Annotated in this window: 53 protein-coding genes and 1 pseudogene (1 of these 54 cut by a window edge); 7 read left to right on the forward strand and 47 right to left on the reverse strand. The window is 60.9% G+C overall.

Annotated elements, in window-relative coordinates:
* On the reverse strand, positions 1-1,243 hold a 1,243-nt coding region (ssnA, locus tag ARB25_RS00675), incomplete at its 3' end, for a putative aminohydrolase SsnA (protein WP_055285182.1).
* 195 nt (positions 1,244-1,438) lie between these two features.
* A complete protein-coding gene (locus ARB25_RS00680; protein ID WP_055285183.1) occupies positions 1,439-2,833 on the reverse strand; it encodes a uracil-xanthine permease family protein in 1,395 nt (464 codons plus the stop codon).
* 352 nt (positions 2,834-3,185) lie between these two features.
* Between ARB25_RS00680 and ARB25_RS00685 the strand changes: the two genes are divergently transcribed.
* Positions 3,186-3,842, forward strand: coding sequence for a helix-turn-helix transcriptional regulator (locus ARB25_RS00685; RefSeq protein WP_253276019.1), 657 nt, complete (start codon positions 3,186-3,188; stop codon positions 3,840-3,842).
* A gap of 112 nt (positions 3,843-3,954) precedes the next feature.
* Here ARB25_RS00685 and ARB25_RS00690 read toward each other — a convergent pair whose 3' ends face one another.
* Positions 3,955-4,332, reverse strand: a complete 378-nt coding sequence (locus ARB25_RS00690; RefSeq protein ID WP_055285184.1) for a RidA family protein — start codon at positions 4,330-4,332, stop codon at positions 3,955-3,957.
* 300 nt (positions 4,333-4,632) lie between these two features.
* On the opposite strand from ARB25_RS00690, the gene ARB25_RS00695 reads away from it, so the two are divergent.
* On the forward strand, positions 4,633-7,128 hold the full coding sequence (locus tag ARB25_RS00695) for a U32 family peptidase (protein ID WP_055285185.1): 2,496 nt from the start codon (positions 4,633-4,635) through the stop codon (positions 7,126-7,128).
* A 15-nt stretch (positions 7,129-7,143) separates the two neighbouring features.
* A complete protein-coding gene (locus ARB25_RS00700) occupies positions 7,144-7,803 on the forward strand; it encodes an RluA family pseudouridine synthase (RefSeq protein WP_253276020.1) in 660 nt (219 codons plus the stop codon).
* 342 nt (positions 7,804-8,145) lie between these two features.
* Here the strand turns inward: ARB25_RS00700 and ARB25_RS00705 are convergent, their stop codons facing one another.
* From ARB25_RS00705 to ARB25_RS00835, 27 genes and pseudogenes are all read right to left on the reverse strand, one after another.
* A complete protein-coding gene (locus tag ARB25_RS00705; RefSeq protein WP_055285186.1) occupies positions 8,146-8,892 on the reverse strand; it encodes a DeoR/GlpR family DNA-binding transcription regulator in 747 nt (248 codons plus the stop codon).
* Between the two features lie 3 nt (positions 8,893-8,895).
* Complete coding sequence (locus tag ARB25_RS00710) at positions 8,896-9,975, reverse strand: Gfo/Idh/MocA family protein (protein ID WP_082421804.1); 1,080 nt, start codon at positions 9,973-9,975, stop codon at positions 8,896-8,898.
* 524 nt (positions 9,976-10,499) lie between these two features.
* Positions 10,500-10,805: a 50S ribosomal protein L24 gene (rplX, locus tag ARB25_RS00715; RefSeq protein ID WP_006235043.1), complete on the reverse strand. Its 306-nt coding sequence runs from the start codon at positions 10,803-10,805 to the stop codon at positions 10,500-10,502.
* Between the two features lie 13 nt (positions 10,806-10,818).
* Positions 10,819-11,187, reverse strand: a complete 369-nt coding sequence (gene rplN / locus ARB25_RS00720) for a 50S ribosomal protein L14 (protein WP_006235041.1) — start codon at positions 11,185-11,187, stop codon at positions 10,819-10,821.
* A 118-nt stretch (positions 11,188-11,305) separates the two neighbouring features.
* Entirely contained in the window at positions 11,306-11,566 is a 261-nt protein-coding gene (rpsQ, locus tag ARB25_RS00725) for a 30S ribosomal protein S17 (RefSeq protein WP_006235040.1), read from the reverse strand.
* A 16-nt stretch (positions 11,567-11,582) separates the two neighbouring features.
* The gene (rpmC, locus tag ARB25_RS00730; protein WP_006235039.1) at positions 11,583-11,798 is read right to left on the reverse strand and encodes a 50S ribosomal protein L29; all 216 of its coding nucleotides are present in this window, start codon (positions 11,796-11,798) and stop codon (positions 11,583-11,585) included.
* A gap of 86 nt (positions 11,799-11,884) precedes the next feature.
* A pseudogene (rplP, locus tag ARB25_RS00735) lies at positions 11,885-12,301 on the reverse strand (50S ribosomal protein L16); the annotation flags it as partial.
* Positions 12,301-13,011: a 30S ribosomal protein S3 gene (rpsC, locus tag ARB25_RS00740; protein WP_006235037.1), complete on the reverse strand. Its 711-nt coding sequence runs from the start codon at positions 13,009-13,011 to the stop codon at positions 12,301-12,303. The pseudogene rplP and the gene rpsC, both read right to left, overlap by 1 nt.
* A 6-nt stretch (positions 13,012-13,017) precedes the next feature.
* A complete protein-coding gene (rplV, locus tag ARB25_RS00745; RefSeq protein WP_006235036.1) occupies positions 13,018-13,389 on the reverse strand; it encodes a 50S ribosomal protein L22 in 372 nt (123 codons plus the stop codon).
* Between the two features lie 14 nt (positions 13,390-13,403).
* The gene (gene rpsS / locus ARB25_RS00750) at positions 13,404-13,664 is read right to left on the reverse strand and encodes a 30S ribosomal protein S19 (RefSeq protein WP_006235035.1); all 261 of its coding nucleotides are present in this window, start codon (positions 13,662-13,664) and stop codon (positions 13,404-13,406) included.
* Between the two features lie 32 nt (positions 13,665-13,696).
* Positions 13,697-14,527, reverse strand: coding sequence for a 50S ribosomal protein L2 (gene rplB, locus ARB25_RS00755; RefSeq protein ID WP_022094198.1), 831 nt, complete (start codon positions 14,525-14,527; stop codon positions 13,697-13,699).
* 179 nt (positions 14,528-14,706) lie between these two features.
* Positions 14,707-14,994: a 50S ribosomal protein L23 gene (gene rplW, locus ARB25_RS00760; protein ID WP_022094197.1), complete on the reverse strand. Its 288-nt coding sequence runs from the start codon at positions 14,992-14,994 to the stop codon at positions 14,707-14,709.
* Complete coding sequence (rplD, locus tag ARB25_RS00765; RefSeq protein ID WP_006235032.1) at positions 14,995-15,621, reverse strand: 50S ribosomal protein L4; 627 nt, start codon at positions 15,619-15,621, stop codon at positions 14,995-14,997. It lies immediately after the preceding gene.
* Between the two features lie 46 nt (positions 15,622-15,667).
* The gene (rplC, locus tag ARB25_RS00770; RefSeq protein WP_035137484.1) at positions 15,668-16,288 is read right to left on the reverse strand and encodes a 50S ribosomal protein L3; all 621 of its coding nucleotides are present in this window, start codon (positions 16,286-16,288) and stop codon (positions 15,668-15,670) included.
* Between the two features lie 458 nt (positions 16,289-16,746).
* Positions 16,747-17,367, reverse strand: a complete 621-nt coding sequence (locus ARB25_RS00775; RefSeq protein WP_055285187.1) for a histidine phosphatase family protein — start codon at positions 17,365-17,367, stop codon at positions 16,747-16,749.
* 39 nt (positions 17,368-17,406) lie between these two features.
* A complete protein-coding gene (locus ARB25_RS00780; RefSeq protein WP_055285188.1) occupies positions 17,407-18,561 on the reverse strand; it encodes a cation diffusion facilitator family transporter in 1,155 nt (384 codons plus the stop codon).
* Positions 18,562-18,711: 150 nt separating this feature from the next.
* A complete protein-coding gene (locus ARB25_RS00785; RefSeq protein ID WP_055285189.1) occupies positions 18,712-19,926 on the reverse strand; it encodes a PTS sugar transporter subunit IIC in 1,215 nt (404 codons plus the stop codon).
* A gap of 40 nt (positions 19,927-19,966) precedes the next feature.
* Entirely contained in the window at positions 19,967-21,691 is a 1,725-nt protein-coding gene (gene accD / locus ARB25_RS00790; protein WP_055285190.1) for an acetyl-CoA carboxylase, carboxyltransferase subunit beta, read from the reverse strand.
* Positions 21,678-23,021: an acetyl-CoA carboxylase biotin carboxylase subunit gene (locus ARB25_RS00795; protein ID WP_055285191.1), complete on the reverse strand. Its 1,344-nt coding sequence runs from the start codon at positions 23,019-23,021 to the stop codon at positions 21,678-21,680. Before ARB25_RS00795 ends, accD begins: the two co-directional genes overlap by 14 nt.
* Positions 23,022-23,031: 10 nt before the next feature.
* Positions 23,032-23,454, reverse strand: coding sequence for a 3-hydroxyacyl-ACP dehydratase FabZ (fabZ, locus tag ARB25_RS00800; protein WP_006235025.1), 423 nt, complete (start codon positions 23,452-23,454; stop codon positions 23,032-23,034).
* A 9-nt stretch (positions 23,455-23,463) separates the two neighbouring features.
* A complete protein-coding gene (gene accB / locus ARB25_RS00805) occupies positions 23,464-23,937 on the reverse strand; it encodes an acetyl-CoA carboxylase biotin carboxyl carrier protein (RefSeq protein WP_022094191.1) in 474 nt (157 codons plus the stop codon).
* Between the two features lie 3 nt (positions 23,938-23,940).
* Entirely contained in the window at positions 23,941-25,188 is a 1,248-nt protein-coding gene (gene fabF, locus ARB25_RS00810) for a beta-ketoacyl-ACP synthase II (protein WP_055285192.1), read from the reverse strand.
* Positions 25,189-25,227: 39 nt separating this feature from the next.
* Entirely contained in the window at positions 25,228-26,001 is a 774-nt protein-coding gene (gene fabG / locus ARB25_RS00815; RefSeq protein ID WP_055285193.1) for a 3-oxoacyl-[acyl-carrier-protein] reductase, read from the reverse strand.
* 30 nt (positions 26,002-26,031) lie between these two features.
* Positions 26,032-26,958, reverse strand: coding sequence for an ACP S-malonyltransferase (locus ARB25_RS00820; protein WP_055285194.1), 927 nt, complete (start codon positions 26,956-26,958; stop codon positions 26,032-26,034).
* Complete coding sequence (gene fabK, locus ARB25_RS00825) at positions 26,946-27,890, reverse strand: enoyl-[acyl-carrier-protein] reductase FabK (RefSeq protein ID WP_055285195.1); 945 nt, start codon at positions 27,888-27,890, stop codon at positions 26,946-26,948. The genes ARB25_RS00820 and fabK overlap by 13 nt, the downstream gene beginning before the upstream one ends.
* Before the next feature lie 2 nt (positions 27,891-27,892).
* Positions 27,893-28,129: an acyl carrier protein gene (locus ARB25_RS00830; RefSeq protein ID WP_055285196.1), complete on the reverse strand. Its 237-nt coding sequence runs from the start codon at positions 28,127-28,129 to the stop codon at positions 27,893-27,895.
* Positions 28,130-28,181: 52 nt separating this feature from the next.
* Entirely contained in the window at positions 28,182-29,141 is a 960-nt protein-coding gene (locus ARB25_RS00835) for a 3-oxoacyl-ACP synthase III family protein (RefSeq protein ID WP_055285197.1), read from the reverse strand.
* A gap of 176 nt (positions 29,142-29,317) precedes the next feature.
* Between ARB25_RS00835 and ARB25_RS09695 the strand changes: the two genes are divergently transcribed.
* Positions 29,318-30,094, forward strand: coding sequence for a biotin--[acetyl-CoA-carboxylase] ligase (locus tag ARB25_RS09695; RefSeq protein ID WP_172676297.1), 777 nt, complete (start codon positions 29,318-29,320; stop codon positions 30,092-30,094).
* 116 nt (positions 30,095-30,210) lie between these two features.
* Here the strand turns inward: ARB25_RS09695 and rpsJ are convergent, their stop codons facing one another.
* From rpsJ to ARB25_RS00900, 12 genes are all read right to left on the reverse strand, one after another.
* Positions 30,211-30,519 carry a 30S ribosomal protein S10 gene (gene rpsJ, locus ARB25_RS00845; protein ID WP_022094184.1) on the reverse strand — a complete coding sequence of 103 codons (309 nt, stop codon included), beginning with the start codon at positions 30,517-30,519 and terminating at the stop codon, positions 30,211-30,213.
* A gap of 60 nt (positions 30,520-30,579) precedes the next feature.
* Positions 30,580-32,679: an elongation factor G gene (gene fusA, locus ARB25_RS00850; protein ID WP_022094183.1), complete on the reverse strand. Its 2,100-nt coding sequence runs from the start codon at positions 32,677-32,679 to the stop codon at positions 30,580-30,582.
* A gap of 20 nt (positions 32,680-32,699) precedes the next feature.
* A complete protein-coding gene (rpsG, locus tag ARB25_RS00855) occupies positions 32,700-33,173 on the reverse strand; it encodes a 30S ribosomal protein S7 (protein WP_006235013.1) in 474 nt (157 codons plus the stop codon).
* 73 nt (positions 33,174-33,246) lie between these two features.
* The gene (gene rpsL / locus ARB25_RS00860) at positions 33,247-33,624 is read right to left on the reverse strand and encodes a 30S ribosomal protein S12 (protein WP_006235012.1); all 378 of its coding nucleotides are present in this window, start codon (positions 33,622-33,624) and stop codon (positions 33,247-33,249) included.
* Positions 33,625-34,176: 552 nt separating this feature from the next.
* Positions 34,177-35,253, reverse strand: coding sequence for a DUF4179 domain-containing protein (locus ARB25_RS00865; RefSeq protein WP_055285199.1), 1,077 nt, complete (start codon positions 35,251-35,253; stop codon positions 34,177-34,179).
* A complete protein-coding gene (locus ARB25_RS00870) occupies positions 35,204-35,824 on the reverse strand; it encodes an RNA polymerase sigma factor (RefSeq protein WP_253276021.1) in 621 nt (206 codons plus the stop codon). The genes ARB25_RS00865 and ARB25_RS00870 overlap by 50 nt, the downstream gene beginning before the upstream one ends.
* A gap of 283 nt (positions 35,825-36,107) precedes the next feature.
* The gene (locus tag ARB25_RS00875) at positions 36,108-40,583 is read right to left on the reverse strand and encodes a DNA-directed RNA polymerase subunit beta' (protein ID WP_172676298.1); all 4,476 of its coding nucleotides are present in this window, start codon (positions 40,581-40,583) and stop codon (positions 36,108-36,110) included.
* Between the two features lie 6 nt (positions 40,584-40,589).
* The gene (rpoB, locus tag ARB25_RS00880) at positions 40,590-44,081 is read right to left on the reverse strand and encodes a DNA-directed RNA polymerase subunit beta (RefSeq protein WP_301280522.1); all 3,492 of its coding nucleotides are present in this window, start codon (positions 44,079-44,081) and stop codon (positions 40,590-40,592) included.
* Between the two features lie 288 nt (positions 44,082-44,369).
* Positions 44,370-45,278, reverse strand: coding sequence for a UTP--glucose-1-phosphate uridylyltransferase (locus tag ARB25_RS00885; RefSeq protein ID WP_055285202.1), 909 nt, complete (start codon positions 45,276-45,278; stop codon positions 44,370-44,372).
* A 314-nt stretch (positions 45,279-45,592) separates the two neighbouring features.
* Positions 45,593-45,970, reverse strand: a complete 378-nt coding sequence (gene rplL, locus ARB25_RS00890; protein ID WP_006235005.1) for a 50S ribosomal protein L7/L12 — start codon at positions 45,968-45,970, stop codon at positions 45,593-45,595.
* Between the two features lie 102 nt (positions 45,971-46,072).
* Positions 46,073-46,594: a 50S ribosomal protein L10 gene (gene rplJ, locus ARB25_RS00895; RefSeq protein WP_006235004.1), complete on the reverse strand. Its 522-nt coding sequence runs from the start codon at positions 46,592-46,594 to the stop codon at positions 46,073-46,075.
* A 507-nt stretch (positions 46,595-47,101) separates the two neighbouring features.
* Positions 47,102-48,238 carry a pyridoxal phosphate-dependent aminotransferase gene (locus tag ARB25_RS00900; RefSeq protein WP_055285203.1) on the reverse strand — a complete coding sequence of 379 codons (1,137 nt, stop codon included), beginning with the start codon at positions 48,236-48,238 and terminating at the stop codon, positions 47,102-47,104.
* A gap of 93 nt (positions 48,239-48,331) precedes the next feature.
* Between ARB25_RS00900 and ARB25_RS00905 the strand changes: the two genes are divergently transcribed.
* Positions 48,332-48,988 (forward strand): hypothetical protein, encoded by a 657-nt coding sequence (locus tag ARB25_RS00905; RefSeq protein WP_055285204.1) that lies wholly within the window; start codon positions 48,332-48,334, stop codon positions 48,986-48,988.
* On the opposite strand, the gene ARB25_RS00910 is transcribed toward ARB25_RS00905, so the two are convergent.
* From ARB25_RS00910 to ARB25_RS00930, 5 genes are all read right to left on the reverse strand, one after another.
* The gene (locus ARB25_RS00910) at positions 48,985-49,554 is read right to left on the reverse strand and encodes a DNA-deoxyinosine glycosylase (protein WP_055285205.1); all 570 of its coding nucleotides are present in this window, start codon (positions 49,552-49,554) and stop codon (positions 48,985-48,987) included. The genes ARB25_RS00905 and ARB25_RS00910 overlap by 4 nt on opposite strands.
* Before the next feature lie 3 nt (positions 49,555-49,557).
* Positions 49,558-50,934: an alpha-amylase family glycosyl hydrolase gene (locus ARB25_RS00915; RefSeq protein ID WP_055285206.1), complete on the reverse strand. Its 1,377-nt coding sequence runs from the start codon at positions 50,932-50,934 to the stop codon at positions 49,558-49,560.
* A 153-nt stretch (positions 50,935-51,087) separates the two neighbouring features.
* Positions 51,088-52,284: an MFS transporter gene (locus ARB25_RS00920; RefSeq protein WP_055285207.1), complete on the reverse strand. Its 1,197-nt coding sequence runs from the start codon at positions 52,282-52,284 to the stop codon at positions 51,088-51,090.
* Between the two features lie 123 nt (positions 52,285-52,407).
* A complete protein-coding gene (gene feoB, locus ARB25_RS00925) occupies positions 52,408-54,819 on the reverse strand; it encodes a ferrous iron transport protein B (protein WP_082421799.1) in 2,412 nt (803 codons plus the stop codon).
* A gap of 491 nt (positions 54,820-55,310) precedes the next feature.
* Positions 55,311-56,210, reverse strand: coding sequence for an alpha/beta hydrolase (locus ARB25_RS00930; RefSeq protein ID WP_055285209.1), 900 nt, complete (start codon positions 56,208-56,210; stop codon positions 55,311-55,313).
* A 243-nt stretch (positions 56,211-56,453) separates the two neighbouring features.
* Here ARB25_RS00930 and ARB25_RS00935 point away from each other — a divergent pair, with 243 nt between their 5' ends.
* Together ARB25_RS00935 and asnS are read left to right on the forward strand one after the other, a co-directional pair.
* Complete coding sequence (locus ARB25_RS00935) at positions 56,454-57,017, forward strand: PTS sugar transporter subunit IIA (RefSeq protein ID WP_040359007.1); 564 nt, start codon at positions 56,454-56,456, stop codon at positions 57,015-57,017.
* Positions 57,018-57,198: 181 nt separating this feature from the next.
* Positions 57,199-57,671 carry the start of an asparagine--tRNA ligase gene (gene asnS / locus ARB25_RS00940; RefSeq protein ID WP_055285210.1) on the forward strand. Its footprint extends 931 nt past the window's final position, so 473 of the gene's 1,404 nt are visible here — the first part of the coding sequence; the start codon lies at positions 57,199-57,201; its stop codon lies beyond the right edge, outside the window.

Consider the following 57,671-nt stretch of genomic DNA (forward strand, 5'->3'; position numbering starts at 1 on the left):
GGCCGTTGATGATGGTGGTGCGGCAGTTTTTGCCCATCATGCCAAAGAGCATGTGGCCGTCGATATTCTCCTCGCTCAGCGGCGTAAAGGGCTTGTAGTCCATAACGATAACGTCGGCGGCAGCGCCGGCCTCGAGCACACCGAGCTTGCGATCGAAGTACTTGCTCGCCATCTTGGCGTTGTTCTCGAACAGCATCGTCATGGCCTCGCACCAGCCCACGTTGGGCATGGCGGCGTTGTGGCGCTGAATAATCAGGAAGACCTTAAGGCTCTCGAGCATATCGTGGGTGTAGGCGTCGGTGCCCATGCACACGGGGATGCCGCGGCGGAAGAACTCGAGCACGGGGGCGCAGCCCACGGCGTTGCCCATATTGGATTCGGGGTTGTTGACCAGCCAAGTGCCGGACTCCTTGACGATATCCATCTCGGCAGGCGTCACGTGGATGCAGTGGCCCAGCATGGTGTCGGGACCCAGCAGGTTGTGCTGCAGCAGGCGCTCGACGGGGCTGATGCCACCGCGGTTGAGGCGGGAGTCCCACACGTCGTTCATGCCCTCGCACACATGGATGTGGAAGCCGGTCAGGCCGTTGTTGGCCTCGGCCATCTTATCCATGGTCTCGTCCGAAAGCGTAAAGGTAGCATGTCCGCCAAACATGGCGGCGATCATGTGGTTGTCGTTATCGCGACGCTCCTTGGCGGCCCACTGGGCAAATTCGGCGTTCTCGGCAATGGCCTGGTCGCACTTTTCCTGGCCGCGGCGATCGGAGACCTCGTAGCACAGGCACGAACGCATGCCCAGCTCCTGAGCTGCATCCTTAATGGTAAAGAGGCTTCCCGGAATCTCGCAGAAGCTCGCATGGTGATCGAAGATCGTGGTGACGCCATCACGGATGGAGTCCAAAATCGTAGCATAGGCGCTGGCCTTGGTGCCGTCGAGCGTCAGGTTGTCGTCGATCTTCCACCACTGCTGCTCGAGATTCTCCAAGAAGTTGGTGGGGTTGCAGCCCTTAATGGCAAGGCCGCGGGCCAGACCCGAGTAGATGTGGGTGTGGCAGTTGATGAGTCCGGGCATGATGAGGTTGCCCTGGGCATCGACGTACTCGGCATCCGGGTACTTGGCCTTGAGCTCGCGCTCGGGGCCCACTTCGACGATCGTATCTCCGTCAATGGCGACCGCACCGTTTGGAATAAACGGGGTCTGAGCGTTGCGGGTAAAGACGGAACCGTTAGCGACCAGAAGCATGGATGCTCCCTTCAACATCAGAGGCGGGGTTTGACACCTCTGACATGGCGGAGTGCGAAGCGCCGGCCTACACCGGAAACGGGCCCTCTCCCGTCAACGCTTCACCAAAGGGACAAACCCTTTGAAGTGCGGCTTGGTGCCGCATGGCGTCGGCGGACGAGGCGATGCGTCCGCCGACGAATAGCACCGAATTGGTTACTTCTTGCTCTCGGGCAAGACCAGATCCACGGCAGCGTCCTTAGCAGCATCGATGTGCTGAGCCACGACCGGCGTCTGCGGAAGGATCAGGTTAAGGACAATGGCCATGATGGCGGTGGGGGTTACGGCATTGGAGCCGATGACGGTGGACACCCAGGCGGGCATACCCTCGCCGGCAAGGCAACCGCTGGCCATCCAGATACCCAGGCCAAAGACGACGGAGGTGCCGACGATGGTGGTAGTGCGCTGCGTGAGGCCCTCGCGGGTGAACATGCGCACGCCGTTCATGGTGATGGTGCCAAAGACGCCGACGGTCGCGCCGCCGATGACGGGCTGCGGGATAGCGGAAAGGACGGCAGAGAGCTGCGGGAACAGACCGGCGATGGCAAAGACGGCCGCAATGATCACAAAGACCCACTTGTTGACGACCTTGTTGGAGCAGATGATGCCCACGTTCTGGCCAAGGGCGCTGGTGGGAAGACCGCCCAGCAGACCGCCGACCATAGAGGTGAGGCCCTGGGACACGATAGCGCCGGAGAGCTCGCGCTCGGTGGGCATACGGTCGATGGAGCCCAGGCAGGCGGCGGAGACGTCACCGATAACCTGGATGGCAACCATGGGGAACACGACGGCGAGGGTAATGCAGACCTCGGGATCAAACTCGAGCGCGTAGGGCATGAGCTTGGGAAGAGCGAAGACCTGAGCGGTGGCGACGCTGGAGAAGTCGATCATGCCAAAGGGGATGGAGACGATCATGCCAACGATCATGCCAAAGAACACGGATCCCAGCTTGAGCGTGCCCTTGCCAAAGTTGGCGAGCGCAAAGACCACGGCGAAGGTGATAAGAGCGACGCACCAGGCCTGCGGGGTGCCCCACAGCGGCGTACCCATACCGCCGGCCATATACTTGACGGCCGTGGGATACAGCGAAACGCCGATGGAGAAGATGACCGTACCGGTCACGACGGGCGGGAACAGCCACTTGATCTTGCTGTAGGCCAGACCAAAGAGGACCGCGACGGCGCCGCCGACGATCTCGCCACCCAGCAGCGCACCAAAGCTAAAGCCCGAGGCGCCCATGGCCTGCAGGGCCGGCAGGAACGCGAACGAAACGCCCATGACGATGGGCAGGCCGCCGCCGATGCGACGGAAGGGAGCGAAGGCCTGAAGGGCCGTGTCGATCGCCGAAAGAATGAGCGCGACCTGGATGATGTCGGTACTCTGCTGGCTATTAAAGCCGTAGACGCCGGCCATGATGACCGCCGGGGTAATGATGCCGGCAAACGATGCCAGTACGTGCTGAAGGGCACACGGGATCATTTCCTTAACGGGAGGCATGCCTTCGCGAGTGAACAGGGCTTCAGTGCCGTTCGTAACCGTCTCCTGGGTCATTTGACCACCAATCCTCGAAGTAGTTGTTTTCGCATCTGACGCTCTATTGTGACGCAGTGCGGGGTTGAGGTTGTGCCTTCATTGCATATCGTATTAAAGATGATTCTCATTCTCAATAATAATTTTTTGTTATCAGACTATTCTTCAGCTGAAATTACGCATTTCCGCAGGTCAGGAAAGTGTCTGGTCAAAATAACATCTAACATTTCTTTTGGTCAACCGTTTACCGCTAAATTCCTACCGTTCGTCTGCATTACGCAATGTACCTGCGGATATACGAGATGATGGGCAGCGTGTTACCATGAGAAAAAATTGTTATGAACATTTCCGATTTCACCCAAAGGAGTTGCCCGTGAACGAGACCGTACGTCGCTTTTTGCCGATGGTCGATTTTCTGGAGCAGATACTCGGCAAAAACAGCGAAATCGTGCTGCACGATTTCTCGGATCCCGACCACGCCATCGTCGATATTCGCAACGGCATCGTGAGCGGCCGCAAGGTCGGCGGTCCCGCCACCGATCTGGCACTCAAGATCATGCACGACGCCAAGTATCGCGACCTGCCGTTTATTACGGGCTACGAGGGGCGCGGTGCCGGCGGCAAGACGTTGGAGTCAGCGACGTACTTTATCCGCGAGAATGATGAGATCGTCGGTATGCTCTGCGTCAACACCGACCTCTCGACCGTGCGCTCCATCAACGCCATGGCGCAGCAGCTCATGGCGTGCTTCGACGCGGCGCCGACGCGCACGGAGCCCGCCCCTATCGAGGTCGAAAGCCTTTCGGAGTCCACACAGGAGCTCATCGACCGCAGCATTGCCGAGTTGCTGAGCGCGCGCGGGCTGGATGTAGCGTCGCTTGGTCAGAGCGACCGCGTGGACGTCATTCGCCACCTCAACGGTAACGGGGTGTTCATGCTCAAGGGCGCCGTGGCCTGCGCCGCCTCCGCGCTGGGCATCTCAGAGCCCAGCGTCTATCGCTACCTGCAAAAAGTCCGCAAGGAAGGCTAACGAGCAAAATGAAGCGCGGCTCCACAAGCGATCCGTCACTTGACAAAAGACCCTGCAGCTCGCACGCGCTGCAGGGTCTTTTTGCATGTCATGTTTAGTTGTGGCCAACGCCTTAGAGAGCGGCGACGACCTCGATCTCGACCAGACCGCCAGCCGGAAGGGCGGCAACCTGGAAAGCGCTGCGCGCGGGGAACGGGGCCTCGAACTTGGAGGCGTAGATCTCGTTCACGGCGGCGAAGTCGGCGATGTCGGCCAGGTAGACCGTGGTCTTGACGACATCGGCAAAGGTGGCGCCGGCAGCGGTCAGCAGGGCCTCGACGTTGGCGAGGGACTGCTTAGCCTGGGCCTCGACGCCCTCGGGCATCTTGCCAGTTGCGGGATCGATGCCCAGCTGGCCGGACAGGAACACCATGTTGCCGGCCTGGATACCGGGGGAATACGGGCCGATGGCTGCGGGTGCGTTATCGGAAGACACGACGGTCTTGCTCATGTTTTTCTCCTTACGATCAATTGAGAGAGCGTGAGCGCGGTGTTCACACCGGGAGGCACAGTTCGGTCTGAACACCGCGCTTGATTGGGATAGTACTCAAGGTTTCTGTTTGATGCAAGAATATTATCAGCTTGCGAGAATATTTTATCGCCCAACGGTTTCCCCGAACCGCTGAACGGTTCTCATGTGGAGCAGCCAGTCCAAGCTGCTGAAGACTTTGTCCTGCTTAGGCTGCGGGCGTCGCCCACCGCAGCGACGCCACTATACTTTTGAGTGTCTGAGCATTTTGAAAGGCAGGATATGACCGCAACCGCCAGTCGAACCACCAACCGCAGACCCGAGCTTTTAGCGCCCGCCGGAGGACCCGAGCCCTTTGCCGCCGCACTCGCCGCTGGCGCTGATGCCATCTACTGCGGCATGGGCAGCTTCAACGCCCGCCGCAAGGCCACCAACTTTACCGACGAGGCCTTTGAGCAAGCCTGCCGCGCCGCACATCTAGCCGGGTCGCGCGTCTACGTCACGGTCAACATCGTCATCAAGCAGTCCGAGATGGACGATGCGCTGCAACTCATCTATCGCTGCTCCACGCTGGGCGCCGACGCCTTCATTATCCAGGACTGGGGTCTGTTCTTTGAAGTCAAGCGCACCATGCCCGGCATCGAGACGCACATCTCAACCCAAGCAAACATCCACGACGACCGCGGAACCCTTTGGTGCCGTGAGCAGGGCGCCGACCGAGTGACCTTGTCGCGCGAGCTCTCCATTGACGAGATCGCCGCCATCCACGACGCCGCACCCGATGTGGACCTCGAGGTCTTTAGCCACGGTGCCATCTGCTTTTGTTACTCGGGCCTGTGCCTGCTCTCGAGCTTTGCCATGGCGGGCCGCTCGGCCAACCGCGGCATGTGCGCCCAGCCCTGCCGCCTGCCCTACGAGCTGATCGACGAGAACGGCCGCTCGCTCTCCCCTGCCGGTCGCGAGCGTGCGCTATGCCCGCGCGACACCAACACTTCGCAGCTTGTTCGCCGTCTGTATGACGCCGGCGCCGCATCGCTCAAGCTCGAGGGCCGCATGAAGGCCCCTGATTACGTGTACTCCATCGTCGACGTGTATCGTCATCAGATTGATGACATGCTGGCCGATGTTTCGACCTCCAAGGATGAGGATGCAGCCCGTCAGCGACAGCTCAAGCGCTGCTTTAACCGCGACTTTACGCACGCCTACCAAGACGGTACCTCGGGTGACGAGATGATGAGCTACGAGCGCTCCAACAACCGCGGCCAGATCGTGGGCACGGTGCTGGGCAGCCGCCCGGCCAACCGCGATGTGCGCGGCCTCAAGCCCGACGACCGCCGTCGCCGCGCCGCCATCGCCCGCATTGAGTTGTTTGAGCCCGTGGGCAAGGGCGACCTGCTGGAGCTTCGTCACGATAACGAGTTTGACCAGTTCCTGACCACCATTGCCGCCGATGATGCCGCCGCAGGCGACATCATCGAGTGCCGCGTGCCCCGCAGCATGCCCGAGGGCTGCCGCGTGCGCGTGATTCGAAGCCAGCGCGCCATTGACGCCGCCGGGGCTGCGCTCAAACGCGATGTGCTGCGCCGCCGCGCCGTAGACGTGTCCGTTGTGGCGCGTCTGGGCGAGCCGTTTACCGTTACGCTCACCTGCTGCGACGACCCTTCGCTTACGGCCACGGCCACGGGCTTTACCGTCGAGGCTGCCAAGACCCGCGCCGTCGAGGCATCCGATCTGGTTGAGCACGTCGGGCGCATGGGCTCCTCTCCCTTTGAGGCCGCAAGCTTTGACGTTTCGCTCGACGCCGGCTGCGGTATGGGCTTTTCCGCCGTGCACAAGGTGCGCGCCGCCGCTTGTAAGGCGCTGGAAGAGGCCATTCTGGCACCGTACGAGGAGCGCGCGAAAACGCTCGAGCTGCCGGCGATTGTAACCAGTGATTCCCGCCCCGCGCCCGAGCACTACCGCGATGAGCCGCAGATCTACGCCACCGTCACCTCGCTCGAGGCCGCCGAGGCCGCTCGCGCCGAGGGTGTAACGCGCATCTACATGACCACCGACGCGCTCGATGCGGCCGAGCTCTCCCCCGCCGATGCATTTGAGCAGGGCATCGTACCCGTGCTCGACGAGGTCTGCCGCGCCGTTGACCACGTACGCGTCGACCCGTGGGTTGTTGCCGGCGCCACGGTCGCTATTGGCAACATCTCTGAGCTTGCCCTGGCCGCCCAGGTTGGCGCCACGGCCGAGATTCGCTCTTGCCTGCCGGTGCACAACACGCCCTGCATGGAGGCGCTTGCCGGGCGCGGAGCCGGTGCGTTTTGGCTCTCGCCCGAGATCACGCTCGACGAGATTGTCTCGCTCGGCGCCGCCGCGCCCGCGGCTCTGGGCATCACCGTCTTTGGCCGCCCGCGCGTCATGACAAGCGAGCATTGCATTCTGCAGGTTGCCAACGGCTGCATCCACGATTGCGCCAACTGCCGCCTGCGTGCCCGCAAGCTCTCGCTCAAGAATATCGACGGAAAGGTCATGCCGGTGCGTACCGACATCCACGGCCGCTCACGCCTGTACGACGCCTACCCCATCGACCTCACGCCTCAGGTTCCTCAGCTGCTCGATGCCGGCGTGCGTCGTCTCATGGTGGACGGAACGCTGCTCGAAACGGATGAGATCGCCCGTGCCGTCGCTCGCGTCCGTCGCGCCGTCGAGGCAGCGCAGGCCGGCCGCAAGCCCGCCGCCCGCCTACGCGGGGCGACCTCGGGCTGCATGTTTGTGGGAATCAGCTAACCGAAAGGCTAACACGTGAACGAAGAACCTCAAGTCCTCTACTGCGACGCCTGGCTCATGGCCATCGACAAGCCCGCCGGCATGATCGTCCACGGCGACGGCACCGGAGAGCGCACGCTCACCGACTACGCCAGCGACCTGCTGCTGGCGATGGGCGACGGCTTTGCCGCGACCGACATGCAGCCGCTCAACCGCTTGGACCGTGACACCACCGGCGTGGTGCTGTTTTCGCTCGACAAGCAGACGCAGCCCTCCTTTGACCAGATGGTCATCGACCACGCTTTCGAAAAGCACTATCTGGCGCTCGCCGAGGGCAAGATCGACTGGAACGAAAAGCTCATCGACAAGCCCATCGCCCGCGACCGTCACGACAGCCGAAAGATGCGCGTCGGCGCCAGCGGCAAGCCGTCTCAAACGCGCGTGAAGGTGCTCAAACGCCTTAAGAGCCGTCGTGGCCTGCCCACGCGCTCGTATATCGATGTCGAGTTGCTCACCGGCCGCAAGCACCAAATCCGTGTGCACCTGGCAAGCGAGCATCATCCCCTGGTTGGCGACGACCTGTACGGAACGCCGCGCCCCTGCGGCCTGATGCTCCACGCCCACAGCGTGTCCTTCACGCATCCCGTAACCGGCGAGCACATCCACATCGAAGCCCCCTGCCCCTGGGAGCCCTAAACCACCACAATCGGGACAGGCACCTTTGTGGTGGTTTTGCCGCAATGGCTCAGCCGCGGTCCCAAAACGTCTCGATCTGTAACAGTTAGAACCCATTTTCCGGTCTATCTGTTACAGATCGAGACATTCGAATCCCCCTCAAGGGAAAATCTCAATCTGCAACACCTAGCCCACTTTTAACGGTCCAGTTGTTACAGACTTAGACAAACCGGCAGACAACGAAAGCGGCAACGCCCGTGATGGACGTTGCCGCTTTTCTATTGAGAAAACTACTCGGTTTTCGTTACTAACCACCACAATGGGGACAGGCACCTTCGTGGTGGTTTTGGCCTTGTCTCGCTGTTAGACAGTGATGACGTTGTCCATTGCCCGGTACTTGGCGGGGACCTCGCCCGCAGTGATAATCGTTGCGTCGCGGAAGTCCGCGAACTTGACGGGCGCCACCATGCCAAATTTACTGGCGTCCGAGATTACAAAGCGTTTGGCGGTATGGCGCATCGAGATACGCTTGACCTGTGCTTCCTCGATATCGGGCGCCGTGAAGCCCTGCTCGGCGGCAATGCCGTTAGAGCCCCAAAAGCCACAGTTGAAGTTGTAGCGGTCTAAGGTTGCCAAGGCATCGGGGCCAACGAGCGCCTCGGTCTCGGGTTTAAGCTCGCCGCCCAGCACCACGGTGCGCATGCCGCGCACAGCGAGATGCTGAGCATGGAGCACGGAATCAGTCACATAGGTGACCGATTCGAGATGCGGAAGATGCTCGATGAGTCTGAGCGTTGTCGAACCCGAATCGATGTACACAAAGCTCTCGGGCTCCACGAGCGCCGCGGCGCGGGCGCAGATACGCTCCTTGTCGTCGTTATGGAGATCACTGCGCTCACTGATCGTTAGGTCGCGCGTCACGTGCGCGCGCTCAAGACTTGTCGCGCCACCGTGCACCTTGGCGATGCGGTGCGCTCGGTCGAGCGTCTGTAGGTCGCGTCGAATGGTAGAGGCCGTCACGCCCAGGGCATCGGCAAGCTCGGGCACCGTTACCGAGCCAGCCTGCTGCACCATCGACACGATCGTATTGAGCCTATCTTCCGCAAGCATCGCTTACTCCTCCTCGGGGTAGACGACTCCCCAATCGGCGCGGAGCTTGGTCATGAGCTCCATCACATCAGAAGCATAATCCAGAAGCTCACGCTTGGAATCGTCGCCGGCGACGGCCTGCTCGAGGTCAGCCATCTCGTAGCACAGGGCATAAGCCTCGGTGCCCGCGGCGACCTCCTCGCGATGACCGTCCGCGGTCCACACGATCGTCGCGTGATCGGCGCGCGGATACTCGTTGACCTCGACATAGCAATTGTCAAAGCTGATAACCGAGCGCTTGGGCTGCTTGGAGTGGAGCGTAAGGCTCACAACACCCAGCTGCTGCTCGGCATTACGGCAGACGATGCCGCCTGCAACGTCCACGCCGGTCTCACAGGTGTTGCCCAGCGAAACGACCTCGGCGGGCTGGCTTGCCATAAAGAGGCGCATGACGGACAGGGCATACACGCCAATGTCGAGCATGGCGCCGCCGGCAAGGTTGCGGTTGTAGAAGCGATTGGTCAGATCGCCGTACTCCTTGTAGCTGCCAAAGTTGAGCTGAGCGAGGTTCATGCGGCCAAAGTCGCCCGCATCCATGCGACGGCGCAGCTCCTGATACAGCGGCATGTGGAGCACCGTGGTGGCGTCCATAAGGACCACGTTGTGCTCGTCGGCGATGGCACGGGCCTCGTCGAGCTCGGCAGAGTTGAGGGTAATGGCCTTTTCGCAGAGCACGTGCTTGCCAGCTGCCAGAGCGGCTCGCAGGTAGGTGATATGCGTGTTGTGCGGCGTGGTGATATAGACGGCGTCGATATCCGGATCGGCGTAGAGGTCCTCGACCGTCTCATAGACCTTCTCGATGCCATACTGCTCGGCAAAAGCTTGAGCCTTGGATAGCGTACGGTTTGCGACGCCCGCAAGCTTGCGGCCGGCAAGAGCTAGAGACTGGGCCATCTGGTTGGCGATAACGCCGCAACCGATCACAGCCCAGCGAAGCTCGGGAGCCGTAAAAATGTCGTCGGGGAACGGCCGATCCTGGACCGAGGCAAACGCCGCCTTAGCGGTTGCTTCGGCGTCGAGCGGAGCCTGTTTGGAATCTGCCATGAGTGCCTCCTGAGTCATCGGAAGTCCTTCATTTCTAACAGCCCTATATTCGCACAATTGCGCGCGCTTCTGCTTGTATTTGCGTGTTTATTTGTTTATCGGTCATTATTTAACAATAGTTAGCAGATATTTGCGCGGCCATGCGCATCATCGCGCAAGACTCTGCGCGTAAATGCGCATGCGACAATCCTTGTGAAACATATAAGGGCGGAGCACCAAAGCCCTAAAGACAGAGCCAGCTGTATTACTTCACTCCTCTGGGGGCACCAGACATCGAAGGACTGTCCCTAGGTGCCGCTTTCGTTGAAGCCTATCCTAGATGGCCAGATATACAGATCTAAAGACCGTCCCTATCAACTAGTCGTTTAAGAACGTCCCAAACGACTAGCCATTTAAGTCTGTCCCCAATGACTGCCAATCAACGGCCACTCATTTAAGTCTGTCCCCAATGAGTAGGGATAGAAAAAGACCCGGGTGCCGTGGGGCATCCGGGCCTTTGCTAGCAACTTGATGTTGCGGGCAGCTTAGAACTTGTGGCCGCACTTCTTGCAGACGCGCAGCTTGTTCTTGCCGTCCTTCTCGTGACCGACGCGGGTAACCTTACCGCACTCGGGGCAAACGAGATTGACGTTGGAGGCGTCGATGGGAGCCTCCTGCGAAACGATGCCGCCCTGCTGGTTGGCAGCGTTGGGCTTGACGGCCTTCTTAACGACCGAAACGCCCTCGACAACGACCTTGTTCTCGGCGGGGAGAGCACGCAGGACAACGCCCTGCTTGCCGCGATCCTTACCAGAGAGAACCTGGACCTTATCGCCCTTCTTGATATACATATATCTCCCCTAACTACAGGGTCTCGGGAGCGAGCGAGACGATCTTCATGTACTTCTTGTCACGAAGCTCGCGAGCGACGGGCCCGAAGATACGGGTGCCGACGGGCGAACCATCGTTGTTGATGACAACGCAGGCGTTCTCATCAAAGCGAATGTAGGAGCCATCCTTGCGGCGGATCTCCTTAACGGTGCGAACGACGACGCAACGGACAACGTCCTTCTTCTTGACGTTGGCGCCAGGGGTAGCCTCCTGGACAGCACCGATGAACACATCGCCGATGCCTGCATAACGACGCTTGGAACCGCCAAGCACCTTGATGCAGCGAATCTTGCGAGCGCCGGAGTTGTCGGCGACGTTCAGCATGGTTTGCATCTGAATCATGGTAGATGTTCCTCCGAACTAAGAACCGAAGAGAGGTGCGCAGCCTTTATACGGCCCGTGGTATGCAAGCCAGGCATACGCACATCTTCGGAAACGTACAAGTCGTAAGAGCGACTGCTTATTTAGCGCGCTCGACGACCTCGATGAGGCGCCAACGCTTCATCTTGGACATAGGACGGGTCTCCATAACGCGGACGGTATCGCCCACGCCAGCCGTGCACTCCTCGTCGTGAGCGTGCAGCTTCTTGGAGCTGGTCATCATCTTGCCGTACTTGGGGTGACGCTTGCGCTCGGTGATGGTGACAACAATGGTCTTGGCACCGGAGACGGAGGTAACGACACCCGTACGGACCTTACGCGAGTTACGCGAATCAGTCATGTTCTCTCCTTAGGTCCTACTCGGCGACAGCGGACTTCTCCGCTGCGATCTCGCGGGCGCGCTGCTCCGTGAGGACGCGAGCGATGTCCTTCTTCACGGTGTTGACGCGAGCGGTGTTGTCCAGCTGGCTGGTGGCCATCTGGAAACGAAGGTTAAAGAGCTCGGCGCGCATTTCCTTCAGCTTCTCAACGAGCTGAGCGTCCGAGAGCTCACGAATCTCTGCGGGCTTCATTAGTTCTCCTCCTTGGCGGCGGCGGCGTCCTCAGCAGCCCACTTGGCCTCGAGAGCGGCCTCCTCAGCCATCTCCTTCTCGATGCGCTGCTCAGCGTTCTTGGCAGCAACAATCTTGGTCTTGATGGGGAGCTTGTGCTGCGCAAGACGCAGAGCCTCGCGAGCGACCTCCTCGGGAACACCCTTGACCTCGAACATGATGCGGCCGGGCTTGACGACGGCCACCCACTCCTCGGGGTTACCCTTACCAGAACCCATGCGAGTCTCGGCAGGCTTCTTGGTGATGGGCTTATCGGGGAAGATCGTGATGTAGACACGACCGCCACGCTTCATGTAGCGGGTCATGGCAATACGAGCGGCCTCGATCTGACGGTTGGTGATCCAATGGGCCTCGAGAGCCTGGATACCAAACTCGCCGAAATGCAGCTCGGTATTACCCTTGGCCTGGCCCTTCATGGAACCACGCTGCACCTTGCGGTGAAGAATACGCTTAGGGGCAAGCACTACTGACCCCTCCTCTCGGAGTTACGACGACGAGGACGGGAAGAGCCCTCGAGTGCAGGGTTGGGAACAGGCTGGCCCGGGAGCTTCTCGCCCAGGTAGATCCAGACCTTCACGCCGCAAGCGCCCATGGTGGTGCTGGCGACAGCCGTGCCGTAGTCGATCTTGGCACGGAGGGTGTGCAGAGGCACGCGACCCTCACGGTACCACTCACGACGGCCCATCTCGGCACCGCCGAGACGACCGGAGCACTGGATACGGATGCCCTTAGCGCCGGCCTTGCGGGCGGACTGGACAGCCTTGCGCATAGCGCGACGGAAGGCAACGCGGCCCTCGAGCTGCTCGGCGATAGACTGAGCAACGAGGTTGGCGTCGAGCTCGGGGCGCTTGATCTCGACAACGTCGACGGAGAGCTGGCCCTTGGAGACACCAGCGACCTTCTCGAGCTCGGTGCGGAGGGTATCGATCTCGGCACCCTTCTTACCGATGACAACGCCGGGGCGAGCGGTGAGGATGATGACCTTCACCTTGTCGCCAGCGCGCTCGATCTCGACGCGGGAGACAGCTGCGCGGGAAAGACGCTTCTCGAGGTACTTGCGGATCTCGAGATCGTTACCGAGGGTCTTAGCGTAATCCTTCTCTGCGAACCAGCGGGAGCGCCAGTTCTCGGTGATGCCAAGACGGAAGCCGGTGGGGTAGACTTTCTGACCCATACAGCTTTACGCCTCCTTTCGAGGAGCAACGACGACGGTGATGTGGGAAGTACGCTTCAGAATGCGAGAAGCGGAACCCTTGGCGCGGGGACGGATGCGCTTAAGCGTCGGACCCTCGTCAACATAGGCAGCGGCGACAACCAGGTTGTCGGCACGCAGACCGTTGTTGTTCTCGGCGTTCGCAACGGCGGAACGGAGAACCTTCTCGACATCCACGGCGACGGCGCGGTCGCAGAAGTGGAGGATGTCGAAGGCCTGAGCGACAGGCTTGCGGCGGATCAGATCGACCACCAGGCGGGCCTTGCTGGGGGAAACACGCACGTACTTAGCGACGGCGCGAACCTCGGTGGCCTCAGTTTCAATAGACTTAGTTGCCATTTACGGTTAACCCCCTATTTGGCCTTGTGGCCACGGAACGTACGAGTCGGCGCGAACTCGCCGAGCTTGTGACCAACCATGGACTCGGTAACATACACGGGCACATGCTTGCGGCCGTCGTGGACGGCGATGGTGTGACCAACCATCTCGGGGAAGATGGTGGACGCGCGGGACCAGGTCTTCACGACGTCCTTCTTGCCAGCCTCGTTCATCGCGGTGATACGCGAGAGAAGGCGAGTCTCCACGAACGGGCCCTTTTTGAGACTTCTGCTCATAAGTGCTTTCTCCTAAAACTCGGTATCCGAAATTACTTCTTACGGCGACGAATGATGTGCTGGTTCGAGACCTTCTTCTTCTTGCGCGTACGAAGGCCCTTCGTCGGCTTACCCCAGGGGGTAACAGAGGGACGACCAGAGGTGTGGTTCTTGCCCTCGCCACCGCCGTGCGGGTGGTCGACAGGGTTCATGACGGTACCGCGGACGGTCGGGCGCACGTTCATGTGACGCTTACGGCCGGCCTTGCCGATGACGATGTTGGAGTGATCGGCGTTGCCGACCTCACCGACGGTGGCGCGGCAGGTAACGAGGATGCGGCGCATCTCGGAGGAAGGCATACGGACGATAGCGTACTTGCCCTCCTTACCCATCAGCTGGCAGGAGTTACCGGCGGAACGGGCGATAGCAGCGCCCTTGCCCGGCTGGAACTCGACGGCGTGGATGAGCGTACCGACGGGGATGTCGGCGAGGGGCAGAGCGTTGCCCGGCTTGATGTCGGCGTCAGAACCGGACATGATGGTCTGACCGACCTCGAGGCCCTTGGGGGCCAGGATGTAGCGCTTCTCACCGTCAGCGTAGTGCAGCAGAGCGATGCGAGCGGAACGGTTCGGATCGTACTCGATCGTGGCAACCTTGGCGGGCACGCCGTCCTTGTTGCGCTTGAAGTCGATCACGCGGTAACGACGCTTCACGCCGCCGCCCTGGTGGCGGGTGGTGATGCGGCCGTTGTTGTTACGACCGGCCTTCTTGGGCAGGGGCTCGAGAAGAGACTTCTCGGGCTTGGTGCAGGTGATCTCGGAGAAGTCGGAGATCGTCTGCCAACGCCTACCAGCGGAGGTCGGCTTAAGGTGCTTTACAGCCATTACAATCCCTTTCAATAGGAATCCGTTAGCCATCGCAGACAGGGATTCGAGGTTCTGCCTCGGGTGCGATGACACCGGACGTATACACGGTTCCGGGCGTGTCCATTTTATACGCCCAAAACCTTGAGCTCCCGCCTCCCCTATTTGGGAGGCATGAGCTCACTCAACAGCAGCGAGTCTTAGGCCTGGTTGCCAAAGACCTCGATGGTGTCGCCCTCGGCCAGCGTGACGATGGCCTTCTTCCAAGAACGGGTCTTGCCGGCGACATAGCGCACGCGCTTGGTCTTGGGCTTGACCGTCAGGGTGTTCACGCGAACGACCTTGACGCCGAAGATCTCCTCGACAGCGTCCTTGATCTGATACTTGTTAGCATCCTTGGCGACCTCGAACGTGTACTTGTTCAGCTCCATGCCGGAGAAGGAACGCTCGGACACGATCGGACGGATGATGATCTCGTGGGCGGTCATTTATGCAAGCACCTCCCCGAAGTGAGCGGCGATGTCGGCGGGCATCAACACAGCGTTGTTGTTGACGAGATCGTAGGTGTTGGCCTCGTCAGCGGTGATGATGAACGTCTTGGGAATGTTGCGGAACGACAGGTAGGCGTTGACGTCCTCATCGCGAACGATGATGGTCAGACGCTTGCCCTCAAGGCCGAGAGCCTTGAGCATGGCGACGGCAGCCTTGGTGGAAGGCTTCTCGAAGCCGTAGTCGTCGACGAGCACGAGCTCGCCATCGGCCAGCTTGGCGGACAGCGCGGAGCGCATAGCCAGCTTGACCTCCTTGTTGTTCATACGCTTAGCGTAAGAACGGGGCTTGGGGGCGAAGACAACGCCACCGTGACGCCACTGGGCAGCACGGATGGAACCCTGGCGGGCACGGCCGGTGCCCTTCTGACGCCAAGGCTTCTTGCCGCCACCGGAAACCTCAGAGCGGCCCTTAGCGGACTGGGTGCCCTGACGCCAAGAGGCCATCTGGCACTTGACGATGTGGTGCATAACGTGGATGTTCGGCTCGATGCCGTACACCTCAGCGGCGAGCTCGGCCTCGGCGACCTTCTTGCCCTCGCTGTTCTTTACTTCAAACTTTGCCATTTAAGTGTTCTCCTTGGTATGACGCTGGGCTAAATGGGCTGGGCCCTTAGGCCATACGGATGGCGACGAGACCATTCTTGGCACCCGGGACAGCGCCCTTGACCAAGATGAGGTTCTGCTCGGCATCGATGCGGACAACGGAAAGGTTCTTGACGGTAACGCGCTCGTTACCCATGTGACCGGCCATCTTGACGCCCTTGAGGACGCGCGCAGGATAGGCGCACTGACCGATAGAACCGGGGTGACGCTGGAAGTGAGAACCATGCGTCATAGGACCGCGGCGCTGACCCCAGCGCTTGATGCGACCCTGGAAGCCCTTACCCTTGGAGGTACCGATGACGTCAACCTTCTCGACATCAGCGAAATCAGCGACGGTGACGACCTCGCCGACCTTGTGCTCCTCGCCGTTCTCGACGCGGACCTCACGAAGGAAGCGGACAGGCTCGACGCCAGCCTTGGCGAAGTGACCAGCCATGGGCTTGTTCACGTTCTTGGCCTTGATGTCGCCGAAACCGATCTGGACGGCGTCATAGCCGTCGGTTGCCTGAGTTTTAACCTGCGAGACAGCGCAGGGGCCAGCCTGGATGACCGTGACGGGAACGACGTTGTCGTCCTCGTCCCAAACCTGGGTCATGCCAATCTTGCGGCCGAGAATCATGCTGATCAAGATATGATCCCAACTCTCGCGTGGTCTTGGGACAATGCATACACCACCGAGCGTACGCCCCTAGAGGACCACTACTTACACGACGTGCTCCCCAGCCTTGTATTGCGTCCGGACTACCTGACAACCCTATTAAGCAGGCATTTTGTCCAGCCAGAATACTCCCCTGGTTTCACACAGCTGTTTAGTATACACGGCTGCGGGCGTATCCATCGAGATTCATATTTCACTCACATTGTTTACGCAGGTAAAGTGCGTGGCACGTTCCCAGTGTGCGGCGGAGGGGGCGGGCCTGAGACATATTAAGGTTGCTGCTCTACAGTCCTGCTCACGACGGAGAGCACATTAAGTGCTCTCCTGTTCGTGCGGAACTCGCGACAACCTTAATATGTCTCAGGCCCGCCCCCTCCGCCGCACACTGGGAACGCCACGTTGATGTCTGCTAAACCTTGCTCGTTCAGCTAATTACTTTGTTGGGGATCCACAATTTGCTGCAAGGTAAACTTGCATTGGGGCGTATCGTCCTCTTCTCGCGCCTCATCGAAATCGAAGATCATGATGGCGCAGTTGGGGAGCTTTGCTGGGAGTTCGAAGCCCTCTGGGGCGGCGGCTTTGATGAATTGGCGGCTGGCGCTGCCGTGGCTTACTGCCAGGACGGTTTCAACATCATCGGCGCTCATGAGATTAGCGAGCGTGCTTACCATACGCTCTTGCAGCGCCTGACTTCCCTCCCCTCCGAAGGGGATTAAGTCCTCGCCCGGATCCCAGACGTCGGTAGGCAGTGCGTCGTGCGGGCCCCCTTCAAAGGAGCCATAGCAGCGTTCGATGATGCCTTCGCAGGGCTCGACGGCGGCGTCCGGGCCGAGGAGCTCGCCTGCGACGAGCCGAGCCGTGGCCATGGCTCGGCTTAAAGGAGACGAGACTACCTTGTCGGGGGTGACGTCGCGGGCTTTAAGCCATGCGGCGGCCTTTGCGGCCTGCTGACGGCCCAAGTCCGTTAGCGGTGAATCGCAGCGGCCCTGGACGAGCTTTTTGACATTGAACTCCGTCTGACCGTGACGGAGCAGATACAGTTTCTTCATGGTCTCCCCTTTTGCGCGAATGGCCCTAGCGATACAGCCCTACTCGCGTGCCGCGCCGACGTAGTCTTCATCGACCGTAATCTTGGCTATCGACTTGGGATATTCGGACTCCACCTGCTGCGCCAGCGTGCGCCTAAGGTCATCGGCGCCCATCGTTAAATCCGAAGGACGCACGCAGTCAAAAATCACGTTAGTGTGCGTAGGGCCCGGCACGCAGCGCAGGTCGTGGATCGAAATACGGCCGTCGATCTGTTTGGCCATCGCGTTGATGCGGAGGCGCATATCTGCCACCTTTGGATCGTCGGTCACGATGGGGTCGTAATGGAGCGTGACAATCATGCCGTCTTCGTTCCTAAACGCCTGCTCAATATTGTCGAGCGTGTCGTGGCTTTCCAGCGGGCTGGCCTCGGCCGCCATCTCGGCGTGAGCGCTTGCGAACTTCCTGCCCGGGCCGTAGTCGTGAACCATCAGATCGTGAACGCCCAAAACACCGGGATAGCTCATGATCTTATCTCGAATGTGCTTGACCAGCTTAGGATCGGGCGTCTGGCCCAAAAGCGGGCTCACCGTATCCTGGATGAGTTCAAAACCGCTCCAGCCAATATAGGCGCCAACGGCAAGGCCGACCCATGCGTCAAGATTGATGTGCGTCACCTGCGAAACAATTGCGCACGCCAGCACGGCGCCCGTAGCAAGGACATCGTTCTTGGAATCCTGGGCGGTCGCATGCAGCGTCTCGGACTCAACGCGATCGCCGAGCTTTTGGTTGAGGGTCGCCATCCAGAGCTTTACGACCATCGAAAGCACGAGAACTGCCACCAGGGCAAGCGAGAACTCGACAGGTTCGGGGTGGATGACGCGCTCAACTGAGGACTTCACCAGCTCAACGCCAATCAGCAGCACGAGCGCCGCCACGACCAGACCCGAGAGATACTCGTAGCGACCGTGGCCGTAAGGATGCTCAGGGTCGGCCGGCTTGCTCGCCAGCTTAAAGCCAAGGACACTCACGATGTTCGAGCTGGCATCGGATAGGTTGTTCATGGCATCCGCCACAATCGAAACCGATCCCGAAACCACACCAATTGCACCCTTCGCAGCACAAAGCGCGACATTGGCGACAATACACACCATGCCCGCTAACGTGCCCACACGCGCACGATCGCCCTGCGCACGCTTAACAATCCACTCGACCATCTACATCCGCCCCCACGGTGCTACTTATATATCTATTGTTCAAACGGATTGTAGTGTAGCCACTTTGTCCCCCAGATACAAAAAGGCCGCGACCCACACGGGCCACGGCCTTGGAATGTGGCAAAGGAATCGTCCTTGTGCCGCACAGGTTTACGCGCTTACTTCGGCCGCGCTCTTAGAGGTTTCGGGCAAATCGGCTCCATCCCCCGCCGCCTGCCCCTTCGCCGGCACCACGCCAAAGCAGTAGCTCAGCGCCGCAGACACCGCAAATGCCGTGCCACCGGCAACGCAGCACCACAGCAGGTTCGGGATGCCGCCCGTGGCAAAGCCAATGACCATGAGGACATTCGTCATGCCGATGGTATAGGCCGTAACGTGCCCCACGGCCGCAACAAGGCCTCCGACGGCACCGCCAATGGCCATGCACGTCAGGCACCTGCCATATTTAAAGCCGCAACCGTACAGCGCCGGCTCGCTTACGCCGCCAAGAACACCCGAGATTGAATAGCCCAGCATGAGCGCCTTCTCATCCTTATCCGCAACGCGGAGCGACGCGCCAAAAGGCATGCCCCAAACGGCGAACGTTGCCATCGTCGCGGCGATCAGGATGCACGAATCCGTTCCCACACTCATAAACTGCGCATAGGCGAGCGATAGGACAACGTTGCTGACGCCCGCGATCTTTAGGAACTCCCAGCCCGCGGCAAGCCCCATGAGCGTGAGCAGCGACACGATGCCACCGGAATTGCCAAGCATAAACATAAGCTGGCCCAACAGCATGCCCAGATAGCTGCCCGCCGGCGCCGTAATACACAGCGAAACCGGAACCATAACAAGCATGGTCGCAAACGGAACGAACGAAAACGCCACGGCCTTAGGGATAACGCGCCGAAAGAAACACTCCACTCGCCATAGCACGGGCACCGAGATGAGAACCGGAATAACAGTCGTCGTGTAATCGTTGACCGGCGCGGGAAGCAGACCATACACGGAAGTCATCGATGCCCCCGTCGTCGATGCGGCATCGACGAGCTTAAGCAGATCGGGCGCAATCAATACGCCGCCCAGCATCATGCCCAGCTGCTCCGAGCAACCGAGCTGGCGGGCGGCCGCCCAACCAAGATAAATGGGCAAAAAGTAGTAGCCGGCGTTATAGAGCCAACTGTAGAACAGGCGATAGATTTCGGAATCGGCAGACCATAGGCCCAGCATGCCTTCGCCCATAATGACGGCGACGGTGCGGAACAACGCCGCGCAGACAATAAACGGCAGCGCCGACATCATGCTTTTGGACAGATAGTCCACCACGGCCATGGCGTTTGATGAAACCGTCGTCGTAAACGAGGTGTTAGAAACTTGTGGCATGGAACGCCTTTCCCAATGTGACATGCGGACTGTCCCTTTGTCACATCGTGCGGTACTGACCGATTGCGCGGTACTTTTCGTAGCGGAGGTTTGTGAGGGTCGCGTCGTCGAGCCGCCCAAGCGTATCGAAGGCATCAAATGCCGAGGACATGACGGCACCGGCGATCTCCTCATGCGACAGGCCCCTATCGTCAACGATGCCGTCGATGATGCCGAGCGCCAACAGATCGGGGGCCGTGAGCTTCAGCGCCTCGGCGGCCTCATTCGCGCGCTCGGTATCCTTCCACAGGATCGACGCACAGGCCTCGGGGCTCACGACCGAATAGGCCGAGCTCGAGAGCATCAGGATGCGGTCGGCCATGGACAGCGCCAGCGCGCCACCAGAGCCGCCTTCGCCTGTCACCACCGAGACAATCGGCGTCTTAAGGCCGCTCATCTCCATGAGATTCTGGGCAATCGCCTCGCCCTGACCGCGCTCCTCGGCACCGATGCCGCAAAACGCGCCCGAAGTATCGACCAGGCACAGAACCGGTCGACCAAACTTTTCGGCCTGGCGCATAAGGCGACGCGCTTTGCGGTAGCCCTCGGGATGCGCCATGCCAAAGTTGCGGCGCATACGCTCTTTGGTCGTGGTGCCGCGCTCGATGGCGATGACCGTTACGGGGCGTCCGTCTTTCCAGCCAATGCCAGCCACCACAGCGGCGTCGTCGCCAAAGTAACGGTCGCCGTGCAGCTCCACAAATCCATCCAGGCCCAGCGAGATCATCTCACCCGCCGTGGCGCGATCTGCCGAGCGGGTCTGCTTGACAATCTCGAGCGCGGTTTTTGGTGCCGTCGAGCGCTTGAACAAGTGTCCCAGCTTTTTGCCGCGGCGACCCGTATGCACGATCTCATGCGGTGCCCCCAGGCCGGGCGCATGCCCCTCGTGCAGCGCCAGCAGCTCGCCCACCGTGAGCGCAATCTCGCCGCGCGGAACAACGGCATCGCAAAAGCCGTGCTCCAGCAAAAACTCGGAGCGCTGGAATCCCTTGGGCAGGCGCTTGTGCATGTTCTGCTCGATCACGCGCGGGCCGGCAAATGCCGTCAGGGCATCGGGCTCGGCCAGGATAATGTCCCCCTCCATGGCAAAACTCGCGGTTACGCCTCCGGTCGTGGGGTCGGTGAGCACCGTAATATACAGGCCGCCCGCCTCGCTGTGGCGCCTAACCGCCGCAGAAATCTTGGCCATCTGCATAAGCGAGGTCACGCCCTCTTGCATGCGCGCACCGCCCGAAACGGTAAAGCCGACAACTGGCAATCCCAGCTCGGTCGCACGCTCAAATGCGCGACAGATCTTCTCGCCCACCACGGACCCCATCGAGCCCATCATAAAGTTGGCGTCCATAAAGAAGAGCGCGGTATCGCAACCGCAGATTTTGCCCCTGCCGCACGCAACGGCATCGCGCTCGCCTGAACGCTCGCTCACGCTCTTGAGCTTATCGGCATAGCCGGGAAACGAGAGGAAGTCCTCCGACGCCAGATTGGCATCCCATTCCTCAAACGTGCCCTCGTCGACCGTCATGCGCATGCGCGCGCGACCGCTCACGCGAAAGTGTTTGCCGCAACGAGGGCAGACCTCGAGGTTGTCGTGTAGGCGTGCCTCATCGATCACACGGCGGCACTCCGGGCACTTGATAAACACGTGGCGCGCGGGAAACTCGGCGCACGACTCGGTTATCGGCCCCTCAAGGACATTGACCGTCTTCGCTTTTCTATTCATCAGCATAGAGATGCCCCATCAGATCGGTGTGATACATGCCCGACAAGAACTCGTCGTTTGCCAGCACGTCGAGCTGAAGCTCGCTGTTTTCGCTCACGCCCTCAATCACGAGCTCGCCTAGGGCCGAGCGCATCTTGCGAATGGCGCCGTCACGCGTGGGCGCACACACGATGAGCTTGCCGAGCATGGAGTCGTAGTACGGCGGAACGTTCTCACCGGTAAACATGGCGGAATCCCAGCGCACGCGCGGACCACCCGGCACACGCAACGCGGTGACCGTTCCGCATGACGGCAGAAAGTCCGGCGTTTCGGCATTGATGCGGCACTCCATGGCGTGGTTGCGGACCGGCATGTCCTCCTGCTCAAAGGGCAGAGGTTGGCCGGCTGCCACGCGCAGCTGCCACTTGACCAAGTCGGTATCGGTCACAAACTCCGTAACCGGATGCTCCACCTGCAAGCGCGTGTTCATTTCCATAAAGTAGAAATTGCCGTCGTCCGAATACAGGAACTCGATGGTACCGGCTCCCTCATAGCCAACGGCACGAGCCAGGTCACGCGCCGCCTTGTGCATGCGAGCACGAATGTCGTCGTGTCCGTCGAGGCACGGCGCGGGGCTCTCCTCGATCAGCTTTTGGTTGCGGCGCTGCACCGAGCACTCACGCTCGCCAAGCGAAAACACATGGCCCTGCTTATCGGCCATAATCTGCACCTCGACGTGGTGCGCCGGCGCGACAAACTTCTCCATGTAGCACTCGCCGTCGCCAAAAACGGCCTCGCCCTCGGCGCGCGCCTCGATAAACGCCTTTGCCGCATCTTCCACGCGCTCGACCTTGCGAATGCCGCGACCGCCACCACCTGCACGCGCCTTAATAAGCACGGGGCAGCCAATGCGCTCGGCCTCGGCCGTCGCCTCCTCGGGGCTTTTGAGCAAATCGCAGCCCGGCACGATGGGCACGCCCGCCGCGGCAGCCGTTCGACGTGCGGCGTCCTTGTCGCCCATGCTGTCGATCACCTCGGCCGAAGGACCGACAAACGCCAGGCCATACTTGTCGCAGTCGCGCACAAAGCTCGCCTTCTCGGAAAAGAAGCCATAGCCGGGATGAATTGCCTTAGCTCCCGACTTTACGGCACAGGTGAGCACGGCATCGTCGTTGAGGTAGCTCTCGGCAAGACGCGGGCCGCCGATGCAATACGCCTCGTCGGCAAGTTTCACGTGTAGCGCGTCCACATCGGCCGTGGAATAGACGGCGACGGTCTTGATGCCCATATCGCGGCACGCGCGGATAACACGGACCGCGACCTCGCCGCGGTTGGCGATGAGCACTTTGTCGAACATGAAGCCTTCCTTAACTTTCGTGCATGAGTGCAAAAGACATATCGGCGCGGCAGCAAACCTCACCGTTGACGCTCGCAGTACCCGTCGCAAAGCGGAACGGCCCGCGCGCACGCGTGATGGAGCACACCAGATCCACCGTGTCGCCCGGGCGCACCGGACGCTTAAAGCGCACCTTGTCCAGACTCGTGTAGAACGGCGTCGCGCCGCGCGCTTCCTCATCGCCCATCAGCAACACGCAGCAGTTCTGGGCGAGCATCTCGCATTGGATCACGCCGGGGACGACCGGGTTTCCCGGAAAATGCCCCTGCAAAAAGTACTCGTCGCCCGTAATCGTGATCTTGCCGTGGGCCTCGTCGCCCACCAGCTCGGCTTCGTCGAGCAAAAGCATCGGCTCTCGATGCGGTAACAGTTCTTTAAGCTCTTCTTTGTTCATGGATATCACCTATCCGATCCTCATGAGGCAGCTGCCGAACTCCACGAGGTCGCCGTCGGCCACGCAGATTTCGAGCACCTCGCCGTCTGCCTCGGCCGTCACCTCGTTGAGAACCTTCATGGCCTCGATGATGCAGAGGGTCTCGCCGGCCTTGACCTTGGAGCCCACATGCACAAACGGCTCGTCGCCCGGCGCCGGGGCAGCATAGAACACGCCGACCATGGGAGCGGTCACCTCGGTGCCCTTGGGCTCCGGTGCGGCGGCAGGTGTCTGCGCGGCGGGCTCCGGTGCGGCAGGCGCGACTGTGGGAGCTGCAACTGGAGCGGCCATAGCGCTCGGCATGGGCATGGGCACGGCAACCGGCTGTGCGGCGCTCGCGCGCTCGAGTTCGACCGCGGTGCCATCGGGCTCCTCAACGCGCACGCGCGTGAGGCCGCGGTCCTCCATAACATCGGCTATCTCGGCAAGTCTTTTGGAATCCATGCTCTAGCTCCTCGTATATCTACGCAGCGCGATGGCGGCGTTGTGTCCGCCAAAGCCCAGGTTGGTCGAAAGCGCCCAGGTAAGGTCGGCGCGAACTGCGCGATTGGGCGTGTAGTCAAGATCGCAGGCGGGATCGGGCGTGTGGTAGTTAATGGTCGGCGGCACCACGCCCTGCTCGAGCGCCATGGCGCAGGCCATGACCTCGATGGCGCCCGTGGCACCGATCATGTGGCCGGTCATCGACTTAGTCGACGAGACGTGCGCGGCGCGCGCCGCGTCCTCGCCGAGCGCACGCTTAATGCCCGCCGTCTCGGACGAATCGTTGAGCTTGGTAGATGTGCCGTGGGCATTGATGTAGAGACCCTCGGAAGGCCTGACGTCGCCCTCGGTCACCGCCAGCGATATCGCGCGGGCAATGCCGGCAGCCTCGGGATCAGGGCTCGTGATGTGATAGGCATCATCGGTGTTGCCGTAGCCCACGACCTCGGCATAAATGTGCGCACCGCGCGCCTGTGCATGCTCCATGCTCTCGAGTACGAGCACGCAGGCGCCCTCGCCCATCACAAAGCCGTCGCGGTCTGCATCGAACGGACGGCAGGCCGTCGCGGGATCGGGGTTGGTGGTCAATGCGCGGCAGGACGTAAAGCCCGCAACGGCATCGGGGATAATGGCCGCCTCGGCGCCGCCCGCGAGGATCGCGTCGGCATAGCCGTGCTTGATGGCGCGGAACGCCTCGCCCACCGCATGGGCCGAGGTTGCGCACGCGGTCACCACGGGCAGGGTCGGGCCCTTTGCCTTGTGGCGGATTGCGATATTGCCCGATGCCATGTTGGGGATCATCATCGCGATCATATAGGGCGATGCGCGGCGGGGCCCACGTTCGGCAATCGTATGGACGTTGTCGACGAGCGTCGTCATGCCGCCCACGCCCGAGCCCACGTAGACGCCCAGGCGCTCTCGATCGATGGCGCCCTCGACATCAAAGCCCGCATCGTGCATGGCCTCGTCCGACGCTGCCAGGGCAAACTGAACGCAGGGGTCCAGGTGCTTGGCGTCACGCTTACCAAAGTACTCGTTGCCGTCAAAACCCTTGACCTCGGCCGCCACCTTAACGGCAAACGCATCGGTATCGAAGTGCGTGATCGGGCCGATGCCGCACGTGCCGGCGCACATGGCCGCCCAGGTAGCAAGCGCCGTGTTACCGAGCGGCGATACGGCACCGATACCGGTGATTGCAACTCTCTGTTCCATCATGGTCTCCTCATTCAAGCCGTTGTTCGGCCCTGGTTTCTACATCGCCATTCCGCCGTCGACGCGTATGACTTCGCCCGTAATGTAAGCGGCGGCATCACTCGCCAAAAAGCGCACCACGCCGGCCACTTCCTCGGGGCGCGCCATGCGCCTCAGGGGAATCTGCTCCTCGCACGCCGCGCGCACCTTATCCGATAGCTTTGCCGTCATATCGGTCTCGACAAACCCGGGGGCAACCGCGTTCACTCGTACGCCGCGTGGCGCAAGCTCGCGCGCCACCGCCTTGGTCAGGCCGATGACGCCCGCCTTGGAGGCGGCGTAGTTGGCCTGCCCGGCATTGCCCATCAGGCCCACGACCGAGCTCATGTTGATGACGCAACCGCCGCGCTGGCGCATAAAGGTCTTGGTGAGCGCGCGCGTCGTGTTAAACGTTCCTTTAAGATTGACATCGAGCACGCGATCGAAGGCGTCATCACCCATGCGCATGAGTAGGCCATCGCGGGCGATGCCAGCGTTGTTGACGAGCGCCCAAATGGAGCCAAAGTCGTTGAGGACCGCTTCCACGCACGCGTTGACGGCAGCGGGGTCGGCCACGTCACATTGATATGCGCGCGCCGTGGCGCCAGCCGCCTCACAGGCTTCGCACGTCTCGCGCGCCGCATCTGCGCTACCGGCATAGACGACGGCGATATCAAAGCCGTCCTCCGCCAGGCCCACGGCACAAGCGCGACCGATGCCGCGCGAGCCGCCCGTGACAAGCGCCACACGACGTGAGTCGTTGCGCTCGAGCGCGCCTTTGTTCAAGTTGCCCATGTCATTCCTTTCGGGTTACAGCCCTGTGAACTATGCGAGCTCGTCGGCAATAGCTGCGACCTGCTCGGCCGTTTCGCACGAATACACGCGAACGTCGCTCAGCGTACGTTTGACCAGGCCCGACAGCGTTTTGCCGGGGCCGACCTCAATAAACGTGTCGATGCCCTGATCCTGCAGAGTATGCAGCGTGTCGGCCCAGCGAACGGCATGGCTCACCTGGTTGGCCAGCACCTCCGATGCCGCCTGCGGATCGGCCGGATAGGGCGCCGCCGTCATATTTGCCATAACAGGAATGAGCAACGGGGACGGCGCGTGACCGGCTTGGATATACGTCGCCAGCCCTTCAGTCGCTTCGGCCATATAGGGGCTATGGAATGCACCCGACACCGCGACCTTCATGGCGCGACCGCCAGCCTCTTTTACCAGGACGTCGAGGGTCTGCAACGCATCGGGCGCTCCGGCCACAACCGTCTGCTGGGGACTGTTGTAGTTGACCGGCCAACAGTCCTCGCCTGCCTGTTTTGCCAGGCCCTCAACTTGCGCCGCATCGAGCTTGATGACGGCGCGCATGCCGCCGGGGTGACGCTCGGCCGCCATGGCCATCAATGCCGCGCGCTCACACACGAGCTCAAAACCCGCTCGCGTATCGAACGCCCCCGCAAAGGTGAGTGCAGCGACCTCGCCCAGCGAGAATCCCGCACAGGCGGCAGGCACCACGCCGCGCTCGCGCAGGGCGACAGCGACAGCCAAGTCGTGCACGAACACGCAAGGCTGCGTGTTCACGGTCTGCGACAGCTCCTCCTTGGAGGCGCTCCGGCACTGCTCGCTGGTCCCCGGGCGCACCTCATCGGCGATTGCAAACACCTCGGCAGCCGCCGGTGATGCCTCGACCAGGTCGACGCCCATCGCGGGATGCTGGGCACCCTGGCCTGCAAACAGAAACGCTACGCTACCCATGCGGACGCACCCTTCAGGACATGCTCGGCGCCATCAACCAGATCGTCGACGATCTCGCGTGCACTCTGGCGTTCGTTGACCATGCCAGCAATCTGTCCGCACAAATACGAGCCCTCTTCGTAATTACCGTCCTTGGCGGCCTTGCGAAGGGTGCCTGTGCCCATGGCCCCGAGCTCCTCGGCACTTGCGCCCGCCGCCTCGCTCTTGGCGTAGGCGTTGGTAAAGGGACTCTTGAGGGCACGCACCGGGTGTCCCGTCGAGCGACCGGTCGCACGCGTCGACGTGTCGCCCGCCTTGAGCACCAGCTCTTTGTACTGTTCGGATACGGTGCACTCGTTTGCGACCAGAAAGCGTGTTCCCACCTGGACGCCGGCAGCGCCGAGCATAAAGGCGGCCGCCACACCGCGGCCATCGGCGATGCCGCCAGCCGCAACCACGGGAATATCGACTGCATCGACAACCTGCGGAACGAGCGCCATCGTCGACGTCTCGCCAATATGGCCGCCTGATTCGGTGCCCTCGGCAACCACGGCAGTGGCTCCACGACGCGCCACGAGACGCGCCAGCGCCACCGAAGCCACGACGGGAATAACCTTGATGCCTGCATCGATCCAGGCCTTCATGTACTTGGTGGGATTGCCGGCGCCGGTCACCACAACGGGTACCCGCTCATCAATCACCACTTGTGCGACCTCGTCGACAAACGGACTCATGAGCATAACGTTGACGCCAAAGGGCTTATCCGTCTTGGCGCGCAGCTCGTGAATCTGATCGCGCAGCCAGTTTGCGTCGGCATTCATGGCCGCAATAATGCCCAAGCCGCCTGCCTCGGACACGGCAGACGCCAGCGAGGCGTCGGCAATCCAGGCCATGCCACCCTGGAACACGGGCTTTTCGATGCCGAGCAAATCGCAGAGAGGAGACTTGAGCATCACTACTTCTCCAATGCCGCCTCGACCGTATCGACGAACTCGCCGACCGTCTTGGGGTTCTCCTCGGTATCGAGTTCAATGCCAAACTCGTCCTCGACGGCGACGAGGATCTCGACGGTGCCCAGGCTGTCGAGGCCAATCTCCTCGAGCGTGGACTCGGGCTTCATCTCGACGTCGTCAAGGCCAGCGGTCTCGCGGATAACGTCGCAAACGCGCTCGAAGGTCTTCTGATCTGCCATGGTAGTTCTCCTTTGTTTGTGCCCTAGGGGCGTTTTTATTTCCTATGTGCGACTACTTCCAACGAAGCAGATAGCCACCTATATCCAGGCCGGCGCCAAATCCAACGAGGGCGATGGTGTCGTCCTCATTCAGTGCGTCGGTACGTGCCAGCCGGTCAAGCGCAAAGGGAATGCAGGCGCTCGAAATGTTGCCGGTCTCGCGTAGCGTTCGAACCACGCGCTCGTCTGGCACGCCGAGACGCTTGACCGCCTGACTCAGGATTCGTTCGTTAGCCTGATGGAATACAAAATGATCGATGTCTTCGACCGAAATGCCCGCATCGCTCGCAAGCTTATGGACCGTGTCGCAGATGGCGTTGACGCCGAACTTGAACACGCGGCGACCATTCATGGACAGCACGCTCGCGCTATCTGCGGAGTCCTTAAACGGCGAGGTGCCGACCAGACCGGGAACGCGCAACGTCTCGACGTCGGGCGCTGTCGAAAGCTCAACGGCAAGAGGGTTGTCTCCCCCAGTCCCTATGACCGCAGCACCCGCGCCATCGCCAAAGAGCACGCACGTGGCACGGTCGGTCCAATCGAGCGCGCGCGTCATCTGCTCGGCGGCAACGACCAGCACGTGCTTGGCGCGACCGCGGGCGATATAACCCTCGGCGACATCGAGCGCAAATACGAAGCCGGCACAAGCCGCCGAAACGTCGAAGGCAGGACATGTGGCACCCAGGCGCTCAGCAACGGCGCACGCTTCGGCAGGAACGAGGTGATCGCCCGTCGTCGTCGAACAGACGATAAGATCCAGCTGGCTCGCGTCGGTTCCGGATACCTGAAGCGCCCGCTCGCTCGCCGCCACGGCAAGGTCGTCGAGTGACTCAGTGGTGCAGACGTGGCGGCTCTTGATACCGGTGCGGGTAAAAATCCACTCATCCGAGGTATCGAGGAACTCGGACAGCTCGTCATTGGAAACACTGCGCGTAGGAAGCGCCGAGCCTGTTCCAAGAATCGTGAAACCCATCACTAACCTCCTTTGAGTTGTTGACGTGTTTACATCGACCAAGAGAGGATAGCGCATTTCAGTCATTGTTGACGTGTTAACATTAAATTGTCCAAATGCGACAAAGGCTTCACATTGTGTCTGTCTCTCGACACCATTGCGTTATTCACTTATTCATTAAGGAGGTAGCAGCCGCTATGGATGCCCAATTAACGATAGTCGACGTAACCGGATCGACCAACGATGACCTGCTCGAAGCAGGAAAACAAGGAGCGCCGCACGGCACAGGACTTGCCGCCCGGGCTCAGACAGCAGGACGCGGCCGGCGCGGCCACAAGTGGGATTCAACCGCCGGCAACCTATTGCTTTCGATTGTCCTGCGTCCATGCGTTAATCCTGCAAAGTACTCTGGTCTTGCCGCCGTCAGCGGCCTAGCGGTGCTCGAGGCGCTCGAAAAGCAGGGTCTTGCAAACGAGATTGGCCTCAAATGGCCCAACGACCTGATCGCGCGAGGACGCAAGCTCGGCGGCATTCTGGTCGAGGCGGCACGCGACAACAAAGGCATGCCCTTCGCCGTCTGCGGCATTGGCGTCAATGTGAACTACACGCCCCAAGAGGTGCCCGATGGCGGCCTGGCGGCAATTGGCCTCTCGGACCTCAACGAGAATGTTCCCGCCGTCGATGTGTTACTCAAGGAGGTCTATCACACCGTCGTAAACGCTGTGGACGCGTGGGCAGACCTGCTCAACGCCATGGAAGAAGACGCCGGACCGCTCGCGCCCGTCCACGGCGAATATATCGGTCATCTCAATTGGATTGGGGAGCACGTTATCGCCCGTTCCCCTGCCGGTGACGAGCTGGCGCGTGGCATCTTTCAAACGGTCGATGACTTTGGTCGCGCGTGCATCGAGACAGAAGACGACTTGCGATCCTTCCATTTTGAGGAGGCATCGCTGCGCCCCTTGAGCGAATAGGGAGCCGCAGCCACCCGCTCGGCAGCATTACCCAGCAGTCCAAACCCGTCATGCAAAACAAAAGAGCCCCGCTACCGTAATGGCAGCGGGGCTCTGTAAGCTATGAGCGGTATCGCTTAGAGCTTGATGTCGATGTCGACGCCAGCGGGGAGGTCGAGACGCATGAGCGAATCAACGGTGCCCGAGGTGGGGTCGAGGATGTCGATGAGGCGCTTGTGGGTGCGCATCTCGAACTGCTCACGGGAGTCCTTGTTCACGTGCGGCGAGCGGATAACCGTGTACAGGTTGCGCTCGGTGGGCAGGGGGACAGGACCGGAAACGCGAGCGCCGGTCTTCTGAGCGGTCTCGACGATGAGCTTCGCGGACTGATCGACGACCTCGTGATCATAGCCCTTGAGGCGAATGCGGATCTTCTGGGTAGCCAACTTAAACCTCCAAAGAGTGCGAGAGACGTTCTCGCGGATTACGTAACAGGGAGCTCGAACTTAGGCGTTCTTGCTCATGACCTCGTCCACGATGGACTTGGGCGCGGGCTCATAAGAGTCGAACTGCATCGTGTAGGATGCACGGCCCTGGGTCTGGGAGCGAAGGTCGGTAGCGTAACCGAACATCTCGCCCAGCGGCACCTTGGCACGGATGAGCTTGCTGTTCTTGCGATCCTCCATGCCCTCGATCTTGCCGCGGCGACCGGAGAGGTTGCCCATAACGTCGCCCATGTACTGCTCGGGAGTCTCGACCTCGACAGCCATGATCGGCTCGAGCAGCTGCGGGTCGGACTTCTTGAGGGCGTCCTTGATAGCCATGGAACCGGCGATCTTGAAGGCGGCCTCGGAGGAGTCGACCTCGTGGTAAGAACCGTCGAACAGGGTGACCTTAACGTCGAGGACCGGGAAGCCGGCGATAACACCGGTGTTCAGGGCCTCCTGGATGCCCTTGTCGATGGACGGGATGTACTCCTTGGGCACGACGCCGCCGACGATAGCGTTGACGAACTCGTAGCCGAAGCCCTCCTCCATCTTCTCGAGCTTGATGACGGCGTGGCCGTACTGACCGCGACCGCCGGACTGACGGACGAACTTGCCCTCAGCCTTCTCGACGTCGTGACCAGCGGTCTCGCGGTAGGCAACCTGGGGCTTACCGACGTTAGCGTCAACCTTGAACTCGCGGAGCAGGCGGTCGACGATAATCTCGAGGTGCAGCTCGCCCATGCCGGCGATGATGGTCTGACCGGTCTCGTGGTTGGTGGACACCTGGAAGGTCGGGTCCTCCTCGGCGAGCTTGGTCAGAGCCAGGGACATCTTGTCCTGCTCGGCCTTGGTCTTGGGCTCGATGGCAACGTCGATAACGGGCTTAGCGAACTCGATCTTCTCGAGGACGATCTCCTTGCCCTCGGCGCACAGAGTGTCACCGGTGGTGGAGTTCTTGAAGCCGACGCAAGCGACGATGTCGCCGGCGGCAGCGTCGTCACGGTCGATACGCTCGGCGGCGTTCATCTCGAGGATGCGGCCGAGGCGCTCGCGCTGACCGTTGGAAGCGTTGACCACGTAGGAGCCGGACTCGGCGCGGCCGGAGTAAACGCGGACGTAGGTGAGCTTACCGACGAACGGGTCGGTCATGATCTTGAAGACCAGGCCGGAGAAGGGCTCGTCGAAGGAAGGATGACGCTGGATCTCCTCGCCGGTGTCCGGATCGGTACCGGTGACGGCCTCGACGTCGAGCGGGCTGGGCAGGTAGTCGACGACAGCGTCGAGCAGCTCCTGAACGCCCTTGTTCTTGTAGGCGGAGCCCACGAAGACGAGGTTGAGCTCGTTGGCCAGAACGCCCTTACGCAGGGCAGCCTTGAGCTCCTCGACGGTGAAGTCCTCCTCCATGAGGATCTTCTCCATGAGCTCGTCGTCAAAGCTGGCAGCAGCGTCGAGGAGCTCCTCGCGCTTGGTGGCAGCGATGTCGGCGAACTCAGCCGGGATCTCGTCCATCGGCTCGGGGTAGGTCATACCCTTCTCGTCGGCCTTGAAGTCCCATGCAGTCATGGTGACCAGGTCGATGACGCCCCAGAAGTTGTCCTCGGCGCCCATCGGGACCTGAGCGGCCACGGCGTTGGCGTCGAGACGATCCTTCATGGTCTCGATAGCGTTGAAGAAGTCAGCGCCCACGCGGTCATACTTGTTGATGAAGGCGATACGGGGGACGTTGAAGGTGGAAGCCTGACGCCAAACGGTCTCAGACTGGGGCTGAACGCCGGCAACGGCGTCGAAGACGGCGACAGCGCCATCGAGGACGCGCAGGCAGCGCTCGACCTCAGCGGTGAAGTCAACGTGGCCCGGGGTGTCGATGATCTGGATGCGGTAGTCCTTACCGTCCTTGTTCCAGAAGCACGTGGTAGCAGCGGAGGTAATGGTTACGCCGCGCTCCTGCTCCTGAACCATCCAGTCCATGGTGGCAGCGCCCTCATGGACCTCACCGATCTTGTGGGTCTTACCGGTGTAGTAAAGAATACGCTCGGTCGTGGTGGTCTTACCGGCATCGATGTGGGCCATGATGCCGATGTTACGGGTATCGGAAAGCTTGTACTTAGGCTTAGCCATGTTAGTTCCTTACCTTAAACTTACCAACGATAGTGAGAGAACGCGCGGTTGGCCTCGGCCATCTTGAAGACGTCCTCACGCTTCTTGACGGAAGCGCCCAGGCCGTTGGAAGCGTCGAGGATCTCGTTGGCGAGACGCTCGGCCATGGTCTTCTCCTTGCGAGCGCGGGAGAAGTTGACGATCCAGCGGATACCCAGAGCGGTGGAACGACGGGAGTTGACCTCCATCGGGACCTGATAGGTAGCGCCACCGACACGCTTGGGCTTAACCTCGAGCGTGGGCTTGACGTTGTCCATAGCCTTCTTGAAGGTAGCGAGAGCGTCGCCACCCTCGGACTTCTCGGCAACGATCTCGAAAGCGGTGTAAACGATGCGCTCAGCGGTGGCCTTCTTGCCGTCAAGAAGGACCTTGTTGATGAGCTGAGTCACCAGGCGGTTGTTGTAAACGGCGTCAGGCTGAACCTCACGACGATTAGCTGCTGCACGACGCGGCATGTGAAATCTCCTTAAGTGTCTACCGTGCGGCGCTTAGGCGGCACACGGCGAAAGTATCAAAACGTTATCTGGCTTATTTAGCCTTGGGGCGCTTAGCACCGTACTTGGAACGGGCCTGCATACGGTTCTGGACCGGAGCAGCGTCGTAGGCGCCACGGATGACGTGATAACGGACACCAGGGAGGTCACGGACACGACCGCCGCGGACGAGCACGATGGAGTGCTCCTGCAGGTTGTGGCCCTCACCCGGGATGTAAGCAGTAACTTCGATGCCGTTGACGAGGCGAACACGGGCAACCTTACGAAGAGCCGAGTTCGGCTTCTTGGGGCTCGTGGTGAAGACACGGGTGCACACGCCGCGCTTCTGGGAGTTGTGCTGCAGAGCAGCGTTCTTGGACTTCTTGGGCACGGAACGACGGCCCTGGCGAACCAGCTGGTTAATAGTAGGCAAAGCGTACTCCTTCTCGAATGATTCCAGCTTTCTGTAAAGTGCAACGGCTTGAATCGAGGGGTCAGCATCCCCCTACGAAACACGCAGTTCGATAGGATACGTGGCGTTAGCTGTGCCGTCAACAGACCACGCCACCGGGCGTATCCTAAAATAGCCACATTTCCGCAAAGCCTACACAAAAGGAATCCCCTTCTGTGCGCGGGGGCGGATTCCCGGGCCGGGCGGCCCAGGGGTTAAGTTTGCTGCTCTACAGTCCTGGCTCGCACGGAGGCCACATTAAGTGGCCTCCGGCTCGTGCGGAACTCGCGACAAACTTAACCCCTGGGCCGCCCGGCCCGGGAATCCGACGTGCTCGTTGGGGCAACGCTACCTGCCAAAAAGAGACAGGTTTATTTTGGTCGGTTTTATCTGGGGAAACGTCGCGCTCCAGCGGTGATCTGCTCTCATCTGTCGCATGGAAATCGGCGGCGTTTTCGGAAGTATATCGCTCAGTCTAACCACCCATTTACCGCAAAAGAGGCCGCTTCCCCTAGTAGGAAGCGGCCTCAGACCTTACGAATAGACGATGGTAAAGGGTACTTCTGTTTCGGTCTCTCCTGTTGACGTGTACCTCGTGCCTTCGAGCGTTAGTGAAACCACTTGGTCGACATCAATCAACTTCGTTGGCACCCAAATGTTCTCTCCGCTATTGCGTGCCATCGAAACATAGAAGTTGTACGCCCCTGCGTCGTCATCTTCGATAATCTGCTCCGATCCATCCTTGTAGGTGACGGTCAGTTTATGATCAACTGCTTCATAGCCCAGATCATCGATGTGCGTCTGGATGGAAAACGGGCTGATCTCGAGAGGCGAGTCATCGGAGCGGAGTTCCTTTGTATCGACGTACGCTCCGACGCTAAACTCGGGCGTCGATGCCTCGAACGGCTTCGCATCCTCGCCTTCGCCCTCTGTCCAGGAGATATTCCAAGTGACAGCGCGTCGTAAATCTCGATCGCGATTCCAAGATGCAAAGTACATCGTGCCGTTAATGACCGTGTCGCTTGATGTGTCTTTATCAATTGTGCAGCGTGTGTCAGCCCATTCCTCGCCGAAGTTCATGCTGGGCGTACCGATGCCTTGTTCTTCTTCACCATAGAGAACAAGTTCGCCTGTCTCTGCTGCCGGCTTGTAGTAGTTAACGCCATTTGGATTGGACAACGTAAACGTCACGGCTCCGCAGCCGTTTTGGTCAATAGCCATCTCATGGATATCGAGCGTATAGCCATTACCCTCGACGGACAGATCAACCTTCTGGACTGTGCCCTCCAGGCTTTGGGGCGCGATGCCGTCACCGAACTCTCTGGTGTAGGTATATTGAGTCCCCGATGAGCCGCCGTTGGTCCAGGTAATGGAATCCCCGTTGCCGTGGTTTCCCCAGGCTGAGGCAAAATAGCTGGAATTGATAACTGCGTAGGCGACCCCTCCGGTCGCCAACACTCCGACAAGACACCCGATTACGGCAACATAGAGAGGCTTCGCGTGGCCCTTTCGATGAAGCGGCTCACCCGCAGCAGTATTAAGGACGCGATCTGCAAGATTGCTATCGGCTTGGATGGACTCGAAGGCCTGCTTGATTTGATTGGATTTCACGGTCGCCCTCCTCTAGGATGAACTTGAGCTTCGACCTACCGCGAGCCAAACGCGTTCGAACGGTCGCGGCTGGTACATGCAACAACTCGGCAATCTCTGAGGTCGAAAAGCCCAGATAGTAATAGAGCACGATGGGAACGCGGAATCGCTCCGGAAGTCGCATAACGTCTGACAGGACCGCCTTGGTCTCATCCTGCGCCGCCGAAAGCGAATCGGCCAGGTTCTCAATATCCTCCACACGCCTCCATGGCTTTCGAAAGAGCGATTTACATTCATTGATCGTGACCCGGATAAGCCATCGACGAAGATGTTCCCAACTTTCAAAATGTCCATCGCTTTTAAGCAGCTTAAGAAAGACATCTTGGGCAATATCGTCGGCATCGGCACGATCGCGCAGGTACGTCAATGCGATTCGAAACACGACATCACGGTGATCCTCGACCGCCTGTCTAAATGCTTGTTCTTCCATAATCACCTCCCGGTGACGGTAATGATCCTTGATGAGGTCCTCACCATAGATACGCTCTTGCCGGACGAAATGTTTCAAATTCAAGCAGGAAAAACCTACCAAAATAAACCTGTCCCTTATTGGCAAAAGGAATCCCCTTCTGTGCGCGGGGGCAGATTCCCGGAACGGGCCGCCCGCTGTTTAAGTTTGCTGCTCTACAGTCCTGCGCAAGACGGAAAGCACATTAAGTGCTTTCCTTTGCGTGCGGAACTCGCGACAAACTTAAACAGCGGGCGGCCCGTTCCGGGAATCCGACGTGCTCGTCGGGGTAACGTTCCTCACCAAAAAAGACCCGCTTCCCTGTTGGGAAACGGGTCTTTGGAAGGACGGTTAACGTACTAGGAAATTACTCCTCGTCGTTGTCCTTGGCCTCTTCGGCGTCGTCGGTGTCCACGAGCTGGTTGAGCAGCTCGTCGAGGGAAGCCATGTCCTCGTTGATCGCGCCGTTGGCGGGAGCCTTCTTGTCGTCGATCGGGGCGCCCAGGAGCTCCTCGTCGGCGTCGGCGTGATGCGTCGGAGCGGAGGTACCCAGCAGGATATCGTCCGGACCGTCGGGGCTAAAGACCATCTGCAACAGCTGCGAGAGGTCTTCCTCGTCGGCAACGTCGTCGTTGTTCTCGAGGATGTAGAGCAGGTCGTGGGCCTCCAGGCCGTCACGGAGCTCCTCGATCGCCTTGGCACCGATGCCATCGATGCGCAGCAGATCCTCCTCGGACTTGCCGACCAGGTCGCCGACCGTCTCGATGCCGACCTCGCTGAACTTGTTGGTCCAGCGCTGCGACACGCCCAGGTCGTCGAACAGGTACAGGCGAGCCTTCTCGGCGGAGATGGTGTGGCCGTTGCGGGTGAACGAACCGTCAGCACCGCCGAACTCGTCGTAGCCGGCCCAGTCGAGCTGCTGTGGGAGCTGCTCGTCCAGGTCCTTGAGCTCCACAGGAGCCCACTCGGGCAGCGACTTGGCGTTGGGCGAAGCCGGGCCGTCGATGTCCACGTAGCCGTCGGCCGTGCGATACGTCAGCTTGGCGTTGGCGTACGGCTTGAGGCCGGTACCAGCCGGGATCTTCTTACCGACGATGACGTTGGACTTAAGGTCGAGCAGGTGGTCGACCTTGCCCTCGATGGCAGCCTCGGTAAGGACACCGGCGGTACGGATGAACGAAGCGCTCGACAGCCAGGAGTCGATGTTGGACGCGACCTTGAGCGTACCCAGGATGACGGGCTCGGCCACAGGAGCCTGACCGCCCAGACGGGCAACGCGCTCGACCTCGTCGGCGAACTCGTAGCGGTCGACGTACTGACCAAGCAGGTACTTGGAGTCGCCGGGGTTGGTGATCTGAACGCGACGCAGCATCTGACGTGCGAGCACCTCGATGTGCTTGTCGTTCAGGTCGACGCCCTGGCTGGTGTAGACGTCCTTAACGCTCTCGACGAAGGTGTGCATCGTCGACTCGATGTCGGTCAGCTTGCGCAGGTTGCGGAAGTTGACGAAGCCCTTGGTGATCTGGTCGCCGGCGCGAACCTCGCAGCCGTCCTCGATCTCGGGCATAAAGCGCACCGAAGCGGGGACGCGACGCTCGTCGAGGACACGGGTGTGATCCTCGGAGTCGGTGAGCGTCAGCACGTACTCGGACTTCTCGGGCTTAATCGAGAGGTGACCGGAGTACGGAGCCAGCTCGGCCTCGCGACCCAGAATCTTCTCGTTGACGTTGCCGACGATATCGAACATACGGCTGACCGTAGGCAGACCCTGCGTAATATCGTCGACGCCAGCGACGCCGCCGGAGTGAATGGTACGCATCGTAAGCTGCGTACCGGGCTCGCCGATGGACTGGGCAGCAATAATGCCGACGGCAGTACCGATAGCGACCGGGCGACGGGTGGAAAGATCCCAGCCGTAGCACTTCTGGCACACGCCGTACTTGGAGCGGCAGGTGAGCAGCGCGCGAAGCTTGACCTTCTTAAGGCCGGCATCGACCATCTTCTGGATGTCGGCGACCTTCTCGATGTAGCCGTCCTGCTCAAAGAGCACGGTGCCATCGGGGGCCACGACGTCCTCAATGAAGCAACGGCCGACGAGGTCGGTGTTGAGGTCGGTGGTGCCGGGGATGATGAGGTTGTAGGTGACGCCCTCGTGTGTACCGCAGTCCTCCTCGCGGACAATGACGTCCTGGGCCACATCGACCAGACGACGGGTCAGATAACCAGAGTCCGAGGTGTGGGATGCGGTATCGACCAGGCCCTTACGGGCGCCGTAGGTCGAAATGAAGTACTCGAGCGGCAGCAGACCCTCGCGGAAGTTCGCCTTAATGGGAAGGTCGATCGTCTCGCCGGACATGTCTGCCATCAGGCCACGCATGCCGCCGAGCTGACGCAGCTGGGTCTTAGAACCACGGGCGCCGGAGTCGGCCATCATGTACAGCGGGTTCTCCTCGTCGAACATGTCGAGCATGAGCGCTGCGACCTTATCGGTACAAGCGGTCCACTCGTTAACGACTTCGATGTGGCGCTCCGTCTCGTTGATGAAGCCCTCCTCGAAGTACTCGTTGATCTGGTCGACGTTGGCCTGGGCGCGATCGAGCAGCTCCTGCTTCTCGGCAGGGATGAGAGCGTCCCACACCGAGATGGTGAGGCCGGCGCGGGTAGCGTAGTGGAAGCCGGAGTACTTGATGGCGTCGAGGATCGGGCCGACCTTGGCCTCGGGGTAACGATCGCAGCAGTCCGCAACCAGCTTGGCCACGTCGCCCTTGACCATCTTGTAGTTCATGAACTCATAGTCTTCGGGCAGGCACTGGCGGTTAAAGATGATGCGGCCGATGGAGGTCTCGAAGCGCGCGGTCTTGTTGCCGGTGACGTCGTAGTCGACAAACTCGTTCTTGCCGTTCTTGACGCGGAAGATACGGGTGCCGTCCTCGTTGATGACATTGGCGTCGGCAGCGGACACGCGGACCTGAATCTTGGCCTGCATGTCGACCTCGGAGCGGCAGTCATAGGCGTGCAGCGCGTCGTCAAAGCTGGCGAACACGTGGTTCTCGCCCGGCAGACCGTCGCGGACCTGGGTCAGGTAGTACACACCGATGATCATGTCCTGCGAGGGGATGTTGACCGGCTTGCCGGATGCCGGCGAGCGCAGGTTGTTCGCAGAGAGCATGAGCACGCGGGCCTCGGCCTGAGCCTGGCTGGACAGCGGCACGTGGACAGACATCTGGTCGCCGTCGAAGTCGGCGTTGAAGGGCGAGCAGACCAGCGGATGCAGGTGGATAGCCTTGCCCTCGACCAGCACCGGCTCAAAGGCCTGGATGGACAGACGGTGCAGGGTCGGTGCACGGTTGAGCAGCACGACGCGGCCGTCGATGACCTCTTCGAGGATGTCCCACACAAAGGTGGCACCGCGGTCGATAGCGCGCTTGGCACCCTTGATGTTCTCGACCTTGCCGAGCTCGACCAGGCGCTTCATGACGAAGGGCTTGAAGAGCTCCAGTGCCATGGTCTTGGGCAGACCGCACTGGTGCAGCAGCAGCTTGGGGTCGGTAACGATAACCGAACGGCCGGAGTAGTCGACACGCTTACCCAGCAGGTTCTGACGGAAACGACCCTGCTTGCCCTTGAGGGCCTCGGCGAGCGACTTGAGCGGGCGACCGCCACGGCCAGAGACCGGGCGACCACGACGGCCGTTGTCGAACAGGGCGTCCACGGACTCCTGGAGCATGCGCTTCTCGTTGTTCACGATGATCGCGGGGGCGTCCAGGTCGAGCAGGCGCTTGAGTCGGTTGTTGCGGTTGATCACGCGGCGATACAGGTCGTTGAGGTCGGACGCGGCGAAGCGGCCGCCGTCGAGCTGGACCATCGGGCGCAGATCGGGCGGAATGACCGGGATGACGTCCAGGATCATGTTCGCGGGGCTGTTGCCGCCCTTCAGGAAGGCGTCAACGACCTCAAGGCGCTTGACGGCCTTCTCGCGCTTCTGCTTCTGGGAATCCTCGTCGGCGATGATGGCCTTGAGCTTCTCGGCCTCGGAGGGGAGGTCGATGGCAGCGAGCAGGTCGCGGACGGCCTCGGCACCCATGCCACCCTTGAAGTACATGGAGTAGTAGCGGGTCATCTCGCGGAACAGCGGCTCATCGGAAATGAGGTCGCGCTCGCTGAGCTTCATGAAGGCGTTGAAGGCGTCCGTGCGGAGCTGCTTCTCGTCCTTGCACTCTTCCTCGATGTCGACGATGCCAGAGGCGATCTCCTCGGGGGTCAGCGGCTCCTCGTCGGAGAACTCGTCGAAGTTCTCGGGGTTGCCCTGCTCCTTGAGGGACTCGATCTGGCGGGCGCACTCGGCATCGATCTCTTCCAGATCGGCGGCGAGCTCCTCGCGCAGGTCGTCAGCGTCGGCCTCGCGAGCCTCGTAGTCGACCTCGGTGATGATGTAGCTGGCAAAGTACAGAACCTTCTCGAGGTCCTTGGACTTGATGTCGAGCATACGGCTCATCGGGAAGCTCGTGGGGCTCTTGAAGTACCAGATGTGGGACACGGGAGCGGCGAGCTCGATGTGGCCCATGCGGTCGCGACGCACCTTGGCCGAGGTGACCTCGACGCCGCAGCGCTCGCAGACGATGCCCTTAAAGCGGATGCCCTTGTACTTGCCGCAGGAGCACTCCCAGTCCTTGGCGGGACCGAAGATCTTCTCGCAGAACAGGCCGTCCTTCTCGGGCTTGAGGGTACGGTAATTGATGGTCTCCGGCTTCTTGACCTCACCGTGCGACCAGGAACGGATCTGGTCGGCGGAGGCAAGGGAGATCTTTACCGAGTCAAAATCAGTAGCTTCGAAATCTGCCACAGTCAACTACTCCTTATCAGTGGTCGTGGCGGCGACAGCCTCGGGTGCCTCGGCGGTCTCGGCATCCTGGGCCTCGACGTCGGCGTCAACGCCGGCGAGCGCAGCCAGGTCGTCGAGAGCAGAGGTCTCCTCGGCGGTCACAGGGGCGGAGGCGTCCTCGTCGGCATCGTGCATGGGCTCGATGTCCAGTGCGAGGGAACGGATCTCCTTGACGAGAACCTTGAAGGACTCGGGGATACCCGGAACCGGGACGTTCTCGCCCTTGACGATGGACTCGTAGGTCTTGACGCGGCCCACGGTATCGTCGGACTTGACGGTCAGGATCTCCTGCAGGACGTTGGAAGCACCGTATGCGTACAGTGCCCAAACTTCCATCTCGCCGAAGCGCTGGCCGCCGAACTGAGCCTTGCCGCCCAGAGGCTGCTGGGTAACCAGGCTGTAAGGGCCGGTCGAACGGGCGTGGATCTTGTCGTCGACCATGTGGCCGAGCTTGAGGATGTAGGACGTACCCACGGTAATGGGCTCGCGGAACTCCTCGCCGGTGCGGCCGTCGAACAGGCGGGTCTTGCCGCGCTCGTCAAGCTGGGTGACGAACTCGGGACGCATGTGATCGCCAAAGGCAGCGGTGGCCTTGTTGAGCATGTTCTTGTTGGCACGACGGATGACCTCGGCGATCTCGTCCTCCTTGGCGCCGTCGAAGACGGGCGTCGCGGTGAAGAACGGACCGGGGACGTACTTGTCGGAGTCGGCCTGCTCGGTATCCCAACCGCAGGCAGCAGCCCAGCCAAGGTGGCACTCGAGCAGCTGGCCGACGTTCATACGCGAAGGAACGCCCAGCGGGTTGAGGATAACGTCGATCGGGGTACCGTCAGCCATGTAGGGCATGTCCTCGACCGGCAGAACGTTACAGATAACACCCTTGTTGCCGTGGCGGCCGGCGATCTTATCGCCCTGCTGGATCTTACGGCGCTGGGCGACGTAGACGCGCACCTGCTCGTTGACGCCGGGAGCCAGATCGTCGCCGTTCTCGCGGCTAAAGCGGACGACGTCGATGACGCGGCCGTAAGCGCCGTGAGGCATCTTAAGGGAGGTATCGCGGACGTCGTGGGCCTTGGCACCGAAGATGGCGCGCAGCAGGCGCTCCTCGGCGGTCAGAGCGCTCTCGCCCTTAGGCGTGACCTTGCCGACCAGGATGTCGCCAGGGCCGACCTCAGCGCCGATGCGGATGATGCCGTCCTCGTCGAGGTTGGCAAGCATGTCCTCGGAGAGGTTCGGGATCTCGCGGGTGATCTCCTCGGGGCCGAGCTTGGTGTCGCGGGCATCGATCTCGTGACGGGTGATGTTGATGGTCGTCAGCAGGTCCTCGGCCACCAGGCGCTCGGACACGACGATACCGTCCTCGTAGTTAAAGCCTTCCCACGGCATGTATGCCACGGTGAGGTTCTGGCCCAGTGCGAGCTCGCCATGATCGGTCGAAGGACCGTCAGCCAGGGGCTCGCCCTGCTCAACGGTGTCACCGACGCGCACGAGCGGACGGTGGTTGATGCAGGTGGACTGGTTGGAGCGCTGGTACTTGGCCAGGTGATACTCGTCCATGCCGCCGGCATGCTTGACGATGATCTTGGCGGCGTCAGCAAAGATGACCTCGCCGGCGTTCTTGGCCAGGGTGACCTCGCCAGAGTCCAGAGCGGCGCGACGCTCCATGCCGGTACCGACATAGGGAGCGGCAGGGTGAACCAGCGGCACGGCCTGACGCTGCATGTTGGCGCCCATCAGCGTACGCTTGGCGTCGTCGTGCTCGAGGAACGGGATCAGCGTGGCTGCGACGGAGAGCATCTGACGCGGCGAGACGTCCATGTAGTCGACGTCCTCGACGGGCACGTCGGCGGGAGCGCCGAAGGAGCCGTCGAAGTCGCGGGTACGGGCGATCACGGTGTGCGGGCGGACAAGCTTGCCCTCGGCATCGGTCGTGATGAACTCGTTGGTCTTGGGATCGAGCGGCGTGTTGGCCGGCGCGATGACGTGCTTCTCTTCCTCGTCAGCGGTCATCCAGTCGATCTGGTCGGTGGCAACGCCGTTCTCGACGCGACGGAACGGAGCCTCGATGAAGCCGTACTCGTTGACGCGGGCGTAGAGGGCGAGCGAGCCGATTAGGCCGATGTTGGGGCCTTCGGGGGTCTCGATCGGGCACATGCGGCTGTAGTGCGAATTGTGAACGTCGCGGACGGCCGTCGGCACGTTGGTGCGGCGGCTGGAGCCGGACTTGTGGCCGGCAAGACCACCAGGGCCGAGTGCGGACAGACGGCGCTTGTGGGTCAGACCGGTCAGGGGGTTCGCCTGGTCCATGAACTGCGAGAGCTGCGAGGAACCGAAGAACTCCTTGATGGAGGCCACGATCGGACGGATGTTGATGAGCGACTGCGGGGTGATCTCGTCGATGTCCTGGGAGCTCATGCGCTCACGGACGACGCGCTCCATACGGCTCATGCCGATACGGAACTGGTTGGCGACGAGCTCGCCGACGGTGCGGATGCGGCGGTTGCCAAAGTGATCGATGTCGTCGACCTTGAAGCCCTGCTCGCCGGCAGCGAGGGACAGCAGGTAGCGCAGCGTCGCGACGATATCCTCGTCGGTGAGCACCGTGACCTCTTCCTCGGTGGTGAGGTTGAGCTTCTTGTTAACCTTGTAACGACCGACGCGGGCCAGATCGTAGCGCTGCGGGTTGAAGAGCAGGCCCTCGAGCAGGCTGCGGGAAGCGTCCACGGTGGGAGGCTCGCCCGGGCGCAGACGACGGTAGATCTCGATAAGGGCATCCTCGCGGGTGAGGGCGGTGTCGCGCTCCAGGGTGCGCTTGATCACATCGGAGTTGCCGAGAAGCTCGATGATGTCGTCGTTGGTGACGGCAATGCCAAGGGCGCGCAGGAACATCGTGGCACTCTGCTTGCGCTTGCGGTCGATGGAGACCATGAGCTGGTCGCGCTTGTCGACCTCAAACTCGAGCCAGGCACCGCGGGACGGGATGATCTGGACCTTGTAGATCTGCTTGCCCGAATCCATCTCGGAGCTGTAGTACACACCCGGGGAACGGACGAGCTGCGAGACGACGATACGCTCGGTACCGTTGATGATGAAGGTGCCCTGATCGGTCATCATGGGGAAGTCGCCCATAAAGACGAGCTGCTCCTTGATCTCGCCGGTCTCCTTGTTGGTGAGACGGACGTCGGTCAGAAGCGGAGCCTGATAGGTCATATCCTTCTCGCGGCACTCCTCGACGGTGTGCGCGGGGTCGCCGAACTGATGCTCGCCGAAGGTAACCTCGAGAACATGGTTCTGGCTCTGGATGGGGCTGGATTCCTTGAACGCCTCACGAAGGCCCTCGTCCTTAAAACGCTCAAAGGATTCCCTTTGAACAGAGATAAGGTTGGGGAGCTCCATGGCCTCCGGGATTTTCCCGAAGCTGACGCGCTTGCGCTCAGTGGCAGTGTATGCGTAGGTCACCAGGTTTTTCCTCCTTCACGGAAATGCTCGGTGGATTGGCGAGGCATAGCTTCGCCAGTTATCGCAACCTAATAGTTTATCAGGTACCGACCGTTGAGCAAGAAAAGCCTTGACGCGATTGAGTTTTTGGAGTAGCAAAGTTTTTCGACAGAAAATGCGCAGGTAGATAGTGGTATACCGAACATCTGTTCATATAATTTCTGTGAACAGAGAGCCAACAATCGCAGCTCTTATAAAAAAACGGGCGCGAACCGAGGTCCGCGCCCGTAAATGTCGATGTCCGAAGGTTTACTTGCGCATCAATCCGCCGCGCTCGTCGATGGCATCCCAGAAGGCATCGGCAAAGCGGGGATCGCTTGCAGCCATGAGGGCGTTGGTGGCCATCCAGCCAGAGGGAGTACCGGTGTCGTAGCCCGACAGCGGGTCGATGACGACGGCATACATGGCCTCGCGGTCGAGCGAACGGGCCATGGCGTCGGTCAGCTGGATCTCGCCGCCCTTACCGGCCTGCTGGTCGGCAAGAAGGTCCATGACCAGCGGGCTCAGCAGGTAGCGACCGACGATGTAAAGGTTGGACGGAGCCGCCTCGGGAGCGGGCTTCTCGACCAGACCGCCGATGCGCCAGACAGCGCCCGGCTCGGCATCGGCAACGCCCTCGGCGCCCTCGAGCGAACCAACGCGCTCGCCGGCGATAACGCCGTAGCGGCTGACTTCCTCGGGCGAGCAAGCAGCGACGGCGATAACCGAAGCGCCACCGTGCTCCTTGGAAACGGCAAGCATCTTGTCGCAGATATCACGGTTAGGCACAACGTAGTCGCCCAGAAGAACCAGGAAGTTCTCCCCTGCCACGGCGTCGGCAGCAGAGCGAATAGCATGGCCGAGGCCCTTGGGCTCGTACTGATAGCGGAAGTCGACCGGCATACCGCCAGCGTGGGCGACGGCGTCGGCATAGGCGTTCTTGCCGCGCTCACGCAGCAGGTTCTCGAGCGAGCGATCGGGCTGGAAGTAGTTCAGTAGCTCGGGCTTACCGGGAGAAGTAACGATGATGGCGTCGTCGACTTCCTCGGGGTCGAGCGCCTCCTCGACGACGTACTGAATGACGGGCTTGTCGAGCACCGGCAGCATCTCTTTGGGCGTGCACTTGGTGCCAGGCAGAAAACGCGTGCCAAGACCGGCGGCGGGGATGATTGCCTTCATGTTATTCAAAGATCCTTTCGCAGGCGCAAAAGCGCCCCATGCGTGCGGCACACAGCCGCAGACCAAATTGCGATATCTAAGCATCTTACCGCTGGAACTATATGTCGCTACAAGGCAGAGACAATTCTTCAGCAGGTCAACGCAAATTATTGCTCGAATGGTGCAATTTTATTGCCCAACGGCAGGGTGCCCGATACGACGCAAATCACAGAACATGGCAGTTTGAGCTACCGATGTCGAGGGACCGAAAAACAAAAAAGACGGGGCTCGCAATGCGAACCCCGTCTGCAAAGAAATCTGGTGAGAAAGCCTGATTACTTGAGGGTGACAGCAGCGCCAGCAGCCTCGAGCTTCTCCTTGGCAGCCTCGGCGTCCTCCTTCTTGGCACCCTCGAGAACAGCCTTGGGAGCGCCCTCGACGACCTCCTTGGCCTCCTTCAGGCCAAGGTTGGTGAGCTCACGGACGGCCTTGATGACCTGGATCTTGTTGTCGCCGAAGCCCTCGAGCACGACGTCAAACTCGGTCTTCTCCTCGGCCTCAGCAGCGCCAGCAGCGGGAGCGGCGACAACAGCGGCAGGAGCAGCGGCGGAAACGCCGAAGGTGTCCTCGATAGCCTTGACGAGCTCGGAAGCCTCGAGAAGGGTCATTTCCTTAAGAGCATCGATGATCTCATCGGTGGTAAGCTTAGCCATTTCTAAGTCCTTTCGGTTTCCGTGCGGATGCACGGAGATCAGTTAAAACACGGCGCGAATGCGCCAGGGGTGCGGCGTTGCCGCCGCGGGTGAAAACAGCAACTAGGCTGCCTTCTGCTCGGAGACCTGCTGGATCGAACGAGCGAGACCAGAGGAAACGCCGTTGACGCAGACAGCGATGTCGCGAGCGAAACCGGAGATGAGACCGGCGATCTGGCCGAGAAGCTGATCCTTGGTGGGCAGCTCGGCGATAGCCTTAACATCATCAGCGGAAACGGCCTTGCCGTCGGAGATACCGCCCTTGATCTCAAGGACGCCCTTGGACTTAGCGGAGAAGTCCTTAAGGGCCTTAGCGGCCTCGACCGGCTCGGACTCGTAGAACACATAAGCGACGGGGCCGGCGAGAATCTCGTCGAGCTCGGGCTGCTCCTGGTTCTTGAGGGCGATCTTGACCAGGTTGTTCTTGTAGACCTTCATCTCGGCGCCGCACTCGCGAAGCTGATGACGCAGCTCCTGAGCCTGCTTAACCGTCAGACCGTTGTAGTTGACGACGAACAGACCGGCGTTCTCGGCGATACGGGACTCGATCTCTGCAACCTTGTCGATTTTGTACTGCTGGGGCATGAATTACACCTCCTCGAATTCTTTCCGGGCACGGTCCGCCACAAGGACGTGACGGGGGCATGTCCAAAAAGAAAGCCCCCGCGCTGCATGAGCGACGGGGGCGAGAAGACATATCTACTCGACCACCTCGGCTGGCGGGAAGTCCCATTAAGCTCGCGGGTAAGGCCCGTTTGCGCCGGCTGTCTCTGGCAGCGGATTCGTGCGTGAACCAAAAGTATTATGGCGGGGACCCCGGCGTCGGTCAACGGCAACCCTGGCTGCACACAATTCCACCATCTCGGTCGCACCGCCAAAGGCCAGGCGCAAGCTTTTCGCTCGGTCAGGTCCTGGGCTCGCACGAAGAGCACATTTAGTGCTCTTCGGCTCGTGCGGAATCTACGAAAAGCTTGCGCCTGGCCTTTGGCGGCGCGACCTGTGTTGACTTTGGGACAGCCAGGGTTGCCGTTGGCCGGCGCGCCCCGCTCATAATGCTTGGGTCGGTGGGCTGATGTGTTGCGTCCCTGAGGACTATAAGGTCGAAATGAAGGTGGACAGGCGGTGGAGGCCTTCGTCTAGGTCTTTGTCGGAGACGCAGTAGCTTAGGCGGATGTGGCCTTCGGTTCCGAAACAGTCGCCCGGGACTAGGGCTACGTTTGCCTCTTTGATGGCTTTGATGCAGAAGTCTTCGCTGGTTAGGCCGAACTTTTTGATGCTCGGGAAAGTGTAGAAGGCTCCTGCGGGCTCTACTACGTCGAGGCCCATGGCGTCTAAGGCTGCGAGTACGCGTTCGCGACGAGCTCGGTAGACTTCGAGCATGGGGGTGGGGTCGACGGTGAGGGCTCGGGCTGCGGCGTCCATTTCGAAGGAGACAGCACTCGATACTAAGTATTGGTGGGCCTTTGCGATCTCGGCGATGACGGGGGTTGCCGCCGCGAGCCAGCCCAAGCGCCAGCCGGTCATGGCCCAGGGCTTGGAAAAGCTCTCGATGACGACCGTCTGCTCGCGCAGCTCCGGGTGACGCTGGGCAAAGCGCTCGTAGCCATCCACATAAACCAGGCGGTTGTATACGTCGTCGCAGACCACGTAGATGCCCGCCTGCTCTGCCACGCGCGCCACGGCGTCGAGCGATGCCGCGTTGAGGATGCAACCCGTAGGATTGTTGGGCGAGCAGATGACGATGGCCTTGGTCGCCGGCGTCACGCAAGCACGAAGCGCATCCTCGTCAATCTGAAATTGCGCAGGCTCCGTATCCAAATAGACTGCTTTGGCGTGGTTGGCCACGACGATGCTTTCGTACAGGCCAAAGGCCGGCGTGGGGATAATGACCTCGTCGCCGGGGTTGAGCATAGCCATGAATGTTGCCGACAGTGCCTCGGTCGCACCGTCGGTCAGGATGACCTCATCGGCGGAAAACGTAAGGCCCGCGTCCCCCATGTAGGCAGATAACGCCTCACGCAGGGCGGGGCGCCCGTTGTTGGGCGGATAGTGCGTGTCACCGCGGTCCAGTGCGGCGGTCACCTCGGCGCTAATCACATCGGGCGTGGGAAAATCGGGCTCGCCAAGCGCAAGCGCGATGCACCCCGGGTGCTGGGCGGCGAGCGCGTTGATTCGGCGGATACCGGAGGGCTTGAGCGTGGCAAGCGAGGTATTCATGGGCAGTCGCATGGCGTTCCTTTCGTAAGGGTTGCACTAGGATAGCGCGGCGGGGCGCCGCCGGACGGTGTAACCTAAACGGAAACCAACCGGAAAGGAGGCAGCATGGAGCCGACCGCGCGCAGCGATGTACCAAAAACGCTGCAAACCATTGCGTATATCAGCATTCCCAATAGTGCCGATCTTGAGTTTTTGCTCTGGGACCTGCAGGATGCCATCGCCGCCTATGCACAGCTTTCCGGCACCGCACTCCCCCGCCCGGTCGACTTGAAGGCAAATGACGCCGGCAGCGTTGCCGATGGCATCGTGCTGGCCATTGAAGATGTGGCTGACGATGAGACGTTGACAGCCATCGAGCAGGCGCTTGAGCGCTTTGGCAGTACGGGAACGCGCGTCTATGCCGCGATTCGAGCCGCACAAGAGAGCACTGAGCAGGCGCGTGGGACCGCCGTTCGCCTGCACAAGGCATGTGAGCGCCATGACCAATTGTGGTGTGGCGGCGTTGCCATCTGCGCCGGCAGCGGCATCGCAGCGCTTCGTCGCTCCCCGCGCATGGGCCTCTTGCGGCGACCGTTTTCGGAAGCGATGGACAAGCTCGTGGGCGCCGTTCGCATGGGGTGTTCCGTCGAACACGCGCAGAAGCTCGGTGGCGCCGCAACGGGTGGCGTCGACACCGACGGCATGGCGCGCGCCACGTCTGCGCTGCCCACACCGATCTGGCACGCCGTTATGAGGCATCTTGCCGAGCACTCAAACTGCTAAATCGAAAAAGCCTGCCAATCAACGGCTTCACTCCAGCGCTCGACAAGGCGTTCCAGACGCCACGCCGCATTGGCGGGACTTGTCGACGGCAGAACGATGGCCGGCAGCCCGGTGCGCTCTTGTAGATAGCGCTTGTAGAGCCGGCCAGCTGTACCACCGTTGCATATCACCTGCTCAATGGGAGCTGCGCCGGTAATGCGCTCGATATGTGCCGGCACAACGTTACGAATGCTCGCATCGCTCGAGCCCTTAATGTCGCAGCTCTCGATCACGTCCCACAGGGCCACGCCGCCGTTCAGCAGCATAGCCCGCTTGGCGGTAATCGAGGCGTCAAGCGTCACGGGCTCGCCGCTCGCCAAAGAGTCTCCCTCGTTGGGCGGCACGGGCGCACCAAGGCACGCGGCCATCACGCGCCAAAAGCGGTTCTGCGGATTGCCATAGTAGAAGGCATTGGCACGCGAGAGCACCGAGGGAAACGACCCCAGCACCAAAACGCGCGAGCGCTCGTCAAACACGGGCTCAAACCCATGCTCAATATGCTGATAGCCCTCGTCCGGCGCAGTCATGAATTAGGCCCTCAGCAGATAACGCACCTCATAGGGCGCAAGTTCAAGGGAGCCTGTCAGCTCGACCGTGGGCACGCCGTCGGCAAGCAGGTCGACAAAGGACCCGTTGAGCTCGCCGGCGCCAAAGGTGTAAGGCTCACCCACGGCATTCACCGCCACGAGTACCGTCGCGCCGTCACAGGCGCGCTCGAACAGCAGCTGCTTGTTCTGGATCACTACGTTGCGATAGGCACCGTAGTTGAGAGCACGGGCAGCCGCGTCGTCGGCCGAGCGAAGGTGTGCGAGTTGCGTGATGAACGCCGTCAGCTCATTGGGCGCAGGCTCATCGAGCGCAGGGCGCAGCGCCCAGTCGCCATCGGGGCCGCCCTTTTCACCAGCAATTCCCCACTCGCTGCCATAGTAGACGCACGGGATGCCCGGCATGCCAAAGAGCATGCCATAGGCGGGACGCAGACACGACTTGTCGGTGAGGATACTTGCCAGGCGCGGCACATCGTGGTTGTCGACAAACGACAGCAGATGTTTGCCGCGGTAGATGCACCACGGATCGCCGCCAAACTGGCGGTGCAGCGAATGGGCGATCTCGAACATGTTGACCGAGTTAAAGCTGGAGTACAGGCCCTTGTAGCACTCGTAGTTGGTGCAGGAGTCGAGCATCTCGTCGTTGACGATTTGGTTGTAGTCGCCGTGGAGCGTCTCGCCGATCAGCACAAAGTCGGGCTTGAGCTCACGGGTAAAGACGTGCAGGCGGCGCATAAAGTCGCGGTCGAGCATATAGGCAACGTCCAGGCGCAGGCCGTCGACGCCAAAGACCTCGGCCCAGCGGTGCGCGGACTCAAGCAGGTAATTGACCACGGCAGGGTTTTGCAAGTTGAGCTTCACGAGCTCAAAATGGCCTTCCCAACCCTCGTACCAAAAGCCGTCGCCGTAGCAGGAGTCGCCATCAAAGCTAATGTGGAACCAGTCCTTGTACGGCGAGTCCCACTTACGCTCCTGCACATCGCGAAAGGCCCAAAAACCTCGGCCGACGTGGTTGAATACGGCATCGAGCACCACGCGGATGCCATGGGCATGCAGCGTGTCGCATACGGCGGCAAAGTCGGCGTCCCCACCCAGGCGGCGGTCGATGTGGCGCAGGCTGCGTGTATCGTAGCCGTGGCTATCAGATTCGAGCGGCGGGTTGATGAGCACAGTGCCAACGCCGAGTTCCTGCAGGTAGTCGGCCCATTGGGCAATCTTCATGATGGGGGCATCGGGGCTGGGTGCAGTGCCGGCAGCTTGAGAGAGTTCGTCCTCGGCAACGGGTGCGGCATTCTCGCGCGGAGCTCCGCAAAAGCCCAGCGGATAAATCTGGTAGAACGTCGTCTCGTATGCCCACATAGCAACCTCCCGGTAAGCTCAACATAACGGCATCCATTGTATGCCCAGCTCGTATCCTCTTCCCCAAAATAAGTTGCGGTGGAATAGTTCCTGCTTGGACCTTCAGAGGCCTTAAACAGGAACTATTCCACCGCAACTGATGAGGGGACGTGATTAGGCGACGGGCTTGGCGCGGCGGATGGCCGGAAACAGCACGGTGATGGCGAGGATGACGCCCACGACGGCAATCGCCCCGCCCACGAAGCCGATCCAAGCGATACCGGGACCCGAAACCACGGCGCCGCCGATTGCGGTGCCCGTGCCGATACCCAGATTGAACAGACCCGAGAAGATCGACATGGCGACAGCCGACGAATCCGCGGGCGTGTACTTGATGAGCTCGGCCTGAAACGCCACGTTAAAGGCCGTGGCGCAGCAACCCCACAGTGCGCAGACGGCAAGCACTGTCACGAGCGACGATGCGGCCGGCCCCATGAGCAGCAGGGCCACCGGCACGCCGGAGAGCGTGATAGCAAGGAACGGAAAACGGTGCCCGTCGAACAGGCGGCTGAACAGCCAGCTGCCCACCAAGCCGGAACAGCCAAACGCCGTCAGCGTCATGGTGATGGCGCCCGCATCGACGTGCGCGACCTGCGCCAGGAAGGGCTCGATATAGCTGTAGCTTGCGTAATAGCCGGTCGCCATGAAGACCGTGACTGCGTAGAGCGCGATGAGGAGCGGGTTCTTGAGCAGCTCGGGCAGCTGTTTGACGGTAAAGCGCTCACCCGCCGGCATGGCCGGGAACACCGCTGCCTGGTAGACGACCGCGATGGCTGAGAGGCCCCCGACCACGGCAAACGTCATGCGCCAGCCCACGGCCAAGCCAATGGCGCGGCCGAGCGGCAGACCAAAGATCTGCGCGATGGATGAGCCTGTGGCGATCATGCTGATGGCGAGCGCCCCATGGCGCGTGTCAACCAGACGCGACGCCATGATCGAGGCGACCGACCAGAACACGGCATGTGCACAGGCGACCACCAGGCGCGCACAAACCAAAATGGGATAGGATGGCGCCAAGGCGGACAGGAACTGGCCGAGCGAGAACACGGCGAGCACGCCCAGCAGCATCCGCTTGAACTCAAAACGTGAGGCAAACACCATGAGCGGCAGCGACAGCAGCATGACGCCCCAGGCGTAGACCGAGATCATGATGCCTGCCTGGGCCTCGGTGAGCGAGAACGATGCGGCAATATCAGTCAGAAGACCGATGGGCATGAACTCCGACGTGTTGAATACGAACGCGCAACAGGCGAGCCCGATAAGCGGGAGCCACTGCTTGAGCGAGATGCCATCTTGTCTTGCCTGAGTCATGTAGGAAACCTCTCCGATTGTCTTGGGCGGTGGGCGATTATATAGCAACGGCCCCGCATCCGTCAGTACAGATGCAGGGCCGCAATCAACTCAATACACAGAGGTTGCGCCGTCAATAAATAGCTAAGCCAACCCCAGCAACATGCCCGCCGAATGCACGACAAACGCCACGATCCAGGCGACCGTCACTTGAAACGCGAACACGGCAACGGCGTAGCGCGCGCCCAGCTCGCTCTTGACGGCGCCGATTGCCGCCACGCAGGGCGGGTACAGCAACGTAAAGACCAAGAACACGTAGGCGGTAAACGGCGAAAACATGGTCGACAGTGCCGCGGGGGAGGTTGCGCCCAAAAGCACCGTGAGGGTCGAGATGACACTCTCCTTGGCAATAAGTCCGGTGACGAGCGCCGTGGATGCACGCCAATCGCCAAAACCGAGCGGCGCCAGCAGCGGAGCGATGATGCTGCCCAGACCGGCAAGCAGGCTTTGCGACTGGTCGGCGACCACGTTAAAGCGGATATCGAACGTCTGCAGGAACCAGATGACCACCGTAGCGGCAAAGATAATGGTAAAGGCCTTGGTGATAAAGTCCTTGGCCTTATCCCATGCCAGCATCACCGTCGTCTTGACGCTCGGCAGGCGGTAATTGGGGAGCTCCATGATAAACGGCACCGGGTCGCCCTTAAATGCCGTGCGGTTGAGCACCAAAGCCGCGATGCAGCCGACCACGATACCGATCAGATAGAGTGAGACCATGGCGGGAACCGTCGCCTGCGGGAAAAACGCCCCGCACAGCAAGCCGTAAACCGGCAACTTGGCTGAGCAGCTCATAAACGGCGTGAGCATGACCGTCATCTTGCGGTCGTGCTCGGATGGGAGCGTACGGGTCGACATGATAGCCGGCACGGTGCAGCCAAAACCGACGAGCATGGGCACAAAGCTACGGCCCGACAGGCCAAAGCGACGCAGCACCTTATCCATGACAAACGCGACGCGCGCCATGTAGCCCGAGTCTTCCAGAATGGAGAGGAACAAAAAGAGCACGACGATAATCGGCAGGAAGGTCAGCACGCTGCCCACACCCGTAAGCACGCCGTCGACAGCCAGCGAACGCACTACGTCGTTGGTGCCGAACGCCTTGAGGCCCGCATCGGCCGAGGCGATGACGGCAGCGATACCGTCCTCCATAAGTCCCTGCAACGCCGCGCCGATCACGCCAAACGTCAGCCAAAAGACGAGGCCCATGATCACCAAAAACGCCGGAATGGCTGTGTAACGACCTGTCAGGATGCGGTCAATCTTGACGGAGCGCACATGCTCGCGGCTCTCGTGCGGCTTGACGACGCAACGCCCGCACACGTCGCCGATAAAGCTAAAACGCATATCGGCCAGCGCAGATAGGCGGTCGGTGCCGGCCTCGCCCTCCATCTGGGTAATGATGTGCTCGATAGCGTCGAGCTCATTGCGATCCAGGTGAAGCGCCTCGGTCACCAGCTCGTCGCCCTCAACCAGCTTGGTCGCCGCAAAACGCACCGGAATGTGCGCCGTTGTGGCGTGATCCTCAATCAGATTGGCGATGCCGTGGATGCAGCGATGCAGCGCACCGCCGTCCGGACCGTCGGGCGCACAGAAGTCCAGGCGACCGGGGCGCTCGCGGAACCGCGCCACGTGCAAGGCATGATCCACCAGCTCGCCGATGCCCTCGTTGCGGGCAGCGCTAATGGGGACAACAGGCACGCCCAACAGGCTCTCGAGCAGGTTGACGTCTACGGCGCCGCCGTTGGCCGTCACCTCGTCCATCATGTTGAGCGCGATGACCATGGGGCGGTCAAGCTCCATAAGCTGCAACGTCAGGTACAGATTGCGCTCGATGTTGGTAGCGTCGATGATATCGATGATGGCGTCCGGGCGCTCGTCGAGGATGAACTGACGGCTCACGACCTCTTCACCTGTGTACGGCGACAGCGAATAAATACCAGGCAGGTCGGTAACGCTCGCCTCGGGGTGGTTACGAATAGTGCCGTCCTTGCGATCGACCGTCACACCGGGAAAGTTACCGACGTGCTGGTTGGAACCCGTCAGCTGGTTGAACAGCGTGGTCTTGCCGCAGTTTTGGTTGCCAGCGAGGGCAAAATGCAGTGGCGCGCCCTCGGGCACGGCCGTCTTCGCGGCGCGGGGCGAATACGTCCCCTCGCCCAGAGCCGGATGCTCCGTCGTGCCGATTGCGGCGTTAACGCGCGGGCCGGTATCGGTATCGTGCACATCCACGAGCTCGATGCGTGCGGCATCGTCCTTGCGCAGCGTCAGCTCGTAGCCGCGCAGGCGAATCTCGAGCGGGTCGCCCATGGGGGCGTACTTCATCATGGTGACTTCGGTGCCCGGCGTTAGACCCATGTCCAAAATATGCTGTCGGAGTGCCTGATCGTCCGATGCCACCGATGCGACAACGGCGTCCTTTCCAATCTCGAGTGCATCGAGCTTCACGTCCGTGTTCCTCCCCCGGCGCCCACAGGGCGTTGTATTTATGTTCACCATGGCTAACCGTTTGCCATGGCTAACCAATTTTAAGCTTACATGATAGCGTGAGCACACAACGACGTTCAATCGACAGATCGCTGCGATGGGAATTCTGGGCCATTGCTTCCCAGACGGGCCTGCTGCGGAAACCGCATCCCACTCCGGAACACGTAAACGGGATGGGCTTTCCGGTTGAGGCATCTAGCGGAAACTGCAGCCCGGAATCGGCATTCAGACTGGGATGCAATTTCCCGATCGAGCCCCTCGGGGAAACTGCGACCCGGAATCTGCGCCCAAAACGGGTCACGATTTCCCAAACGGGACGTGGTTTCCCGCGGGAGCAGAAACAGCCGCCCGCTCCCTCGACAAAATGATCCATTTTCCTCCGTCTCCAACAGATCAAAACGAAGTTGCGGTGGAATAGTTCCTGTTTGGGGCTTTAACCAGCAAAAACAGGAACTATTTCACCGCAAGTTATGAGGGACGGGATGGGGCTGGCCCTCTTACTCTTACAGATGGCGCTCCAGGAAGCGAAAGGCTAGGCGGATCCAGGGACGGACCGCCACCTGCTTGTCCTCGTTGTCGACCGCGGTGTTGGCGTTGCCGAGCGAAAGGCCGTGACCACCTTGGTCAAACACGTGCATCTCGCAAGGGACGCCCTCCTCTGCCATGCGTTGGGCAAACGGATAGACCTGCGCGATCGGCGCCGTCTTGTCGTCGGACACGCCCCACACAAAGGTCGGTGGCATCTGACGCGAAACATGCGTGGTGGGGCAGATGTCGGCCAGATGCTCGTCAGTTGCCTCGCCGCCCGTCACCATCGACAGGTAGTCGTTGAGCAAATCGCGCCCCGTCTTGCCGCCCGTCTTGGGCACACGCAAGTCAATGCGCGGATCGCGCGTCTGCATGTCGCGCACATAGGCAAAGTCGAGCAATGGATAGCCCAGCACCACGGCATCGGGACGAATGTCGTCCGGACGCGCCCCGGCAAGTGCCGCAAAGGGGCCGGTCTTCCACTGTGTTGCCAGCGAGGCGCAAATCATGCCGCCAGCAGAAAAGCCCACGACGCACACGCGCTTAGGATCGACATGCCACTCGTCGGCGTTGGCGCGCACCGTGGCAACCATCTTGGCAAGATCTGCCTGGGGGTGCGGAAAGCTCACGTCACCCGTAGAACTCGTGACATAGTTGAGCACAAAGGCCTGGTAACCGTGATCCAAAAACGCAAACGCCACAGGATCCTGCTCATGCGGAGCGATATGCGTAAACGCACCTCCGCCACAGACAATCACCGCGGGGCGGCGGCCATTCGGTTTATCGGGCAACGGCTCGGCACCCAAATACGTAAACGTCGCCGGATAATCCTCGGTCGGCTCCTCGCCCCACAGCGCATGGTTCTCGACAATCATATGTGCTCCCTTCGCGCAAATTATGCGCCCTTGTTTTTCGCCTTCAAGCGTACCCCACTTGAACCCGTGGCGCAGAAACACTCCGGCAATAAGTTTCCCTTCAACTGATATATCACATAATCCCAGTTCAGAGGTATCTTTGAGCAGCGTAGAATAGGGGCGTTGACCAAGCCGCGAAACACATATGAAACGTTTCCGGCAAACCAAACGCGCGATATGCGCCTATTTAAGTTGGAGGCAACTATGGGTCTGCTCGATTCGCTTAAGTCCACCTTCACCTCGACCGGCGAGGCGTCCGTTCCGCCCGCAGCAAGCTTCGCTACCCGCGAAGGCGTCATCTATGCCCCCGTCAACGGCGTGCTCGTCAACCTGAACGAGGTTCCCGACGAGACGATCGCCTCGGGCATGCTTGGCCAGGGCTATGGCATCGAGCCCATTACCGGCACCATCTATGCGCCCGCCAACGGCCGCATCGGTGCCACCACTGTCACCAACCACTCCATCGGCATGATCACCGAGGACGGCCTGCGCGTGTTCATCCATGTTGGCCTGGGCACCGTGGAAATGAACGGCAAGGGTTTTGCCCGCTTTGTCGAGATGGGCGATGTGGTCAAGGCAGGCCAGCCGCTCATCAGCTTCGACCGCGAGGCCATTAAGGCCGCTGGTCACGAGGACATCGTGACCGTCATCGTCTCCGAGCTCGATCGTCTTAAGAGCATCGACCATGTCGGCGAGTCTGGAACGCTTATCGGCGGCAACCCGCTCGTCAAGCTTGGCGACCCGCTGTTGGTTGCCAAGACCAAGTAGCCAGGCCCCACGCCACACAGCCAAAAGGCACCTCGTCAAGCGCCCGCGACCATTTGGCCGCGGGCGCTTTTCGTTTGAAAAACCATCCCGCCAATGCTTTATCTGTATAGCTCAAATGAGCCGAGCTGCTAGAATATCGAACTGTATGGATAACTATCATTCAACCGTTATGGGAGGATACGTGAACCGCACCAAAATCGCGCAGCTCTATGCCGATGCCGAGTCGCTCGGCGGCCAGACCGTCACCGTCGCCGGCTGGGTCAAGTCCGTCCGCGACATGAAGAACTTTGGCTTTGTTACGCTCAACGACGGCAGCTGCTTCCGCGACCTGCAGGTCGTCATGAACCGCGAGGCACTCGACAACTACGACGAGATCGCCCATCAAAACGTCTCGGCCGCACTCATTTGCACCGGCACCGTCAAGCTGACCCCCGATGCGCCCCAGCCTTTCGAGCTTTCTGCCACCTCCATCGAGGTCGAGGGCACGAGCGCCCCGGATTACCCGCTGCAGAAGAAGCGCGCAACCGTCGAGTTCCTGCGCACCCAGCAGCATCTGCGCCCGCGCACCAACCTGTTCCGCGCCGTGTTCCGCATCCGCTCTGTCGCGGCTGCCGCCATCCACCGCTTCTTCCAGGAGCAGGGCTTTGTCTACGT

This window comes from Collinsella aerofaciens, from assembly GCF_001405375.1.
In the GTDB taxonomy this organism is placed as follows: domain Bacteria; phylum Actinomycetota; class Coriobacteriia; order Coriobacteriales; family Coriobacteriaceae; genus Collinsella; species Collinsella aerofaciens_F.

Bases quoted from the DNA above. Each gene is read 5' to 3' on its own strand.
- ARB25_RS00830 (WP_055285196.1), bottom strand. From the start codon at position 28,129: ATGGCAGATCAGAAGACCTTCGAGCGCGTTTGCGACGTTATCCGCGAG.
- fabZ (WP_006235025.1), bottom strand. From the start codon at position 23,454: ATGAACAAAGAAGAGCTTAAAGAACTGTTACCGCATCGAGAGCCGATG.
- rpsG (WP_006235013.1), bottom strand. From the start codon at position 33,173: ATGCCGCGTCGTGCAGCAGCTAATCGTCGTGAGGTTCAGCCTGACGCC.
- ARB25_RS00695 (WP_055285185.1), top strand. From the start codon at position 4,633: ATGACCGCAACCGCCAGTCGAACCACCAACCGCAGACCCGAGCTTTTA.
- ARB25_RS00705 (WP_055285186.1), bottom strand. From the start codon at position 8,892: ATGCTTGCGGAAGATAGGCTCAATACGATCGTGTCGATGGTGCAGCAG.
- accB (WP_022094191.1), bottom strand. From the start codon at position 23,937: ATGGATTCCAAAAGACTTGCCGAGATAGCCGATGTTATGGAGGACCGC.
- ARB25_RS00680 (WP_055285183.1), bottom strand. From the start codon at position 2,833: ATGACCCAGGAGACGGTTACGAACGGCACTGAAGCCCTGTTCACTCGC.
- fabF (WP_055285192.1), bottom strand. From the start codon at position 25,188: ATGGAACAGAGAGTTGCAATCACCGGTATCGGTGCCGTATCGCCGCTC.
- rpsC (WP_006235037.1), bottom strand. From the start codon at position 13,011: ATGGGTCAGAAAGTCTACCCCACCGGCTTCCGTCTTGGCATCACCGAG.
- rpmC (WP_006235039.1), bottom strand. From the start codon at position 11,798: ATGAAGCCCGCAGAGATTCGTGAGCTCTCGGACGCTCAGCTCGTTGAG.
- ARB25_RS00785 (WP_055285189.1), bottom strand. From the start codon at position 19,926: ATGCCACAAGTTTCTAACACCTCGTTTACGACGACGGTTTCATCAAAC.
- fabG (WP_055285193.1), bottom strand. From the start codon at position 26,001: ATGGGCAACTTGAACAAAGGCGCGCTCGAGCGCAACGACTCACGTCGT.
- rplX (WP_006235043.1), bottom strand. From the start codon at position 10,805: ATGTATATCAAGAAGGGCGATAAGGTCCAGGTTCTCTCTGGTAAGGAT.
- rplB (WP_022094198.1), bottom strand. From the start codon at position 14,527: ATGGCTGTAAAGCACCTTAAGCCGACCTCCGCTGGTAGGCGTTGGCAG.
- ARB25_RS00885 (WP_055285202.1), bottom strand. From the start codon at position 45,278: ATGAAGGCAATCATCCCCGCCGCCGGTCTTGGCACGCGTTTTCTGCCT.
- ARB25_RS09695 (WP_172676297.1), top strand. From the start codon at position 29,318: ATGGATGCCCAATTAACGATAGTCGACGTAACCGGATCGACCAACGAT.
- ARB25_RS00820 (WP_055285194.1), bottom strand. From the start codon at position 26,958: ATGGGTAGCGTAGCGTTTCTGTTTGCAGGCCAGGGTGCCCAGCATCCC.
- accD (WP_055285190.1), bottom strand. From the start codon at position 21,691: ATGCTGATGAATAGAAAAGCGAAGACGGTCAATGTCCTTGAGGGGCCG.
- rplL (WP_006235005.1), bottom strand. From the start codon at position 45,970: ATGGCTAAGCTTACCACCGATGAGATCATCGATGCTCTTAAGGAAATG.
- ARB25_RS00905 (WP_055285204.1), top strand. From the start codon at position 48,332: ATGGAGCCGACCGCGCGCAGCGATGTACCAAAAACGCTGCAAACCATT.
- ARB25_RS00780 (WP_055285188.1), bottom strand. From the start codon at position 18,561: ATGGTCGAGTGGATTGTTAAGCGTGCGCAGGGCGATCGTGCGCGTGTG.
- ARB25_RS00920 (WP_055285207.1), bottom strand. From the start codon at position 52,284: ATGACTCAGGCAAGACAAGATGGCATCTCGCTCAAGCAGTGGCTCCCG.
- ARB25_RS00775 (WP_055285187.1), bottom strand. From the start codon at position 17,367: ATGAAGAAACTGTATCTGCTCCGTCACGGTCAGACGGAGTTCAATGTC.
- rplV (WP_006235036.1), bottom strand. From the start codon at position 13,389: ATGGCAACTAAGTCTATTGAAACTGAGGCCACCGAGGTTCGCGCCGTC.
- rplW (WP_022094197.1), bottom strand. From the start codon at position 14,994: ATGACCGCCCACGAGATCATCATCCGTCCGATCGTGTCCGAGCGTTCC.
- ARB25_RS00690 (WP_055285184.1), bottom strand. From the start codon at position 4,332: ATGAGCAAGACCGTCGTGTCTTCCGATAACGCACCCGCAGCCATCGGC.
- fabK (WP_055285195.1), bottom strand. From the start codon at position 27,890: ATGCTCAAGTCTCCTCTCTGCGATTTGCTCGGCATCGAAAAGCCCGTG.
- ARB25_RS00915 (WP_055285206.1), bottom strand. From the start codon at position 50,934: ATGTGGGCATACGAGACGACGTTCTACCAGATTTATCCGCTGGGCTTT.
- fusA (WP_022094183.1), bottom strand. From the start codon at position 32,679: ATGGCTAAGCCTAAGTACAAGCTTTCCGATACCCGTAACATCGGCATC.
- ARB25_RS00835 (WP_055285197.1), bottom strand. From the start codon at position 29,141: ATGGGTTTCACGATTCTTGGAACAGGCTCGGCGCTTCCTACGCGCAGT.
- ARB25_RS00710 (WP_082421804.1), bottom strand. From the start codon at position 9,975: ATGGCAGATTCCAAACAGGCTCCGCTCGACGCCGAAGCAACCGCTAAG.
- ARB25_RS00910 (WP_055285205.1), bottom strand. From the start codon at position 49,554: ATGACTGCGCCGGACGAGGGCTATCAGCATATTGAGCATGGGTTTGAG.
- ARB25_RS00935 (WP_040359007.1), top strand. From the start codon at position 56,454: ATGGGTCTGCTCGATTCGCTTAAGTCCACCTTCACCTCGACCGGCGAG.
- rplN (WP_006235041.1), bottom strand. From the start codon at position 11,187: ATGATTCAGATGCAAACCATGCTGAACGTCGCCGACAACTCCGGCGCT.
- ARB25_RS00795 (WP_055285191.1), bottom strand. From the start codon at position 23,021: ATGTTCGACAAAGTGCTCATCGCCAACCGCGGCGAGGTCGCGGTCCGT.
- rplD (WP_006235032.1), bottom strand. From the start codon at position 15,621: ATGGCAAAGTTTGAAGTAAAGAACAGCGAGGGCAAGAAGGTCGCCGAG.
- rpsQ (WP_006235040.1), bottom strand. From the start codon at position 11,566: ATGACTGATTCGCGTAACTCGCGTAAGGTCCGTACGGGTGTCGTTACC.
- ARB25_RS00930 (WP_055285209.1), bottom strand. From the start codon at position 56,210: ATGATTGTCGAGAACCATGCGCTGTGGGGCGAGGAGCCGACCGAGGAT.
- ARB25_RS00900 (WP_055285203.1), bottom strand. From the start codon at position 48,238: ATGCGACTGCCCATGAATACCTCGCTTGCCACGCTCAAGCCCTCCGGT.
- rplJ (WP_006235004.1), bottom strand. From the start codon at position 46,594: ATGCCCCAGCAGTACAAAATCGACAAGGTTGCAGAGATCGAGTCCCGT.
- rpsS (WP_006235035.1), bottom strand. From the start codon at position 13,664: ATGAGCAGAAGTCTCAAAAAGGGCCCGTTCGTGGAGACTCGCCTTCTC.
- feoB (WP_082421799.1), bottom strand. From the start codon at position 54,819: ATGGTGAACATAAATACAACGCCCTGTGGGCGCCGGGGGAGGAACACG.